The sequence below is a fragment of the Nonomuraea sp. NPDC049486 genome, assembly GCF_040676925.1.
Taxonomy (GTDB): domain Bacteria; phylum Actinomycetota; class Actinomycetes; order Streptosporangiales; family Streptosporangiaceae; genus Nonomuraea; species Nonomuraea ferruginea.
Genome location: NZ_JBFAPV010000012.1, coordinates 222,072 through 277,340, shown reverse-complemented (window position 1 = coordinate 277,340; position 55,269 = coordinate 222,072). Strand labels below are relative to the sequence as shown.

Below are 55,269 nucleotides of genomic sequence, written 5' to 3'. Positions count from 1 at the left end.
GTCGGACCAGGTGCGCTCCTTGGGCTTGATCAGGATGTGCTCGGCGTACCGCCAGGCCGCCCCGTCGAGATACTCGTAGTCGGTGACCAGCCAGGGGGAGCGGGCGGTACGGTCGATCTCCACGGTCTGCGCGACCACGTGCTTGTGGAACCAATCGAGCACCTCCATCTCGTCCTGCGGCGTCCACCGTTGCGGGTAGCAGCGCTTGGTGTTGCGGTCGGCGGCGGGCAGGTTGCCCGGCGCGCACTCCTCGGGCGCGTAGTTCACCCGGGTCTCGGCGCCGGCCTCGGAGTTGATCGACTGGATGCGCCACTTGTACAGCGGGGCGCGTCCCTCGTCGGCGTCGACCCGGTTGCGGAGCTGCACCCCGGCGAAGGTCACCTTGGGCAGCGTGACGGTGCCGCCGACGTGGCCGGCGTGCTGGATCGAGGCCAGCCACAGCGCCGGGCTCAGTCCGTCGCCGGTGGCGGGGAAGGAGTGGGTGAGCGTCCAGGAGTCCACGTCCCGGTACGCGCTGCCGGAGCGGACCTGCGTCGTCACCTTCGCCAGCCGCTTGCGGGTCCAGAACGTGGGCGAGGTGCGGTCCTTGCAGCTCTCGCCGGCGTCGCAGTTGCGGTCGAACGGCACGTCGGGCCAGTGGCTCGCGGTGTCCTTGGTGAGCTGGGCCGGCTCGCAGGTGATCGAGCCGCTCGGCAGGCACCGCTCGGCCACGGTGAACACCGCCCGAGCCGCCGGGGCCCCGGAGAACAGCTCGGCCGAGCGGTAGCCGTAGTCGATGCGGGTCAGGTAGCCGCCGCGGACGTACGGGGTGCCCAGGTCGGGCTTCTCGTTGCGTCCGTAGTGGTTGCGCTCGGTCTCGTACCAGTACGTGAGCGCGTTGCCGTGCCGGTCGGCCGAGTAGTCCAGGTTCCACCGCCAGGCCTGCTGGCACCAGGCGTTCGCGGGGGTGGAGTTGTAGCAGGGCTCGCCGGACTCGTTGCCGAACACCGGCACCGTCCAGGCCGACTTCGTCTCGGGCTTGCCCGTGGTCCAGCCGGGCAGCCGGTTGAGGCCGAAGTGGTACTGGGTGCCGTCGGTGGTGGTGAGCCGCCAGTACTCGCCGTCGTTGTCGCCGTTCGTCGCCCCGGTGAGCAGCTCGATCCGGGTGCCGTCGTCGCGCTTGGGCCGCCACTGCTTGGTCGTGGCGTCCTTGACCAGCTCCACGGCCGAGCCGTTGAGCATCAGCGTGGCGTTCTCGTGGTCCCAGCACAGGTCGCCGGTCTTCTTGCCGTCGGCGGTGCAGGACTTGTAGCGGCGCTCGATGTAGCCGCCGGAGGTCAGGTCGAAGCCCTCGCCCGCCCAGGACACCTGGTTGTTGGTGGAGGAGGTGCGGCCGTCGACGCTCTGCGAGGAGTAGCCGAGGCTGATCACGGGCTCCTCGCCGCCGATGGACGGCGGCACCCGCATCGGGTGGTTCCAGCTGAAGTCGCCCGACTGGGGGCCGACGCTCCACTTCGCCGACGGGGCCAGCGACGTGGCCGAGTAGTCGCCCGAGGCGCCCGAGGCGGTGGCGGTCAGCGCGTACAGCTGGGCGCCTTCGACGTTCACCTCGGCCGTCAGCACGCCCGCCTTGACGTCGTTCTCGGCGGGCACCGGCTCCGGCTCGGGGCAGGCGGCGCCCGCGCAGTCCGGCAGCTTGACCAGCTTCAGCCGGTCGGCGTAGTCGCCGCCGAACGCGTGCCGGAAGCCCGAATAGTCCAGCTCGACCCGGGCCGGGCCGCCGCGCGTGGCGCCCTGTCCCCGGGACAGGCGCAGCGGCACTCCCTGGACGCCGGGGGTCTTGGCCCGGTCGAGCACCTCGACCTTGACCCGCTCGGGCGGCGCCTGGGCGCGCCCGCTCGCCGGGGCCTCTACCCGCACCGGCAGCGAACCGGCCTTCACCCAGGCCTTCTCACCCGCGCCCTGCTCGGCCTTGCCCCGCTCCGGCCGGCTCGCGGCGGGCGCGAGCTCGGCGGTGCCCGGCTTCGGCCAGGCCACGGACGGGGCCGCCTTGAGCGCCTTCTCGGCCGTGACGTCCTCGGCCTTGGGCAGCACGGCGACCGGCCGGCCGGGCACCGGCTCCTCCTTCTGGACCTCCGGCCGTTCCCTGCGTTCGGCCTCGGCCGGCATGGCGTACACCAGCGGCACGACGACCACGATCGCCATGGCCGCGCAGGACCGGGCGAACCAGCGGAACTTACGCGGGAACCATTCGAAGATCAGGAAGGTCGAGCGCTCGTAGTCGGGGATCTCCTCGTGGTCGTACATCCTCACCGTCCAGGGGTCGGGCATGGGGGGTGCCGGCGGAGGGTCATTCGGCGGCGAGCCGGGCGACGTCGAGATCGCCCAGTGCGCCCTGGTAGGTGCGGACATCGTCGACGATGCCGGGCCAGTGCCCGGTGAACGCGCCGTCGTGCAGGGTCCGGCCGAGCTGGAGCGGCCCGGTGGCGTTCCAGGTGCTCGCGTGGCCGGTCTCGGTGGTGGCGACGAGCTGCCCGCCCACGTAGACGCGCAGCTTCTTGGCGAGCGCGTCGTACACGCCCGCCACGTGGGTCCATTCCATGACGTACGGGACGGCGTCCGATCGGGTGCGCGTCACCGGCGCCCCGTCCGCGTCGGCGCCGGCCATGCCGAAGGACCAGCGCGGCCCGTCGGCGGCGTAGCCGAGCGCGAAGCCGCGGGCCCGGGTCCCGCGCTGCGCCACCGCCGCGGCGTCGGCCGGCGGCAGCGTGTCGAGCTGGACCCACGCCGTGACGGTGAAGCTGTCGTCGGTGCGCACCGCCGCCCGCGACGCCTCGGCGTGCCCGGCGGCTCCGTCGAGCGCGAGCGCCCCGTCGAGCCAGCCGCTGGTCCAGGAGGTCCCCGGGCCGAGGGTGAGCGGGCCGGTCACGCCCGCCGCGTCGGCCGCGGCGGTGCCGGTCTCCTCGTCCAGCGTCCAGTGGCCGGTGAGCGTGGCCGCGTGGTTGACCAGCTTCACGATCTCGCCAGCGGCCAGGGCCCGGTCGTGCACCCTGACCTCGTCCACCTCGCCGGGCCACGGGTCGGTCTGCCTGCCCTGGTAGCGGGCCTGCCCGAACTGCACCGCCGTCGCCGGTCCGGCCCCTCCGTGGTATGTCACGGGCCCGGCGGCGAGCGTGCCGTTCACGTACAGGGTCATCTTGCGTGTGGCGGAGTCGTAGACGCCGGTGAGGTGGGTCCACTCGTTCGCGGCGGGCACGACGGCGGGGTTGCGCGCCCAGATGGTGTGCGAGGTGCCGCCCGGGTGGTTCATCATGAACGCCCACGACTTGACGCCGCCGCTGTAGCCGAGCCAGAAGCCGCTGTTGTCCTGCCCGCTCTGGCTGACGGCGGCCACGTTGCCCGCGGGCAGCGACGACAGCCGCACCCACGCCGAGACCGCGAGGTTCTGATCGGTCGGCACGACGCCGGCGGCCGTGGCGGCGTACTGGCCGGCGCCGGCGAACTTGAGCGCCTTGCCGGCCCGGCCGTCGGCCCAGGCGGCGCCGGTGACCGCCACCGGATGGGCGCCCGCCTCGTCCCCCGCGGTGGCGCCGGAGCCCTCGTCGAGCCGCCAGTAGCCCGCGGGGCCGGTGCCGGCCCGCACGTTGAACACGTAGCTGCGGATCGGGCCCTGCTTGCCCGCGCCGTCCTTGCTGCGCACGGACAGCACGTTCGGGCCCTCCTCCAGCGGGGTGAGACTGATCGTCGCCGCGCCGCCGGTCGCGCTCACCTCGGTGACGGGGCTGGTGTTGAGCCCGTACAGGAACGAGGTCACGTCGGCCTCGCCGTTCGCGCCGAAGGTGAACTCCCCGGCCCGGCCGAGCCCGTCGCCCCAGGCGTTCTCCGGGTACCGCGCCGAGGAGACCGTCGGCTCGCGGCCCGGCGCGGTGGTGTCCACGCCGATCTCGCAGTACGGGCTCCAGCCGCTGTTCGCCTGGCCGTCCTCGCCGCGCGCCCGCCACCGGATCACCGAGCCGTCCGTGTAGACGCCTGCGGGGACGGTCGCGGTGAACGCGTTGCCGGAGGAGGCCGCGGCGGTGAGGAACTCGCCGCGCTTCGTCCCTGCCGCGTCGTACCACTCGAAGCGGGCCTTCACCGAGTTGTCGCCGTCGCGCAGCTTCGCCCACAGCTTCGGCGTCGCCGTCCCGATCCTCGGCCGTGCCGTGCCGGAGACGCACGCGCCGCCCGGGTCGGACCAGACGTCGGCCGCGACGGGAGTGGTCGGGATGGTGTTGTACTCGACGACGAGCGTGGGGTTGTTGCGGAACTTCTTCCACGCGTACGTGTCGGTCTCGCTGCTGGCGCGCAGGCCCAGCGTGATGTTCGGCCAGCTCTTGGCCGCCGCCTGCACCGCCGCCGCCGTGGCGTCGAACTCCACGCCGCCGGCCGGGCAGGCGGTGCCCCAGCCCTTGGCCACCGTCTGGGTGTTGAGCTTCTCGTACCAGGTCGGCTGGTTGTTCCAGGTGGTGGACTTGCTGATGGTGCCGGTCCGCCAGAGCTCGACGGGCTTCTTGGTGCACGACCACGACCACGTCTCGTACGTGCGCAGGGTGGCCTTGATGATCTGCTTGCCGTGGATGGCGCTGCCGGTGTTCATCTGGAAGAACGAGCGGTTCGTGCCGCCGGTGTCGTTCTCGTGCCCGACGCGCGCCACGTCGCTGGAGTTGAGGTAGTTGGTGGTCGGATACCGCTTCCACACCGCGGTCCACGAGCCGCGCGGCGCGGACACCGACGGGTCCAGGTAGACGGGGTAGCGGGTGTCCGGGTCGGCCAGCATGGCCTTGTCGGGGGTGAGCGTCAGCGCGCGGTCGTCGACCCGCAGGCCCATCGCCTCGTGCCGGGTGCCGGGGTCCGGCCCCTCGCCGGGCCGCTTGGCCAGGGCTCTGACGGTGTCGGGCGAGTCCCACATCAGCGGCGTCGGCGCGGCGAACACCTCCGCGCCCGTCCGGTCCACCGCCTCCATCCCGCCGCCCCGGCCCCGCCGTACGGTGAGGCCCTCCGGCTGGAGGGCGAAGTTCAGCCGGTCGAGCCGGCCGCTCAGCGCGGCCTCCCTGGTCTTGACCACGAGGACGTGCGAGAAGCCGTCCACGTCGGCCGTCACCTGGAGGTCGACGCCGGGCAGCACCTCGGCGTAGGTCGCGGTGGCGCCGTCGAGCACGGGCTCGGGCAGCTTGCCCGGCCAGGTCATCGCGAGGGACTTGGCGCCCCTGGCAACCTTGGCCATCGGGGCGTCGCCGCCGCCGGAGAACCGCAGGTCCACCGCCGTCGCGGCGGGGGCGACCGAGCCGTCGGGCAGGCGGCGCAGGGTGGTGTCGACCGGGGTCCACCGGCCGTCCTGGCGTACCCGGACGGGGCGGGCATTCTGCTCCAGGACGAGGCTGCCCCCGGGGGTGGCGTAGACGGTGCGGGTCTCGGTGCGCAGCGAGCCGACTTCGACGCGTTCGTTCTTCTGGCGGGCCACGTCGAGGGCGCCCCGCTCGGTGGCGGTGTCAGGCGGGGGCTCCCGGTGTGTGACCGGGGTGCCCGCCTGGACGGGGGTCGGTGCTGTCAGCCCTGCCAACAGAAAAGCAGCCGCTGCGGCGACTGCTGTGACGGGTCTGAGGCTCGGACGTAAACGGTGGCCTGGCGATGTTGCGGTGCTCCTGACCCGAGCCATCATGCCTCCGACGACGCTCTGTAAAGCCGGGGATTCAGCGCAAGTGTGTACGCGGGGGAGGGGGTGATCAAGAGGCTGATCGCGGTCTGTAAAGGTTTTCCATGAAACCCGGGTTTTTTGACAACTTTCGCCAAACCGGCCCTGACGCAGGAGATATGGCGGTCGGCAGGCCGCCTTACGCGTCACGGTCAACTTTCATGTCATCAGGGATTGATGAAGACAACTTTCAGAGATATCTTTCCGATCACGTTCCGTGGCCACAGCGAACCCCCCTCACCCCCCTTTTTCCGAGAGGTACGCATGCCCGCAACCGGCAAGCCGACCCGGCCGATGATCATCGCGTTCGTCGTCACCCTCGCCGCCACGCTGGTCCCCCAGGCCGCCTCGGCGTCCACCGCCCTGGCGTCCCACAAGAGCCCGTTCAACTGCGGAAAGACCTTCTACGCCAACAACTGGACCCCCAACCACAACCCGTCGGGCTCCATCGACTGGCAGAGCTACGGCGGCGACGCCACCAACGGCGAGACCGTCCGCGCCACCGCGGCCGGCACCGCGTACTTCTACAACGCCGGCAGCACGAGCTACGGCCAGTGGGTGGAGATCCGGCACAGCGACGGCACCAGGACCCGCTACGCCCACCTCGCCACCATGGTCCGCGCGGCGGGCGGCTCCATGAGCGTCGGCCAGGGCACCGCCATCGGCACCGTCGGCGCCACAGGCGGCACCGACGCCCCGCACCTGCACTACGAGCAGCGCACCTCCACCGGCGCCATGGACACCAGCCCGACCGTCGACGGCGTCACCGTCTCCCTGGGCCAGAAGAAGGCCATCACCAGCACCAACGCCTGCGGCGGCGGCAGCAACCCCTACACCCCGCAGGAAGCCTGCGGCAGCGGCTACGGCGTCATCGACTCCGCCGCGCTCACCGGGGGCCGCGTCTACCTGCTCTACAACTCCGGCAACGGCTACAACTGCGTCGTCACCCTGAAGACCACGAACGTCGGCACGGCCTCGCCGGTGTCGGCCTTCCTGGAACCGCAGGGCTCGACCCGCACGACCGACTCCGGCAGCTACGGCTACTACGCGGGCCCGGTCAAGCGGTCGGCCCCCGGCCAGTGCGTCAAGTGGGGCGGCTCGGTCGGCAGCAGCTCGTACACCAGCCCCTTCGAACACTGCGGCGCCTGACGCCGCTCCGCACTCGTCCGCCTGCGGACCACGGCCTCCGTCCGCAGGCGGCGATTCCCCCGAGATCCAGCCGGGAACCCGCGACGTCCCGTACGGTCGGCGGCATGAGCGCGCAAGATCGGAACGCCGGCGGCGGGATGTCGTGGACCCGCGGGCGGGTCCTGGCGGCGGTCGCCGTGGTGGTGGCCGTGCTGACGGCGTTCCCCGGCGTGCTGCCCAACACGGTGGGCCGGCTCGGCAGCCTGCTGGAGACCTTCCGGCCCTGGGCCGGCCTGGCCGTGCCGGTGCTGCTCGTCCTGGCGCTGCTGCGCCGCTCGGCCCTCGCGCTGGTGGCGCTGGTGCTTCCCTCGGCGGTGTGGGGCGGCCTCTTCGGCGCCCGGCTGTTACCCGCCGGCCAGGGAGCGGCCCACGACCTGACCGTGCTCCAGCACAACGTGAACGACGAGAACCCCGACCCGGAAGGCACCGCCCGCGCGCTCGCCGGAGCCGGGGCCGACCTGATCGCCCTGGAGGAGCTGACGCCCGAGGCCCGGCCGGTGTACGAGGCCGTCCTCGCGCCCGATCACCCGCACCACGTGGTGGTCGGCAGCGTCGGGCTCTGGTCCAGGCATCCCCTCGCGGACTCCGGGCCGGTGGACATCAGGCCGGCGGAGGTCGGAGGCGACTGGAGCCGGGGGCTGCGGGCGACCGTGCGGACACCGTACGGCGACCTGGCCGCGTACGTCGCCCACCTGCCGTCGGTCCGCATCCGGCTGCCCGACGGCTTCGGCTCGGCCTGGCGCGACGAGAGCGCCGGCAAACTGGGCGCCGCCCTCGCGGCGGAGAAGCTGGACCGGATCGTCCTGATGGGCGACCTCAACAGCACCCTCGACGACCGCGGCCTGGCCCCGGTCACCTCGCGGCTGACCCCGGCGGACGAGGGTTTCGGCTTCACCTGGCCCACCGCCTTCCCTCTGGCCAGGATCGACCACGTCATGACCCGGGCGGCGACGCCGGTGACCACGTGGACCCTGCCCGCCACCGGCAGCGACCACCTGCCGGTCGCGGCCCGTATCAAGCTCTGATCAGTCAAGGACGTGGGCGTGCAGGGCGCGCAGCACCGCGTTCGTGCGGTCTCGCGCGCCGAGCTTGAGCAGCACGGTCGAGACGTGGTTCTTGACCGTACCCTCGGCCAGGAACAGCGCCCGCGCGATCTCGCGGTTGCTGTACCCCTCCGCGACCAGCCGCAGCACCTCCAGCTCGCGCTCGGTGAGCTGCTGGATCGCGGGCAGCCCTGCCTCGTCCGGCGGCGGCCGGCGGTGCACCGCCCGCATCAGCCGCTCGGTGATGGACGGCGAGATCAGCGTCCCCCCGCCGGCCAGGACGCGGATCGCCCGGGTCAGCCGCTCCAGCGTCACGTCCTTCAGCAGGTAGCCGCCCGCCCCCGCGCGCATCGCGTCCAGGACGAGAGTGTCGCTGTCGAACGTGGTCAGCACGAGCACCGGCGGCGCGTCACCCGCCCGCTCGCGCAGCGCGTTCAGCGTCCAGATGCCGTCGTGGCGGGGCATGCGCAGATCGAGCAGGACGACGTCGGGGGCGTGCTCCTCGATCGCCGCCAGCGCGGACATGCCGTCGTCGGCCTCCCCCGCCACCTCGATGTCGTCGGTCAGGTCGAGCAGGCTGCGGATGCCCTGCCGCACCAGGGTCTGGTCGTCGACCACGATCACCCGGATCATCGCGCGGGCACCGTCGCCGTCACGCGGAACCCGTCGCTGCCGTCGAGCCTGACGTCGCCGCCGATGGCGTCGATGCGCTCGCGCAGCCCGCGCAGGCCGTTGCCGAGCCGCAGCTCGGGGCTGCCGCGTCCGTCGTCGACGGAGGTGAGCTTGACGGCCTGGCCGGGCGTGTTCTCGATGCTGATGCGCAGCGAGGTCGCGCCGGCGTGCCGGATGGTGTTGGTGACGATCTCCTGTACGGCGCGGATGAGCGTCAGCGTCACCTCCTCGGACAGGCTCACGTCGTCGATGCTGATGCCCACGTCGAGCCCCGGGATGTCGCGTACCAGGGCGTCGAGGGACTCGCGCAGGTCGGGCGCGTCGGCGCGGAGCTGCCCGACGGTCGTGCGCACGTCCCGCAGCAGGTTGCGCGCCACCCCGTCGGCGCGCTCGATGTGGGTGCGGGCGGCGGCGCCCTCGTGGTGCCTGGCGACCTCCAGCTCCAGGGTGAGCGCCGTGAGCTGGTGTCCCATGAGGTCGTGCAGCTCGCGGGCGATGCGCAGGCGCTCGTGCGCCCGCGCGGTGTCGGCCAGGATGACGCTCGCCGCCCGCAGCTCCACGTGCGCCTCGGCCAGCTCGCGGCGCAGCCGCTGCTCCCGGATGATCGCCACCGAGCTGAGCACCGCCGCCGTCTGAATCAGCAGGTACAGCAGCGCGCCGAGACCGATCCCGGTGGGGTCGGCGCCGGCGAGGCCCGCGGTCACGGCGATGACGGCGGTGTTGAGCGCGATCACCACGGGGCCCGCCCACCGTGGCGCGACGTAGGCGCTCAAGGTCGCGGTGAAGACCAGCAGGATCGGCAGCCATCCGGCCCGGGGCGCCGTCAGGACCGTCAGCCAGCCCAGCACGACCGCCGCGGCGTAACAGACCCACGCCGCCTTCTTCTTGTCTTCCTCCCAGACCACGGCGCCCAGGCACGCGAGCATCAGGCCCGCGAACAACGCGCTCCAGACAGGCAGGGGCACCCACGTCTCGGTCACGCCGAGCAGCGTCGGAGCGCCCACCCCGACGCACACCAGCAGCATCGCCAGACCGGCCCACACGTCCGGCTCGATTCGCCGCATGACGCCACTGTACGAGCGATCTGCCCGATCCTGGGGTGCCGAAAGTCATGGGTGCGCCTGCTGACCATCGGCACAGGCGCCCGGCGCCCGCCCCTTCCTAGCGTCGGAGGCATGCCATCAACGCCCGCCGTGGAGGCGGAACGACTGCACAAGCGCTACCGGGCCAAGGTCGCCGTCGAGGAGGTCAGCCTGTCGGTCGGCGCCGGGGAGATCTTCGGCGTCCTGGGGCGCAACGGGGCCGGCAAGACGACCACCGTCGAGATGATCGCCGGTCTCCGGCGGCCCGACTGCGGCACCGTCCGCGTGCTCGGCCTGGACGTCCGGCGCGACCGCGCCCGGCTGCGCCAGGTCCTCGGCGTCCAGCTGCAGGACGCCACCCTGCACCATGCGCTGACCGTCACCGAGCTGGTCCGGCTGTACGCGACCTTCTACCCCGACCCGGTGCCGGCCGGGGAGCTGATCGAGTCGGTCAGCCTGACCGACTCCGCCCGCACCCGGTTCGACAACCTCTCCGGCGGCCAGCAGCAACGGCTGTCGATCGCGCTGGCCCTCATCGGACGCCCCCGGGTGGTGATCCTCGACGAGCTCACCACCGGGCTCGACCCCGAGGCGCGCCGTCACATGTGGGCGACCGTCGAAGGGCTGCGCGAGTCCGGCGTGACCGTCCTGCTCGTCAGCCACGCCATGGAGGAGGTCGAGCGGCTGTGCGACCGGGTCGCGCTGCTCGACGCGGGCCGGGTCGTCGCCCTCGACTCGCCCGCCGGGCTGGTCAGGCGGGCCGGGTTCGCCCAGCGGGTCACCTTCCGCGCGGCCTCCCCCGTACCGGAAGGGCTCCTGGAAGGGCTCGCCGAGGTCGAGCGCGTCCGGGCGGACGGCGACCGCGTCACGGTCGAGGGCAAGGGAGACCTGCTCCAGGCCGTCAGCGTCGCGCTCGTCAGGGCCGGCGTCGTGGCCACCGAGACCCGCAGCGTGCAGGCCAACCTGGACGACGCGTTCGTCGCGCTGACCGGGCACCGGCTGGACCCCGAGGAGGAGAGCACCCGATGACGGAGATCCCCGTGTACCGGCCCGGCCCGCGAGCCTTCGGACAGATGCTGATCTGCGAGCTCAAGATGGTGGCCCGCGACACCGCCGGGCTGATCGTGCCGATCGGCATGCCCGTGCTCATCCTGGTGATGAACGCCTCGTCCGCCGGCGAGCACGTCGTCGCGCACGGCCGCACGGCGCTCGACGTGTTCGTGCTGCCCCTGGTGTTCGCCATCGTCATGGCCACGACCGGCATCGTCAACATGCCGAGCTTCCTGGCCGCCTACCGGCACAGCGGCATCCTGCGCCGTCTCGGCGTGACCCCCGCCTCGCCCATGATGGTCCTGGTCGCCCAGGCGGTGGTCGGGATCGTGCAGATCGCCGTGGGCATCGCGGTCGCCTACGCCGTGGCCATGCTGGCGTTCGGAGCCAACACGCCGGTGAACATCGGCGCGGCGCTCGGCGTGCTGGCGCTGACGGTGGCCGCCATGTACGCCGTGGGCCTGATCGTCGCCGCCCTGTCGCCCACCCCGAACTCCGCCGTGGCGATCGGCCTGACCCTCTTCTTCCTCCTGGGGGCCACCGGCGGCATGTTCGGCGGGATGCAGAACCTGCCGGAGGCGGTCGCGACGATCGGGCAGTGGCTGCCGTTCGGCGCCGGCGTCCAGGCCCTGTCGTCCGCCTGGGTCGGCGCGCCCGTCGAGGCCGCCCACCTGGTCGCCCTGGCGGCGAACGTGGTGTTCGGCACGGTGATCGCGGCGGTGTTCTTCCGCTGGGACTAGCCACGACGGGTCGGCCCGACACCCCTATGACGCTATGAAGACGCCGCTATTGGATTGCAATGGCGTCAGAATAGCGTCATAGTGGCGTCATGGACCTCGCACCATATGTCGATCACCTCCGCCGCGAGCTGGCGATCGCCGCAGGGGCGGGCGGCGAGGAAGCCCGCGTGCTGGGCGAACGCCTCGCCGCCACGCTGGAGTCGGCCACCCGGCTCGCGCTGCTTGAAGCTCTTTCCGCCGCCGCCGACGAGATCACCCGCGACCTCGCGCCCGGCTCCGTCGAGGTGCGCCTGCGCGGCCGCGACCCCGGTTTCGTCGTGACGCCACCGCCGGGCGGCAGCTCGTACGAGGACGAGGGTGAGAGCGACCGGCCCGCCGCGCCACCGCCCGCCCCGCCACCGCCGGACGCCGACGAGGGCGGCACGGCCCGGATCTCGCTCCGGGTTCCCGAGCACCTCAAGCCGCGCATCGAGGAGGCGGCGGCCCGCGACGGCCTGTCGGTCAACGCCTGGCTGGTCCGCGCCGTGTCCGCCGCCCTCGACCCCGGCGAGACCGGACGCCGCGCCACCCGGCAGAGCGGCAACCGCTACAGCGGATGGGTGCGCTGATGACCACGCCGACCCATGACGAGGGGACCATGATGCCCGCTTTCCACACCCCCGAGCCGATCCTGGCCATCATCGACATGGCGACCGCCACCGTCCGGGTCAACGCCGGCGACCGCGACGACACGGTGGCGGAGATCCGCCCGGCCGACGAGTTCGACGACGCCGACGTGCGGGCCGCCGAGCGCGCCGAGGTCGAGTACGCCGGCGGCAGGCTCCTGGTCCGGGCCGACAAGGACACCTCCGACCGGGACCTGTCTCTCGGCAAGCTCGTGGAGTCGCCCGCCGACTGGGCGCGCTCGCTGCTGCTCGGCCAGGGCGGCTCGGTCCAGGTCACCATCGACCTGCCCGCGGGCTCCCGCCTCGACGTCAAGCGGGCGGCGGGCCTGCGCTGCCGCGGGCCGCTCGGCGAGGTGGCGTTCACCACCTCCTACGGCGACATCCAGGTGGAAGCGGCCGGCCGGCTCCGCCTGAAGACCACGTACGGCGACATCTCGGTCACCCGCGCGGCCGGGCACGCCGAGATCACCACGGACCACGGCGACATCCGCGTCGGCGAGATCGACGGCACGGCGGTGATCAGGAACTCGCACGGCGAGATCCGCCTCCGGGAGGTCACCGGCGAGCTGCGGCTGAACACGGCCCACGGCGACGCCGCCGTCGACCGCGTCCTGGCCGGCGTCGTCGCCAAGACGGCGTACGGCAGCGTCCGGATCGGCGAGGCGGTCCGCGGCTCGGTCGTCATGGAGACCACCGGCGGCGGGCTGGAGCTGGGCATCCGCGACGGCAGCGCCGCCTGGCTGGACGTGAGCTCGAAGTACGGATCCGTGGACGTCGGCCTGGACTCCGCCGACGGCCCCGGCCCGGCCGGCGACGTCGTCAAGGTGCGGGCCCACACCTCCTACGGCGACATCGTCATCCACCGTTCCTGACAAGTGAGGAGAAGCTCATGCCTGACGCGATCGTGGCCGAAGGTCTGGTCAAGAAGTACGGCGACGTCGTCGCCCTCGACGGGATGGACCTGACCGTCCCGGAAGGGACCGTGCTCGGGCTGCTCGGCCCGAACGGCGCCGGCAAGACCACCACGGTGCGGATCCTGACCACCTTGCTGACACCGGACGCCGGACACGCCACGGTGGCCGGGTTCGACGTCGTCCGCGACGCGCGCCGGTTACGCGCCCGGATCGGCGCCTCCGGCCAGTACGCCGCCGTCGACGACCATCTCACCGGCGCCGAGAACCTGGAGATGGTCGGCCGCCTCTACCACCTGGGCACCAGGCGCAGCCGGGAGCGCGCCCGCGAGCTGCTGGAGCGCTTCGACCTGACGGGCGCCGCCGACCGCCCGGTGCAGGGCTACTCGGGAGGCATGCGGCGCCGGCTCGACCTGGCCGGCGCGCTGGTGGCCGACCCGCCGGTGCTGTTCCTCGACGAGCCCACCACCGGCCTGGACCCGCGGGCCAGGGCGAGCCTGTGGGACGTCATCTCCGAGCTCGTCGCGGCGGGCACGACGGTGCTGCTCACCACCCAGTACATGGAGGAGGCCGACCGGCTCGCCGACCGCGTCGCGGTGGTCGACCACGGACGCGTCATCGCGCTCGGCACCGCCGACGAGCTCAAGAGCCACGTCGGCGGCGACCGGATCGAGCTGTCGGTGACGAGCGCCGCGGACCTGGCGTCCGCGACGCGCGTGCTGGCCCCGCTGTCCGCGGGCGCCCCGCAGAGCGACGCGACCGCCCTGCGGGTGACGATCCCGGTCGCGGGCGGCGCGTCCGCGCTCACCGAGGCGCTGGTCCGCCTGGCCGCCGAACGCATCACCGTACGCGACGCCGGGCTGCGCCGGCCGACCCTGGACGACGTGTTCCTGACCCTCACGGGACGCGAGGCCGACGAGAAGACCAAGGAGACCGCACGATGAACACCCTGCATCTCGCCGTCGCCGACGGCGTGACGATCGCCAGGCGCAACGCCCTGAAGATCCGGCGGGCGCCCGACCTGCTGGGCGGCGTCGTCATGCTCCCGATCGTGCTCGTGCTGCTGTTCACGTACGTCTTCGGCAGCATGATCAGCCTGCCGGGCGTGTCGTACGTGGAGTACCTGCTGCCCGGGATCTTCGTCATGACGATCGTCTCCAGCGGGCAGATCACCGGCTACACGCTGACCCAGGACCTGCAGAGGGGCATCTTCGACCGGTTCCGGACGCTGCCGATGTCGCCCTCGGCGGTGCTGACCGGTCAGACCGTCGCCGACGTCATCATGAACGTCACCAGCATCGTGACGATGGCGCTCGTCGGGCTGCTCGTCGGGTGGCGCGTGCACACCTCGCCGTGGGAGGCGGCCCTGGGGTTCCTCATGCTGCTGCTGTTCGCGTACGCCTTCTCCTGGGTGACGGCGACGGTCGCGCTGGCCCTGCGCACGCCCGAGGTCTTCAACAACGTGGCCACGATCATGTCGTTCCCGATGGTCTTCCTGTCGAACGCGTTCGTCGACAGCGCGCGCCTGCCCGGCCCGCTGAAGCCGATCGCCGAATGGAACCCGGTCTCCACGCTCGTCCAGGCCTCACGCGAGCTGTTCGGCAACACCAGCCCCGCCCTGCCCGTCCCCGACGCCTGGCCGCTGCGGCACGCGGTGCCGGTGTCGTTCCTCTGGTCGGTGCTGCTCCTGGCCGTGTTCGCGCCGCTCGCCACGCGGCTGTACAAGAAGGCCGTCAGCCGATGACCCCCGACGACCGCGAGATGGCGGTGGAGCTGGTCCAGCAGGCGTACGCGGACGGCCGGCTCCAGCCCGCCGAGCTGGAACAGCGCCTCGAACTCGCCCTGACCGCCACCTCATGGAAGGACCTGGAGCCGATCCTCGCCGACCTGCCGGACGACGTGGTCCTGCTCGAGACCACCGGCGGAAGCATCAGGCGAGCGGGCGACTGGCAGGTCCCGCGCCGCCTGCGCGTCAGCTCCGAGTACGGCAGGGTACGGCTCGACCTGTCGCAGGCCGTCATCCGGCATCCGCACATCGACATCGAGCTCCGGCTCCCGTTCGGCAGCGCCACGATCATCCTGCCCGCCGGGGCGAGCGCGAACGCCGACGGGGTGCGCACCGAATGGGGCTCCGTGGTGTGGAAGGCCCCCGCCTCCCGGCTCGCCGGCGGGCCGCACGTCCGGATCACCGGCGAGCTGACCTACGGCCGCCTCACCGTCCGCACCGCCCACTCCGGCTCCTTCGTCAGGAGACGGTGATGGTGGAGCCGTTGGCGGCCAGGCCGAAGATCTGGATGCAGTTGGCGCCATGGTCGGCGATCAGCCAGGCGTGGTTGCCGAACGAGTCGATCCGGTAGTTGTGACCGGGCTCCAGCGTCGTGTATTGCTGCCGGTTTCCCGCGCTGTCCAGCCAATGGATCTGTATGGAGTACGGGCTCTCGTTGATCACCATCAGCTGTGAGGGCCATCCGTTCACCGAGTGGAGCCGGCCTTCCACGGAACAGGCGTAGGCGCTGGCACCGGCATGGGTGAACGAATATCGGTACGAATCAGGATCGGGTGTTTCCGTTTCCTCCACGACAGGCTCTTCGGTCTCCTCCTCGACCGGCTCTTCGGTCGGCTCCTCGGATGGCTCCTGGCTGGGCTCTTCTGAGGAGTCGGCCGGAGAGGGTGAGCTGGTCGGACTGGGTGTTGGATCGGTCCACGATGTCTCCTGCCATAACGGCACTACCGCCACGACAAGGGATAGGATGCCGACAATTCCTGCTATTACCGTCCAAAAAGCTACAGATCGCGGCCCCAGCCATCCGCGGGAATTCGAAGAGGAATTCGCCATGTCACCCTCCTGAACACTGACCGCGCCGATATCAGATATCTACAACAGACACATCCCGCAAAGAAGACGCGGAGCACCGGCTTCTGGCTGGCAGGACCGACCCACTTTCAAGCGTGCGCCGAGGCCCGACTCAATCAGCCTTGACTTATATAAGCGCCAGATGAGACTGTGGCCCCGTCGTACGCAACCGGACAGGAGGCCGAGGTGGCCGAGACGACGGCGGCCGAGGTGATGGCCGAGCTGGCCGAGCTGGAGGACCCGAAGACCCGCGCGGTCAACGAGAAGCACGGTGACGATCACGGGGTGAACCTCGGCAAGCTGCGCGCGCTCGCGAAGCGGCTGAAGACGCAGCAGGAGCTCGCGGTCCGGCTCTGGGAGACGGGTGACACCGCGGCGAGGCTGGTGGCGATCCTGATCTGCCGCCCGAAGGCGTTCGAGCGTGACGAGCTGGACGCCATGCTGCGCGAGGCGCGCACGCCCAAGGTCCACGACTGGCTCGTGAACTACGTGGTCAAGAAGAACCCGCACGCCGAGGAACTGCGCCTGATCTGGTCCGCCGACCCGGACCCCGTGGTCGCGAGCGCCGGCTGGGCGCTGACCACCGAACGGGTGACGAAGAAGCCCGAGATCCTCGACCTCGCGGGGCTGCTCGACGTCATCGAGGCGGAGATGAAGGACGCCCCGGATCGCCTGCAGTGGGCGATGAACCACTGCCTGGCCCAGATCGGCATCGATCACGCCGAGCACCGCGCCCGGGCCATCGACATCGGCGAGCGGCTGCAGGTGCTCAAGGACTACCCGACTCCCCCGGGCTGCACGTCCCCCTTCGCGCCCATCTGGATCGACGAGATCGTGCGCCGCCAGAGGGGATGAGCGGCGTTGCAGATGCTCCGTTGAACGGAATAATGTCGGCCTCATGCCAAGAGGAACCTCCGAAGTCAGCGAGCCGATGTTCTTCGTGCTCGCCGCTCTGCGCGCGGGGCCGCTGCACGGGCACGCGATCAGCAAGTCCATCAAGGAGCTGTCCGGAGGCCGGGTCCAGCCGTCGGTCGGCACGCTGTACGGCATCCTCGAACGCCTCAACGATCGTGGCGTGATCACGGTGGACCGCGAAGAGCTGATCAACGGCCGCAACCGCCGCTATTTCCGCATCACCGACGAAGGCCGGGCTCTGGTGGAGGCCGAAGCGAGGCGGATGCAGGCGGCCGCCTCGCTCGTCCTGCGCCCGGCCGGTCCATGACGATCGTCAAGCCTGCCTCCGCCGTCGAACCACCCGCCCCGTCCGTCCTGGAACGGCGCTACCGCAAGCTGCTGCTCGCCTACCCGAGGCACTACCGCACCGCTTACGGCGACGAACTGCTCGACGTCCTGCTCGCCGACGCGGCGGGACGGACCGTCCCGCCGCCGAAGGAGGTGTGGGGCCTGCTTCTGGGCGGCGTGCGCAGCCGCATCCTGCATCAGGCGACGGGCAACGCCTGGGCGGACGGCCTCCACCTGGCCGTCACCGCCGTGACGGCGGCGAACCTGGCCGCGCTTCTGCCCTACGCCGGCACGCTGCCGTTGTGGACGCTGTTGTCGGCGCTCGCGCTGCTGGCCGTCCAGCGCGGACGGCTGCGTACGGCGTTCGCGCTCACGCTGGTCACCGGGGTGAAGGCGGCGGCGATCGCGGCCGGGCGGCCTGCGTTCGACCTGACCGTGCTCCCGGTCTATCCGAACCCGCTCGGCGACCGGCCGCTGTTCGGTGACAGCAGTCCGCTCGTCGCGGCGGCCGGTTACGCGGTCGCGCTGGCCGGACTGCTCGTGCTCATCTCCCGGAGCCGGCCGCCGCGGGTCAGGTCATGGTGGTGGTGGGCGGCGATCGTGCCCGCCGCCTGGGCCGGTCCGGCCTGGATGGCGGAGGAGGCGGGTCACCCCCTGAGTCTGAGCAGGATGGCCGCGGAGGTGACGGCGTTCGGCCTGGCGGCGCTGTGCGGATATCTGGCACGCGACCACCGGTGGGCGTTCGCCGCGAGCGTCTACCTGCTCGCGACCTCGGGCGGGATGATCCTGCACGCGCCGGAGCTGACGAAACAGCACCTTGCCTACGAGGGCGTGCTGATCCTGCTGACCCTGGCCGCGGCGTTCGCGCCCTTCAGGCATCGGCGCCACTGCCTCGATTGACCATACTTCGTTGAACGTAGTATGGTCCCGCGCATGCCAAACAGATTCCTCCTGGGTCTGGCCGCGCTCTGTCTCGCCGGGACGGCGGCGTGCGCCTCCGCGGCCGAGACCCGATCCGCGCCCCAGCCGGCCGAGGACAGCAAGGCCGACCAGGCTCAGCTCACGCAGTCGGCCATCGCCGACTGCATGAAGCGGGAAGGCTTCAAGTACGTCGCCTGGACCCCCGATCCGAAGACCGGCGACGAGCAGGACAAAGCCGCCTCGGGCGACTACGAGGCGATGCGGGCGATCGCCCGCAAGCGCGGGTTCGGTATCTTCACCACCATCGCCGACCCGAGCCTCAAGGAAGTCGTCTGGAGCGAGTCGGACAGCCCCAACTTCACCATCAAGAACGAGCTCTCCCCCGCTCAGCTGGCGGCCTACGACAAGGCGCTCGAATCCTGCCGGGCCCAGGCGGTCAAGAAGGTCACCGGCCGGGTCGTCCGTTCCGCGGAGGACCTGGCCGAGCAGCGCAACCAGATGATCGACCAGACGCTCGACCGCGAGCTCAACGGCGACCCCGAGCTGATCGAGCTGGCCGCGGCCATGGGCGACTGCCTCAAGGGCAAGGGCTACCGCATCGACTCCGTCAGGCCGGCGGACATCGGCAGGCAGGTCCCGAACACGTTCGAGGAGCAGCTGAAGCGGATCGCCCTGAACGACGACATCCCCGAGGAAGGCATCAGCGAAGGGCGCTACATCGTTCCGCGCCTCGCCCCCGCCACGGCCCGGCAGTGGGCCGACAAGGAGATCAAGGCGGCCCTGGACGACGTGGAGTGCGGCAAGGACTTCTACGCCGCGTACGAGCCGAGGAACCGGGAGATCAGCGACAGGGTGACGCGGATGTTCGGGGGCGTGACACCGTGACGACGTCCATCGGCGGGCCGCGGGTCCGATGAAGTCCCCGCGCAAGCTTCTCGTCGCCGTTCTCGCCGGCGTCGTGGTCATCGCCGGCGTCGGCTGGGCCCTGGGTGCCAGGCTGCGCTCACCCGCGGACGAGGCCGCCCGCCGCGCCGCGCCGCGGCCGTCGCTCGTCACCGTCGCCGTCGAACGCCGCCGGCTGGTCAGCGCCGTGGTGGTCAGCGGCACGGTGGAGTACGGCTCACCGCTGCCCGTGAGCCTCGCCGGGGCCGTCGGCGGCGGGGAAGAGCTGCAGCGAGCCACCCGGGCACCGCGCAAGGGCAGGCTCGTGGAGGGCGCGGTGCTCATGGAGGTCAACGGCCGCCCGGTGTTCGCCCTGCGCGGCGCCGTGCCGATGCACCGCACGATCACACCCGGCGCCGAGGGCGCCGACGTCGGGCAACTGCAGCGCGCACTGCGCAGGCTCGGGTACGGCGGCCCGCGCACCGGCGTCTTCGACCAGGCCACGATCGCCGCCGTCGCCAGGATGTACGCGGCCAAGGGGTACGAGGCCCAGAAACCGGCACTCGCCGACCGGCAGACCTACGACACCTTGCGCCAGGCCGTGCGGACGGCGCGGGAGACGCTCGCGACGGAGCGGCAGGCGCTCGACCGGGGACGTGACGTGTCCCCGCTGAAGCTCAGGGCGGCCAACGCCGAGGCCGACCTGGCGGCGGCGAAGAAGGCTCTGGAGCAGGCCGAGTCGCGGCGGCTCACGTCCGAGGACGAGACCAGGCTGGCGGCGGCCGACGAGGCGGCGCGCACGGCGCGGGAGAAGCTGGCGGAGGCGCGGCGGGCCCTCGCCGCGGCCGGTGACCAGCCCACCGCCGCCCCGTCGGACGGCCCCCGGGCCACGGCCCCGCCCGTCGACAGGGAGCTGCTGGAGATGCGGGTGGCGAACGCCGAGGCGGAGCTCGCCGCCGCGGGAGAGGCCAGGAGCAGGATCCTGGCGGAGGCCGCGCAGGGCCGCGAGACCCGGCTGACCGAGCTGCGCAAGGCCGTGCGCGACGCGCGGGAGGCGCTGGCCACGGCCCAGCAGGCGCTGCGCCAGGCCAGGCAGCTCGCGCCGGCGCGGCTCAAGGTCGCCAACGCCAGGAAGAACGTGGCGGCGGCCGAGGCGATGCTCGCCGAGTTCGCGCGCACGTACGGAACGTCCGTACCGCCAGGGGAGGTGGTGTTCCTGCCGAAGCTGCCGGCCCGCGTGCACAAGAGCGAGGTGAAGCCCGGGCAGCGCGTCGAAGCCGAGGTGGCGACCGTGACCAGCTCCGTCTTCATGGTGACGGGCACGGTCGAGGCGGCGGAGTCGGGCCTGCTGCGGGCGGGCATGCGGGCCGAGATCGAGCCCGGCACCGGCAGGAAGCTCCCGGCGACGCTCACCGCCGTCGGCGAGCGGGCCGCGATGGGAAGCGAGAGCGCGGGACCGGCCGCCGACGGGGGCCGGCCTGTCCTGCTCACCCCCGCCTCGATGAAGGGACTGAAGGCCGGGACCGCGGTGACGACGCGGATCACGGTCGGGGCGACCGAGGAGCCGGTGCTGGTGGTGCCGATCGCCGCGGTCATCACCGGCGCGGACGGCAGGACACGCGTCCGCGTCGAGTACGCCCCCGACAGGACCAGGGACGTCGAGGTGCGGACGGGCCTGGCCGCCGACGGGAACGTCGAGGTGACGGGCGAGCTCAAGGAAGGCGACCGGGTGGTGGTGAGCGATGTCTGAGCCGGTCATCGAGCTGCGCGCGATCACGAAGGAGTTTCCTTCCCGGCCTCCGGTACGCGCCCTCGACGACGTGTCGTTCCGGGTGGACCGGGGCGACTACGTGGCGATCGTCGGCCCGTCGGGCTCCGGCAAGTCGACGCTGCTCAACGTGCTGGGCCTGCTCGACCGCCCGACCACGGGCAGCTACCGCCTCGACGGAACCGAGACCACGACGCTGAAGGACGGCGCCCGTACCAGGCTGCGCGGCGACCGCATCGGCTTCGTCTTCCAGTCCTTCCACCTGCTCCCCCACCGCAGCCTGGCCGAGAACGTCATGCTCGCCGAGGTCTACGGCGGGCGGCCGCGGAAGGGACGGCGGGAGCGGGCGCTGGCGGCGCTCGAACGCGTCGGCCTCGGCCACCGTACGGGCTTCCCACCGGGCCGGTTGTCGGGCGGCGAGCGCCAGCGCGCGGCCATCGCCCGGGCCCTCATGGGAGAGCCGGCCCTGCTGCTGTGCGACGAGCCCACCGGCAACCTCGACAGCCGCAACACCGAGGCCGTGCTCAGCCTGTTCGCCGGGCTGCGGACGCAAGGGCTGACGATCGTGATCATCACGCACGAGCGAGAAGTCAGCGAGCGCGCCGAGCGCCGGGTCCGGATCACCGACGGCATGCTGACGGAGGCCTGATGGATTTCCGGGACCTGGCCGGCGAGGCGGCCGCCGGGCTGCTCTCCAGACCCGTCCGGGCGGCGCTCACCACGCTCGGCACCGTGCTCGGCATCACCACGCTCGTGGTCACGCTGGGCGTGGCCGCCACCGCGGGCAACCAGATCGTCGGCCGCTTCGACGAACTCGTGGCCACCGCCATCACCGTCGAGGTGCCGGAGTCGCCGCACGCTCCGCTGGTGGGATGGGCCGCGGTCGACCGGCTGACCCGGCTGCGCGGGGTCGAGTCGGCGGCCGCCGTGGCCGAGTCGAAGGAGGGCGCCAACCTGTCGGTGCGGTCCACCGACATCGTGGACCCGACCCGGGTCACCACGCAGTCCCTCACCGTGCTCGCCGCGACGACCGGGCTGCCGGAGGCGGCGCGCGGCCGGATGGTGCGGGGCCGGTTCTACGACAGCGGGCACGTCAGGCGGGGCGACCGGGTGGCGGTGCTCGGCGACCAGGCGGCCAGGATGCTCGGCGTCACCGCGCTCGACCGGGCGCCGGCCGTCTTCATCGGAAAGCACGCGTACACCGTCATCGGGGTGCTCGGCGACCTGCGCCGCGAACGGAACCTGAGCACCGCCGTGATCGTCCCGCACACCGCGGGCCGGCGGTTCGGTCTCCGGGACGTGAACAGGGTGCTGGTCAACACCAGCCTGGGCGCCACCGGGCTGATCACCCGACAGGCGCCGGCCGCGCTCAGCCCGGGGAACGAGGACATGCTGCAGGTCGTCGCCCCGCCCAGCCCGACCAGGGCCCGCGACCAGGCCCAGGACGACGTCAACGCGCTGTTCATGATCCTCGGCCTGGTCTCGCTCGTCGTCGGCGCGGTCGGCATCGCCAACGTCTCCCTCGTCACCGTCATGGAGCGGGTCACCGAGATCGGCCTGCGCCGCGCACTCGGCGCGGCCAGGCGGCACATCGCCGCCCAGTTCCTGCTCGAGTCGACGCTGATCGGGCTGACCGGCGGTGTGATCGGCGCGAGCCTGGGCGTGGTGACGATCGTCGCGGTGTCCGCGGCCAAACAGTGGACACCGCTGCTCGACGTACGCCTGGCCGTCGCCGCGCCCGTCGTGGGAGCCGTGGTGGGGTTGCTGGCCGGGCTCCATCCGGCGCTGCGTGCCGCCAGGATGGAGCCGGTGGACGCGCTCCGCTGACCGAGCGCGGGGCCGCCCCTGTCAATCACGCGTCGCCGAGACCTTCTCCCGCACCCGCTCGGCCTCGGCACGGCGATGCTGTGACTCGTACAGGGCCAGCGCGTCCCGCCAGGCGTCCCTCGCCGCCGTGTCGTCTCCGAGCGCGTGGTGCGCGTCGCCCAGGCCGACCAGCGTGTCGGCGCTCTGGAAGGCGTTCCCGGTGATCTTGCGCAGGTCGAGACACTGCCCGTAGTACTCCAGCGCGCGCTCGTACTCGCCCTGGCGGAAGGCGAGCATGCCGAGGCTGTCGAGCGTGGCGGCCTCGCCACCGCGGTCGTGGTGGCGGCGGAAGAGCGTGAGTGCCCGCTCGCAGGCGTCGCGCGCCGCCTCGTGCTCGCCGAGCTGCAGGCGGATCCAGCCCACGGCGCTGAGGGCGTTGGCCTCCCAGATGGGGTCGCCCGCCTCGCGCTGGAGCCGCAGCGCGGCCCGCGCGTGGCGGAGCCCGCGCCGCGGCTGCCCGCGCACGCTCCACATCCAGCCCACCGTGTGGTGCACCTGGGCCAGCCTGGACCAGTCCCTGGCCCGCTCGAACAGCTCCAGCGCCCGGTCGAGGTGGTCGATCGCCTCGTCGATCCGGTCGGCCGCCGCGTGGGCGTATCCCGTGTGCCAGTGGACGACGGCGGTGGTGTGCGGGTCGTCCAGCCGGTCCGCGGCCGCCAGCGCGATCTCCCAGGAGGCGAGCCGCTCCCTGTTGAAGGAGCGGCGCAGCAGGAAGGTGTTCATGCCCCAGGCGAGCTGCCAGCCCGCCGCGTCCATGCCCAGCCCGGGGGTCAGGTGGTGCGCGACCAGCAGGCACGGCAGTTCGGTCTCGAACCAGGCCAGCGCGGCCGTGGCGTCCTCGAAGGCCGGGTCGTCCCCCTGCCAGGGAGGGGCCGCGATGGCGGGGCGGTGGGGGTAGAGCACCCGGTCCGCTGCGCAGGCCATCGCCGTGTAGGCCTCGATCAGGCGTACCAGAGCCTGTCGCCGCGTGCCGGCGGGCAGGTCGGCCTCGGCCTGTTCGGCGGCGTACAGCCGGACGAGGTCATGCATCCAGTAGCGGCCGGGGGAGACCTGCCGGACCAGGTTCGCGGTCTCGAGGGTGGAGATCAGGGCGCGGGTCTCGGCGGGCGGGAGCCCGGCGAGCGCGGCCGTCGCGGGCAGGCCGATCTCGGGGCCCGGGGCCGTCCCCAGCAAGAGGAAGAGCCGCGCGGCCCGCGCGTCCAGCGCCGCGTACGAGGAGGCGAACACGGCACGCAGACCGGCGCCCAGATCGCCGGTCTGCAGCGCGTCGAGCCTGGTGGCCGGATCGCGGAGCTCCCGGGCGAGAACGGCCAGGGGGAAGCCCGGATGCGCGCTCACGCGGGCGGCCAGCACGCCCAGCGCCAGGGGCAGGCCGCCGCTGTGCTCCAGCAGCACGCCGACGGAGGCGGGGTCCGCGGCCATGGTCTCCGGGCCGAGCTGGTGGGAGAGCATGTGGTGGGCCTCCTCGTCGGAGAAGGCGCCGACCTCCAGCAGCCGGGCGGAGTGCGTGGCGTGCAGGCTCACGAGCCGGTTGCGGCTGGTGACCAGCACGGTGCAGCCCGGCCTTCCCGGGATGAGCGGCGTCACCTGGGCGCTGTCCCTGGCGTTGTCCAGCACGACGAGCAGCCGGCGCTCCGCCAGGACGGAACGGTAGAGCGCGGCCTGCGCCTCCTCTTCCACGGGGATGACCGTGGGGGGCACGCCCAGCGCTCCCAGGAAGTGCCGCAGCACGGTGCCCGGCGGCACCGGCTCCTCGGCGTCGTCGAAACCCCGGAGGTTCGCGTACAGCTGTCCGTCGGGATAGCGGTCGCGGTGGGTGTGCGCCCAGTGGAGCGCCAGCCAGGTCTTGCCGATGCCGCCGGGCCCGCTGATCACGGCGACGCCGACGCTGTCCGCGCCGAAGGCCGGCTGCCGGTCGAGCTCCCGCAGTTCGCGGCTCCTGTTGGTGAAGGACGCGGGTGCGGCGGGAAGCTGGCTGGGCACGGGCAGCACGGGCGGCTCGTCCCGCCGCGGCGGGCGGTCCGTGCCCGGTCGCTCGCGCGGGCCCGCGTCGGACCGCAGGATCAGCCGCTGCAGCCGCTGGAGCTCGTTCGTGGGCTCCAGGCCCAGCTCGCCGACCGACCGGTCCCGGAACTGCCGGTACACCTCCAGTGCCTCGCCGCGCCGTCCGCTCTCGTACAGCGCCCGCATGAGCTGCCCGTGGAGGCGTTCCCTGAGCGGGGCCTCGGCCGCCAGCGCGCGGGCCTCCGTGACGACGTCGGTGTTCCTGCCCAGGGCCAGCAGCACGGACTGCCGCTCCTCCAGCGCGTCGAGTCTCAGCCCGTCCAGCCACTCGGCCTGCGCCTCGGCGAACGAGCCGGTGACCCCGGCGAGCGGGGCGCCCCGCCACCAGCCCAGCGCCCGGTCGAAGTGGCCGAGCGCCTCCTCGGACCGGCCCTCGGCCACCGCTTCGCGGGCGAGCGCCACCCGGGAGTTGAAGCAGGCGAGGTCGAGCCCTCCAGGGGACGGCCGCAGGACGTAGCCCGGCCGCTGGGTGGCGATGACGTCGGCTCCCAGGGCGGCGCAGGCACGGCGCACCTCGGAGACGAGCATCCTGACCCGGGAGGCCGAGCCGCTGGGCAACGGCTCGCCCCAGACCGCCTCCGCCAGCCGCTGCGTCGAGACCACGCGATCGGCGTGCAGCAGCAGGGCCGTGAGGAGGGCTCCCTGCTTGCCGGAGAAGGTGACCCGTTCGGCCCCCGCCTCCAGTTGGACGGGCCCGAGGAGGCGGAACAGCGTCGCCGGCGCGGAAGCGTCCCCACCTGCCATCAGCGGCTCCCTGCCCCCTCCCCACCTCCTGACTCCGCACGAGTGTAGGGCCGACAGGCGGAAAGATCACGACATCGCCCCAGATCAGGGCATCCCTCCGGCTGCGCGGGGACCGGTCCCTGCCTCTGACTCGTGCGGAAAACAGGCGGAAAACAGGCACGTCATCCATAGGCTCGGACCGAAATTCCGTGGATAGGGCCGTCGGAATCGGCGTTCACCGTCGTCTTTCCGCAAGGCTCCATACCTCGAAAGGATTCGCGCATGAAGGTTGCCATGAGGCGTATCTCTCTAGGCCTGTCGACCGCCATCGCCGCCGCCGCGATGACCGTCGTCCTCGCTCCGGCCCCGGCCTCCGCCCAGGTCGTCGTCAGGTGGTATCCGTACACCACCGCGGGCGCGAAGCAGTGCAACTCCGACGCCAACTCCGCGGGTCCCGAGTACTACTGCACCACGATCAAGGTCGGCTCCACGAAGATGTACGCCCTCGCCCGGCCGTAGGGATGTCCTGAAGATTCCGGTGTTCTTCTCGGCACCGGGACTCCGGTCATAGGTGTCCTGCCGGGAGCGTTTCCACGTTCCCGGCCGGATGTCAGCTTGCCGCGAGGGCCGCCGTGGGAGCCAGCCGGGAGGCCCTGATCGCCGGGTAGATCCCGGCCACCGCACCGACGGCCAGCGTGGCGGCGAAGGCGCCCCCCAGCACCCAGGGCGGCACCGTGGGCGGCCAGCCCCGCGACAGCGCGTACCCCGTGGTCACCAGGCCGCCGAGCGCGAGTCCTGCCACCCCGCCGAGCACCGACAGCAGCAGCGACTCCGTCAGGAAGTGGATCCTGATCTGCCCCCGCGTGGCGCCGAGCGCCCGGCGCAGCCCGATCTCCTTGCGTCGCTCCAGCACCGAGATCACCATCGTGTTGGCCACGCCCACCCCGCCGACGAGCAGCGCGACCGCGCCGAGCCCCAGCAGCAGGTTGGTGAAGGTGCCCGCGGCGGCAGCGCGGGCGGCCAGCGCGTCCGACGGGCGTGAGACCGCGACCTCGTGCGGCCGCTCGGGGCTGACCGTCCGGGCGAGCATGCCCCTGACCCGCGCCACCGATTCCTCGGTCGACCGCTCTTAGACGGTCGTGGGATGGCCGTCGAAGCCGAGCCGCTCCCGCGCGACCGGGAATCCGATCAGCGCGGCCCGGTCGATCTCCGGCGCCAGCGGCAGCGAGGTGAGCACGCCCGTCACGGTGAACCACCGCTCGCCCACCCACACCTGGACTCCGGTACGGGTGACGCCGAGCCTCCGGGCGGCGACCGCGCCGAGGACGACCGCGGGCTGGCGGGCGATCGCCTCGTCGAGCCACCGTCCGGTGCCCACGCGCCCGTCGAGCGTGTCCAGCAGGTCCAGGGAGGTGGCCTGGACGGTCAGTCCGCCCGTGTCCTCCTTGGGAACGCGGTCGGTCCTGCGGATGGTCGCGGCCACGGTGCCGGTGGCGCTGGCGTCGGTGACTCCCGCGATCCTGCGGACCATGAGCGCGGCGTCCGTGCCCGCGTACGACCTGGAAGCGATCTTCGAGCCGTTCCGCCGTCTGCGGACCGACCGGGTGCGCTCCGACCGCGGCACCGGGCTGGGGCTGTCCATCGTGCGCGCCACGGCCCAGGCCCACCAGGGCACCGTCGTGGCCGAACCGCGCGAGGAAGGCGGGCTGACGATGACCGTGCGCCTGCCCTCGTCGCGACCTTGCGTCGTGGCGTGATCCTGCATATCGTCCCGATATATCAAGTCGATACATCGGGGTGACCCGGTGAGGCGGGAGCTGCGATGAGGCGGATCGACTACGACACCGAGCAGCACCAGGACTACGCGCGCGGCCGGGCGCTCAACGAGGAGCAACTGCGGACATGGATCAGCGCCTTCGAGGCGGCGCTGCCCGAGGCGCGCCCGCTCGCCGGGCTGGACGTCGGCTCCGGGACCGGCAGGTTCACCCCCGCACTGGCGCGCGCGTTCGGCCCTGTCACCGGCGTCGAGCCGTCGGTCCGCATGCGCGAGACAGCGCAGGCCCAGTCCCGCCATCCCGAGGTGCGCTATCTGGCAGGCTCCGCCGAGGACATGCCGGTGCCGTCCGCCTGCGCCGACTACGCGCTCATGTTCCTGTCCTGGCACCACGTCCAGGACAAACCACGCGCGGCCCGCGAGCTGGCCAGGGTGCTCCGGCCCGGCGGGCGCCTCCTGCTGCGCGCCAACTTCAGCGACCACCACCCCAGGCCGTGGTGGCTGGAACACTTCCCCCGCGGCTACGAGGTGGACGCCGCCCTGTTCCAGCCCTTGCACGAGGTCATCGCGATGTTCACGTCGGACGGCTGGCGTGTCACCGACTTCCGCACGGTCACCGAACCGTCCTACGGCACCCTCGGCGACATGCTCGAACGACTGCGCCTGCGTACCCTTTCGTTCTTCGCCCAGCTCAGCCCCGACGACCTGGAGACCGGCTTCCGCCGCCTCGAACAGGCGGTCGCCGCGGACCCCGACGCCCCGGCACCCGTCTTCTCCGAGCCACTCCTCACCCTCGAACGCAACTGAGCGAACAGCCGAAACTCACAGTAAACAAGCAGTAGCTGTGAGTAATATCCAGGCATGCTGACGCAGGAGCACGAGTTCCTCATCGAACTCGTCCGCCATCGACCCTCCCTGGTCGCGACCCTGCTGGCCGAAGTCGGCCTCAAGGTGCCCGCGTTCAAGGAGGCCCGGCTGGAAAGCGCCGACCTGAACGACTGCCGGCCTACCGAATACCGCGCGGACTCGGTCGTCGCCATGGTCGACGACAAGCGAGTCTTCGCCGTCGTACTGGAGGTGCAACGCAGATACGACAGACGAAAACACTGGTCGTGGCCGGTATATCTGGCCACGCTGCGGGCGCGCCTCAAGTGTCCCTGCGTCCTTCTCGTCTTCTGCCCCGACGCGGCGGAAGCCAGAAGGTGCGCCACTCATATCGACATGGGGCATCCCGGCTGGATCCTCTGCCCGGTGGTGGTGGGCCCGGAACAGGTGCCCATGATCACCGATATCGCCCGCGCCATCGCCGAGCCCGAGCTGACCGCCCTGTCCGCCGTCGTGCATGGCGATGGCGACGAAGGCCTCAAAGTCCTGCAAGTACTGCATGACTCACAGCAGCACCTGTCCCAGGAGCAGCGGAGTTATTCTGATCTGGTACTCGCGCTGCTGCCCGAGTCCGTTGTCACCAAGTTCAGGGAGATCGCAGTGGCCGTCCTGGATGAGATCAAGCACCCGTGGGTACGCGGCTGGATCGCCCACGGCGAGAGCTTGGGAGAAGCCAAGGGAGAGGCCAAAGCGATCCTGATGGTTCTCGAGACACGCGGCCTCGAAGTGTCCGACGAGACGCGGGAACGCATCCTCGGCTGCACCGACCAGGAAACGCTCGAAGCGTGGATCCACAAGGCGGTCACCGTACGAAGCGTCGAAGAACTCTTCGTAGTCAGCGGGGCGTGAGGGTCAGGGTCAAGGCGCCGGGGACGGCGGTGAAGGTGTCGCGTATGCGGGCCGTCAGGGAGGCGCGGGTGGGCTCCGCCGGGTCGGCGGCCCACCCTTCCAGGGCGTGGTGAAAGGCCGCGACCGCCATGTCCAGGGCCAGGCGAAGACGGGGATCGTCGCGTTCCGGCGGCACGTCGAAGCGGCGGGACAGGATGTCGAGGGCGGTGCGGGTGATGAGGTCGCACATGTAACGGCAGTGCGCGTCCAGCGACGGGGTCTTGTCGGCCAGTCGCAGGTTGAGCAGGACGCGGCGGGTCCACCCCTCGGCGGGCATCCGGTCGATGACGGAGAGCAGCGCGTCGCACAGGAACGGCAGGATCGCGGCGCCGGAGGGGTCGCGGGACTCGATGTCGTCGAGGAAGGCGATCCACAGATCGTGCGTGGGCGCGCCGGCCACGTCCTCCTTGCTGGTGAAGGTGCGGAAGAACGTGCGCTTGGAGATCTCCACCGCGTCACACAGCTCGTCGAGCGTCACGCCGTCGAAGCCCCCCTCCGTGAACAGCTCCAGCGCCGTGTCGATCAGGGCCTGCCGAGTCCGCGCCTTCTTGCGCTCGCGCAGCGGCAGGTCACGGAGTTCGTCCTCGGTCATCACCCGGCGGGCGAGTACGTCCGGTCGGGTCGGTGCGGTGCTGTCCACCCCTCCAAGTGTAACGGATGCGCTAACGCCTGCAGGAGGTTTATGCCACTGAGTGGCGTTATAGTGAGCCATGTCGGCGCACTTCGACGAAAGGCACCACCATGCGCGCTTTGATCACCGACCCCGCGGCCCCCGGCGGGCTCCGCCTGGGCGAGACGCCCGACCCCGTCCCCGCACCGGACGAGGCTCTCGTACGCGTGACCGCCACGTCCCTGAACCACGGCGAAGCGTCCCTGGCGCGGCAGGGGGCGCCGGCGGGCGCGGTCCTGGGCTGGGACGCCGCCGGAGTGGTGGTACGGCCCGCCGGCGACGGATCGAGCCCACCGGCGGGCACCCCCGTGATCACCCTCGGCATGGCCGGCGCCTGGGCCGAACAGCGCGCCGTGCACACCGGCATGATGGGCACCGTGCCCGAGGGCGCCGACCCCGGCGCGATCAGCACGATCCCCGTCGCGGGACTCTCGGCCCTGCGCGCCCTGCGCCGCCTCGGCCCGGTCCTCGGCAGGCGGGTGCTGATCACCGGCGCGACAGGAGGCGTCGGCAGGTACGCCGTCCAGCTCGCCCGGCTGGCCGGCGCCCACGTCATCGCCTCCACCGGCGACCCCGCCGCGCACGGCGACACTCTGCGCGCCCTCGGAGCCGACGAAGTGCTCGCCGGCCCGGAGAACGTGGACGAACCGGTGCACGGCGTCCTCGACATGGTGGGCGGTCACCACCTCGTCGCGGCCTACGACCGCCTCGCCCCCGGCGGCGCCCTCGTCGCGGTGGGCCGGGTGACAGGCGAGGGCGAGAGCTTCCCGTACCCGATGCTGTCCGGCGACCGCGGCCACGACCGCTCCATCGTGTCCTTCTACCTGCCCGGCGAGTCCGACCTGGGCCCCGACCTCACCTGGCTGGCCGCCAAGGTCGCCGCGGGTGTCCTCACCCCACAGATCGCCTGGCGCGGCCCCTGGGACAAGGCCGCCGAGGCGATCGACGCCCTCCTGGGCCGCCGCCTGCACGGCAAGGCCGTCCTCGACATCGCCTGACGACCTCACCCCGGACGAATCGCGCACGCGACGAATCGGGGCCGCATCGGCTACCGTCACGGTCATGCCCCTCGCCTCGATTCCCAGCCCTTCCGAAGGTGTCTGGCATCTCGGATTCATTCCGATCCGGGCGTACGCGTTGTGCTTCATCGTCGGCATCGCCTTCGGCGTCTGGCTCAGTCAGCGGCGCTGGCGCGCCCGGGGCGGCGAGGAAGGCGCGATCACCGACATCGCGGTGCCCGGGGTGGTGTTCGGCCTGATCGGCGCCCGCCTCTACCACGTCATCACCGACTGGCAGCTGTACTTCGGCCCGCGCGCGATCAAGGAGCCCTACCAGGCGCTGTTCATCTGGGAAGGCGGGATGAGCATCTGGGGCGCGGTCGCCCTGGGGGGCGTGGGCGTGTGGCTGGCCTGCCGCCGCCGGGGACTGTCCGTCAGCGCCGTGGCCGACGCGGTCGCGCCCGGCATCGCGTTCGGGCAGGCGATCGCCCGCTGGGGCAACTGGTTCAACCAGGAGCTGTACGGGAGCCCGACCACGTTGCCGTGGGGCCTGGAGATCGACCAGGCGCACGGCGGCCAGCCGGGCGTGCTCTACCACCCGACATTCCTGTACGAGTCGCTGTGGAACGTCGCGCTCGGCTTCGCCCTGATCTACGCCGGCAGACGGTTCACGCTCCGGCACGGCCGCCTGTTCGCCCTCTACGTCGCCGGTTACACGCTGGGGCGGTTCTGGATCGAAGGGCTGCGGATCGACCCGGTCGGCGGGGTGGACCACGCGGTCATGTTCCTGGACCTGCGGATCAACCAGTGGACCTCGATCGTGCTGCTCGCCGGGGCGCTGGTGTACTTCTGGGTGACCCGTCACAAGGACACCGAAGAGATCGTGGTGCCCGCTTCGCCCGAGCAGGCCGACGCGGAGGAGGACGCTCACCGCACTCCGAGAGGTTCCTGAGGACCCCGCGCCAGCGCCAGAACGCTCAGCCCGAACATCAGGACGCCGAGAGGGAGATGGACCGACGGCACGTGCGCGATGCCGAGCACGACCTGGACGGAAGCGAGGGCGAGGAAGCCGGCCGCCTGCCAGACGGGCCGGGGTGAGCCGCCGCCCGGCTTCCACGCCAGCACCGCCGCGAGCACGTACAGCACTGACGCCCCGAACATCACGCGGGCTCCCGCGCTGTGCAGCGTCTCTCCGTAGGAGAAGGTCAGCAGCAGTCCGGCGGAGACCGCCTGAAGGAAGATGGTCAGGGTCTGCAGGGCGATCGCGACCCGCAGAAACGAGAGGCCGCGCTGTGCCGTCGCCTGGGTGGCCATGACAAGGTCTCCTTTCCGCCCGGAGGCGGTGCATGGATAAGGTCTCACCAGCCCGACGACGCGGGCCCGCGAAAGGTAAGGCGGTCGGCAGCGTGGGGACGGCCAGCACCGATGAGACGGCCGGTGAGCGGCGCCAACTGATCAACGTGGCCTACCGGTTGCTCGGTTCGCTGGCCGAGGCCGAGGACGCCGTGCAAGAGGCCTACGCGCGCTGGTACGCGCTGCCACGGAGCCGGCAGGAGGAGATCGTGTCCCCCGGCGCCTGGCTGACGACGGTGACCGGCCGCATCTGCCTGGACGTGCTCGGATCGGCGCGGGCCCGGCGCGAACGCTATGTCGGCGCGTGGCTGCCCGAGCCGCTGCCCGACCGCGCCGAGTGGAACCACGGCCAGGGCGCCGACCCCGCCGACCAGCTGGTCCTGGACGAATCGGTGACCATGGCCTTCCTCGTCGTCCTGGAGTCGATGACGCCGGCCGAGCGGGTGGCGTTCGTCCTGCACGACGTGTTCCGTTACCCCTTCGCCGAGATCGCCGGCGTCCTCGGCCGTACCCCTGCGGCCTGCAAGCAGCTGGCGGCCTCCGCGCGGCGGCGGGTGGGCGTCGCGCGCGCTCCCGTGACGGCGGCCGGGCAGGCCGACACGGTGCGGCGGGTGAAAGAGGCATGGGAGACGAAGGACATCGCGGCCCTCGTCGACCTCCTCGACCCGGCCGCCGTGATGACCGCCGACGGCGGCGGCGTGGTCGGCACCGTCCTGCGCCCGGTCGAAGGCGGCGCGCGCATCGCCCGGTACATGGTCGCCATCGCCGACAAGGCGCCGGGGCTCGAACTCCTGGAGCGGTCGGTCAACGGCGTGCCGGGCCTGGTGGCCCGGCGTGCCGGGGAAGTCGTGGTCGTGGCCTCGTTCGACGTCGCCGACGGCCGCGTCACCCGGATCTGGGCGGTCCGCAACCCGCGGAAGCTACGGCCGTGGATGTCGCCGTAGCTCGCACCGGGCGGGAAGAGTGAGGTCTGGAAGGGCCACCGGCCGCGGGCTAACCTGACGGTCTATGACCTTGGTGGCGTTGCGCGACGGGGATCCACGCCTGGCCGGGCCGTACGTCCTGCTCGCCCGGCTGGGCGAGGGCGGGATGGGGGTCGTCTACCTGGGTGAGGGACCGGACGGCACGCGGGTGGCCGTCAAGCTCATCCACCACAGGATGAGCGCGGATGCCGACTTCCGCCGCCGCTTCGCCCGCGAGGTCGCCGCCGCCCGGCGGGTCGCCCGCTTCTGCACGGCCCCGGTGCTGGACGCCGACGTCGAGGGCGAGACGGCCTACCTGGTCACCGAGTACGTCGAGGGACCGAACCTCGAGGACGTCGTGCGCCGATCTGGGCCGTTGAAGGGCTCGGCGCTGGACGGGCTGGCGGCGTCCATGGCGGTGGCGCTGCGGGCCATCCACGGGGCGGGGGTGGTGCACCGCGACCTCAAACCGGCCAACGTGCTGCTGTCCCAGGTGGGGCCCAAGGTCATCGACTTCGGCATCGCGCGCCTCGCCGACGCGGAGATGAGCAGCGCGATCGTGGGGACGCCGGCGTACATGTCTCCCGAGCAGGTCTCGGGCTCGCAGGTGGGTCCCGCGTCGGACATCTTCTCGTGGGGGTCCACGGTGGCCTTCGCCGCGGCCGGGGCGTCGCCCTTCGGTTCGGGCTCGGTGCCCACGGTGCTCCTCCGCATCGTCAACGAGCCCCCGGCCCTGCACGGGCTCTCCGGCCAGCTGCACGACGTGGTCGCGGCCGCCCTGCTCAAGACGCCCGCGGACCGTCCCACCGCCCAGGAGATCCTGGACCACCTCAGCACGTCCATCCCGTTACCCGTCGCTCCGCCGAACGAGACGGGCGGGAGCGCCGAACGGGCCGGTCCGACCAGGCCACCCCGGTCCTCGTCCCCCGGACCCGCACCGGCACAAGCGGCGCGCGTCGTGGACGGCCGGCGCAAGTGGGTGGCCGGGGCCGCTGCCGTGGTCGTCGCCACGGCCGGGGTGGTGGCGGCGTTCGCGTCGCAGGGGCAGGGCGTCCGGGATCCGACGGCCAAGGGTACGGTCGACACAGCGTCGCCGGCGGCCTCTCCAACCACCGCCGCGCGGAACCCCCTGCGGGCCGGGAAGGACGTCCGCTTCTACGCCCCGCCCGAGCCGGAGGCCGACCGCCAGGCGAAGCTCTGGGCCGAGGACCGGCCGAAGGACGCCGAGCTCATGACGAAACTGGCCGCCATCCCGTACGCCATCCGCCTCGGCAAGCCCGAGGCCGGCGCCAAGGTGAAGGACGCCGTCACGGCCGCCGGGCAGCGGGACGCCGTGCCCGTGTTCCTGATCAACCGCCTGCCGGGCAGCGAGTGCGGCCCTGCGGCCTCCGCCGACCTCGCCGCCTACCACGACTGGATCAAGGGCATAGCCGCCCAGATCGGCGACGCGCGCGCGGCGGTCATCCTGGAGCCCGGCAGCCTCGCCAGGCTGCCCGGCACGGCGAACTGCGACCCCCAGGGCTCCTCTGATCAGCGCTACGAAGACCTGCGCCAGGCCGTCCAGGCCCTCAAGTCCAACCCGAACACCGCCGTCTACCTCGACGGCGGCCAGGACCTCTGGCCGGGCACGGAACCCATGGCCGAACGCCTGATCGGCGCGAGCATCGACCGGGCGGACGGCTTCTTCGTCAACACGGCCGGCTTCCAGCGCACCGAGAAGGCCGTCGCGTACGGCAAGAAGCTGTCGGCCTGCGTCGCCGTCCGGCGCGCCACCGGCCGGAAGGACTGCCCCGCGGACGTGCGGGCGGACCCGGCCACCATGCCGCACTTCGTCGTCGACACCGGCAGGAACGGCCAGGGCTCCTGGGCCCCGGCCAGGAGCTACCCCGACCCGCAGACCTGGTGCAACCCGCCGGGCAGGGGCGTCGGCGACCGGCCGACCACGGCGACGGGCGAGGAGCTGGTGGACGCCTACCTGTGGATCGCGCGGGCGGGCACGTCAGGAGGCCGGTGCCGGCGCGGCACCGACGGCGAGAAGGACCCGGAGCGCGGCGTCGTGTCACCTGAGGCGGGCGAGTGGTGGGCCGAGCTGGCCCTCGAACGGGCGCAACTGGCCGACCCGCCCTTGCGGTGAGGCCCGCGCTCATCGTCCGCGCGAGCGGGCTTCCTGATAGGGAGGAGCCGTGGAGTTCCGCATCATGGGCCCGCTGGAGGTCCGCGACACCGACGGCAAGAACTGCACCCCGACCGTGCGCAAGCATCGCGATCTGCTGGCGATGTTCCTGCTCAACGCGGGCCGGCCGCTGACGGCCGAGCGGCTGCGCAGGCTGCTGTGGCCGCACGAGGGCGGCGACCGGTCCGACTCGCTCGTCCGCGGGTACGTGGGGCAGCTCCGGCGGCTCATCGGACAGGGGACGATCACCACCGTGTCCGGCGCGTACCTGCTGAACCTCGGCGACGGGCAGCTCGACGTCGATCGGTTCCGGCTGCTGGTGGACCGGGGCGCGTACGAGGAGGCGCTGGCCCTGTGGCGCGGCGAGGCGCTGGACGACGTGGACCCCGAGGGCGAGCGGTGGGTGGAGACCCGGCGGCTGCGCGAGGAGCTGGAGGAGCTGCGGCTGCTGGCGCTGGAGCGCCGGGTGCAGGCCGACCTGGACGCCGGGCGCCATCGCGAGCTGCTGGCCGAGCTGCGGCAGCTGACGCGGCAGCACCCGACGTGGCAGCGGTTCCGCGGCCAGTACATGCTGGCGCTCTACCGCAGCGGGCGCCGGGTGGACGCGCTGGCCTCGTACGCGGTGCTGCGCGACCAGCTCGACGGCGGCCACGCCATCGAGCCGGACCCGGAGCTCCAGCTGCTCTACCATCGCATGCTGCACGACGACGCCTCGCTGCACGTGTCGGCCGGGCCGCCGGTGCTGCTGCCGCCCGACGTGGCCGACTTCACCGGCCGGGCCGAGCTGCTGGAGGACGTGGCGGGCGGCCTCGTCGTGGTGCACGGGCAGGCGGGGGCGGGCAAGTCGGCGCTGGCCGTGCACGCGGCGTGGCGGCGGCGCCCCCACTTCCCCGACGGCATCCTGTACGCCGACCTGCGCGAGACCACGGCCCCGGCGGCCGTGCTGGAGGACTTCCTGCGCTGGCTCGGCTGCCCGGCCCGGGCGATGCCGGCCGCGCCTGAGCAGCGCGAGCGGCTGTTCCGCACCTACACCGCCAACCGCAAGCTCCTGGTGGTGCTGGACAACGCCGCCGGCGAGGCGCAGGTACGGCCGCTGCTGACCTCGTGCCCGACGATCGTCACCAGCCGTTCCCCGCTGGGCGGCCTGCCCGGCGCGCGGCGGCTGCCGGTGGGCGTGCTGGACGACGGTGAGGCGCTGGAGCTGCTGGTCAAGAGCTCGGGCCGGGCGGCGGACGGCGCCTTGCGGCGGCTCGCGCGCTTCTGCGGCGGCCTGCCGATCGCCCTGCGCATCGCGGGCTCCCGGCTGGCGGCCCGCCCCGAGTGGACCGCCGACTATCTGGTGGGCCTGCTGGAGGACGAGCACCAGCGGCTCGACCGGCTGCGCGCGGGCGACCTGACGGTGCGCAGCGTGTTCGCGATCGGGTTCGACGGGCTGCCGGAGGCGGCGAGGCTGACGTTACGCGGGCTGGGCGCGCTGTCCGCGCCGGACTTCGCCGACTGGGTGACCGAACTGTTCGGCGGGCAGGCGGAGGCGCTGGTGGACGCGGGCCTGCTGGAGACGCACGGCGTGGACGTGGCCGGGCAGGTGCGCTACCGGCTGCACGACCTGACCCGGCTGTTCGCGCGCGAGCAGCCGGCGCCGGGGACGCTGGCGAAGCTGGCGGACGTGGCGCTGTCGCGCGTGCGGGCGTCGCGGTTCCCGCTGGTGTCGGGAGATCCGGCCACGGCCGTGGCGACCAGGGACATCAGGGAGTCGGTCGAGTGGCTGGCGGCCGAGCGGGCGTTCCTGGTGAGCCTGGTCGCCGACCTGGGCGCCGCCGGGCTGGACGACGGCTGCTGGCGGCTGGCCCACCTGCTGACGCCCTACCTGGAGCGGCACCGGTTCCTGGACGACTGGCGGGCCTCGGCGGGGCTTGCGATGGAGTCGGCGCGGCGAGCGGGCGACAGCCTGGGCGAGGCTCTCATCCTGCTGGACCAGGGTGACCTGCACCTGGCCGAGCGGGACTGGCAGCGGGCGGAGGAGCGGCTCCGGCTGGCGGTGGAGATGTTCCGGAGCCGGGGACACGCCCGCGAGGTCGCCCACGCCACGCGCCGGCTCGGCCGCGTCCACCTGGAGCTGGGCCGCCTGGCGGAGGCGGAGCGTGCCCTGCTGGCCTGCCTGGACGCGGCGGAGAACCAGCGCGACGCCGCCGACGCCGAGCAGGTCCTCGGTGTCATGCTGCGCCGCGCGGGCCGGCCGGACGAGGCCGCCGACCGGCTGCTGGCCGCCGCCGGTCGCCTGGCCGAGCTCGGCGACCGGCACCGCCAGGCCGACACACTGCTGGAGCTGTCGGCCGTACACCTGGCGCAGGGCGCGCGACCGGACGCGCGCGCCGCCGCCGAACGGGCCAGGGGCATCGCCGTACGACTCGGCGACCGGCTGCTCGACGCGCAGGCCCTGCTGGCCCTGGCGAAGGTCAACCGTTCGGAGGGCGCGACCGTACGCTCGCGCGAGCTGGCCCGGGCGGCGCTGGAGGTCTTCGAGGAGACCGGCGACCGCCAGGGCGGCGCGAACGCCAGGTCCCTGCTGGCGCTGCTCTGAGCTGCCGGGCTCGGTCAGCCGACGCAGCCGGGGACGCTGTTGGGTGGGGCGCAGTTGTTCGGCCGATTGCCCCTGACCACGCTGTCGCTCAGCGTGACCGCGCCGGACTCTTCGAAGATGCCGCCTCCGTCGCCGGCTGTGTTGCCGGTGACGACGCTGTCGGTCAGGCTCGCCGAGCCGATGGCGTTGAAGAGGCCACCGCCGCGTGCCGTGCCGGGGCCCAGAGCTGTGGCGACATTCTTGATGATCTTCGATTGGCTGCTTGTCAGGGTGCCGCCGGCGGAGTTGTCGATGCCGCCGCCCACGGCGCTCCTGCCACGGGGAGCACTGACGATGTTGCCGATCACCGCGCTGTCGCGCAGGTTGAGCTGACCGCCTGGGCCGATCCGGATCCCGCCGGCCAGCGCGTTGCCGCCCTCGGCGATGGCTCGATTGCCGGTGACGTGAGTGCGGGTCATGAGCATGGTGCCGGTGTACGCGACTCCGCCGCCGGTCACGGTGCCACGCCAGGCACTGGCGGTGTTGCCCCGGATGAAGGTGTCGGTCACGGTCATGTCGACCGCGCTGGTCAACGCGCCCCGCGCGGTGCCGCCCGGGGCACTGGCGCGGTTGCCGCTGATCGTGCTGTGGACGATCGTCGTGGCGGCGAAGGCGGCGTGGCCGGCGCCGAAAGCGAAGCTGTCACGGGATCTCCTGGTGACGTGGACGGTGTTGCCGGTCACCCGGCTGTGCCTGACCGTCATCGGGCCGTCGTTGGCGATCCCGCCGCCCGCGGCGGCGCTCGGGTCGGTGCCGGTGTAACTGGCGGTGTTGTAGCTGACGTCGGTGTTGTTCAAGGTCGCGGTGCCGTCGCTGTCGATGCCGCCGCCCTCGGCGAAGACCCCGGACGTGGCGGTATTGCCGATCACCCGGCTGTGGTTCACCGTCAGGGTGCCTTGGTTGTTGATGCCGCCACCGCAGACCAGCCCGGGAGGATTGGGCGGGGCCGGCGCACCGGGGCAGTCCGTCGCCCTGCCGCCGCTGATGGTGGTCCTGTTGAGCGTGAGCGTGCCCGTGCCGGCCACGAGGAGGATGCGGAAGGCGGGGGCGGTCTTGGCCCGCGTGATCGCCGCGCCGTTGCCGTTGATCGTGATGTCGCTGGTGATGGCCGGCAGCCCGTTGGCGGGGTTCGCGGTATCAGGACGCACCAGGCGGTAGTGGCACCTGTGGGACAGGTTGAGCGTGTCGGGGCCCGGCGAGTTGTTGGCGTTCCTGATGGCCCTGACGAGGTCCGAGACCGAGCACCTCACGGACACGGTGGCGGCCTGGGCGGGCAGGGCCGGAAGCGTCACAACGCCGGCCGCCAGGCTCGCCGCGACCAGGAGCCGGGCCGGAAACGCTCGCCGGACGTTGCGGGCGGGACCCTGCGCTCGGAATCTCTGCCAGGACATCAGGGAACTCCTCTTTCCTCTGCACCGGAGCACGCGGTTGCTCCACAGATGGGTTCTAGCAGTAGCTCCCTGTGAGGTCGCTGTAACCCTGAGTGCGGGCGTGTCGCGACGGCCGTCGACCGATCCTTCCCATGTCGGCCATGCAGATCCTCCGGCAGTCGTCAGAGACGGCTCCAGCGACTCGGACATCGATACGCTGATCTCCATGGGCGATGGCGACGCGTCTCTGCGACCGGCGGACGTAACCGCGGCGTTGGACACGGCCCTAACTGCGCTGAGAGCCGTGGGCGCCGACCCGGTATATCGCGTGGTCGGCACGAGTGCCGCTCTTCTGCAAGGCGTCCATCTCCCCGTCGGGGACATCGACCTCCTGGTGACTCGACGAGAGGACGTGAACGCGTTCGCTGGCGCCCTCTCATCGTTTCCTTGCCTCTACGCCGCCTCTTGGCTTCCCGAAGCTTCGCAATACTTCACCGATTACGACGTGAACGGCGTCGCCGTAGGCATGAGCACCCTCGAAGAGCAGGTCGACTCAGATGGGATGGAATGTGCCGGTCACGGTCCGTGGCGGCACTACGTCCTGATCAGGTGCGGCTCTCATCGTGTTCCTGTGGTCCGCCTGGAACTACGGTTGATCACGGAGCTCCTGAGAGATCGGCCTGATCGATATGAGCCTCTCCTCGACCACCTGGGTACGTATGGGTTTGATCCTGATCTTCTGCAGCGGGCGATGACTGCTCGCCGTTTGCCGGCGGAACGCAGGCGACTGGTCCAAGAGCTCCTCGCGCGCTCTTCCCCCAGCTCCCGCTGACTCGGTCCTGCCGGGAAAATCGGTCGACAGGCGAGCCGCGGTGCACTGCGATGGTTCAGCCGCCCGCCGCACGGAGCGGGCCGATCGCAGGAGTTCTTGGCAGCCGTGAGAACGACGGACACCCGGCCCACGATCGATGCCGCGCTGGTCAGGAAGCTGGTCGATAAGCAGTTCCCGCAGTGGGCCGCGTTGCCGCTGGAACTGCTGGATCCGGCCGGCTCGGACCATGTGATCTACCGGCTGGGCGAACAGCTGTCCGTCCGGCTGCCCCGCCACAGCGGCGCCATCGGACAGGCCGAGAAGGAGCTCGAGTGGCTGCCCCGGCTCGCCCCGCGACTACCCCTGGCCATCCCGGTGCCGGTGGGCGTGGGTGAGCCCGGCTTCGGCTATCCGTGGCGGTGGGCGGTGTCCTCTTGGCTGGAGGGCGAGGTGGCGACCGTCGAGGCACTGGCCGACTCGTCCACGGCCGCCGTCCGACTGGCGGAATTCCTGGCAGCCCTGCGACAGTTCGCGCCCGAGGACATCCAAGCCCTGGCGACCCGTGAAAGCCTCCAGGGCCGCCCGTTGGTGGACCGGGATCGCGCGACGCGAGCCGCCATCGCCGAGGTCGGCGAGGTGTTCGACGCCACCGCCATGACCGAACTGTGGAACGCGGCCGTGAACGCTCCCGGATGGGACCGCCCTCCGGTCTGGTTCCACGGCGACTTCCACACCGGCAACCTGCTGACCGTCGACGGCCGTCTCAGCGCGGTGATCGACTTCGGCGGGCTCGGCATCGGCGATCCGGCCTGTGATCTGATGATCGCCTTCACCCTGATGTCGGCCGGCAGCCGGGCCGCCTTCCGCGCCGCGCTCGACGTGGACGACGCCACCTGGACCCGGGGTCGCGGCTGGGCCCTCGCCACCGGCCTGAACGCCTACACCGCCTATGCCGCTGTCGACCCGAGGGTCGCCGCGCAGACGACCCGTCAGATCACCGAGGCACTCATCGGCTAGATCAAAACCTCCGCCCACTTCACCCTGGGTCGGCGCAGAGCTGGGAGGTCAGAGCGGTGCGGGCCCACTCTTCCCACGTGTCCGGTGACCAACCGCGGTCGCGGACGAAGATCAGGTAGAGCTGCGGGCTGAGCAGGCCGAACAGCAGGTCAGCCGCCATCTCGACAGAGAGGCCGGGACGGGCGTCGGGCTTGCCGGCCAGGGCCTCGGCCGCCGCGTGCTGCACGGTGTAACGCGGGTCGGGGCCGTCCGGCCACTGTGCGGCGATCTCAGGGTCGGTGGCCGCGGCGGCCGCGATCAACGGCATGATCGGGGCGACCCGGCCCAGGATCTCGTGAGTGCCGCGGATGTGCGCGCGCAGTTGCCCCGCTGCGGTCGGTTCGGCGCAGGCGGCGCGGAACCACTCACGATCCATGATGGCGACAGGCTCGGTGTCCCCGGCGATGGACGTGTCCACCACGTCCTTGAACAGCGTGCGCTTGTTGCGGAAGACGAAGTAGACCGTCTGGACGGCCACGCCCGCCCGGTCCGCGACCTCCTGAAGGCTCGTCGCCCCGTACCCCTGCGCGACGAACAGCTCGCGAGCCGCCTCGATGACCTTCGCCCGGGTGCGCCGTGAGCGCTCGGCTCGCTTGTCGGGCCGATTGACTCTTTCCATAGTGCGAGTATAACTTCAGAGAACAACACTAGAGTTTGACTCTAGATTCTTGGAGGAGACGATGAACCACCCCAAGCCGGGCCCGACCTCGACACTGCGAGACCAGGAGGAGGAGTCCGTCCATCGCGCGCTGGAGGGCTACTACCGTGCGGGCAAGCCGCCGTGGGACACCGGCGTGACGCCCCCCGAGCTGGTGGCCCTGGTAGAGGGGCACGGCGCACCGCCGCCCGGCCGCGCCCTCGAACTCGGCTGCGGCACGGGGACCAACGCCATCTACCTCGCCCGGCACGGCTGGGAGGTGACGGCCGTCGACCTGATCGACAGCGCCGTCGACCAGGCCCGGGAGAAGGCCGAGGCGGCTGGGGTGGCGGTGCGACTGCTGCACGGAGACGCCACCCGCCTCGACGAGCTGGACGCGCCCGGCCCCTTCGACCTGTTCTTCGACCTGAGCTGCTACTGCGGGATCCCACTCCACCGCCGCGACGCCTACGCCGCCGGGCTCACCGACCGCGCCGCTCCCGGGGCACAGTTGCTGATGTTCGGGTACGGCCCCGAGCCGCTCGGCAATCCGACCACCGACGTCACGTCGTGGGCGGCGGGCGTCACGGCCGACGAACTCCACGCCAGGTTCACCGGCTGGGAGGTAATCGACGTCACACCGGGCACCAACTCGGTCCCGACCTTCTGGTTCACCCTGCGCCGCGACGCCTAGCGGTATCTGGTCGCCGGTTCCATCGTCGGCGGCGTCACGACTGTGCCGAAAAGGCCACTTCCCGATCGTGGGAGGTGGCCCGTTTCCCGTCCCATCGGGCACGCGACGGGCACAGCGATCATGTGGTCACGGAACCTGTTCTGCCGCATTCTGTCCTACGGTGTGCGATCACCATATTTGTCGATGATCGAGCTAAGAACATGGGGCCGACGGCATCTCCTGCCCCAACGCACGTGGTGAAAAGACGCCAGTGTGTCCATCCCCTGAAAGCGTGAAGACTCGGTTAGGCGGCGATGGTCTCCTGGGCCATTCCCCCATCATGGGCAATGGCCTTTGACGTGGGCCGATGACTTACGCCTCCTCCGTCGCGCCCTGCGTGCGGACGTCTGACGCGCCGAAGCCGCCTCCGGCTCCCAACCAGACCACCGAATCAAGGCGATGGAGACGCCCAGGAGGACCGTGAACCCACCCGCGAGAGCGTTCAGCCCTCCGAGGCCTACCTCTCCGTCCGGATCGCCGATCCCGGCAGGTCGGCCTTCGGCCCAGTCCGCCATGGCCCACGCCTGCGTCGCTACAACCACACCGAACACGATCGTGGCCGCAGCCAGCACGTAGCCGGGAGGGCGCGTCCACGACCGCATCGCGACAAGCACGATGCCGATCAGCAACCCGAGCGGGACGGTCACGAGCTGCCCCAAGTTCAGGCCTATCAGGGCCGAGAGACGGACGTGCTCGAAGTCGCTGCCACGCTGAGCCCATAGGAACGGGATCGTCATGACGCCGCCGCTGATGAGACCGACTGCCAATAACCTGAGCACCGCCACGCGCACCATGATCGTGGACGTGCTCGCCTCTGCGCCACCTCAGCCGTACTTTGCAGCTGCACAAGATTGAAAAGGCCACTTCCCGATCACGGGAGGTGGCCTAAGAACACGGACCGGAACTCGAGTCCCGCTGCTCAGAGCAGATCTGCCCCAAGCGGATCGTGTCGACCTCGGTCCGGATCGCCTCACATGATGGGCTCATGAGCGGAGAATCGAATCTTCCACTGTTCAATTCGCGGGTCAGACGCGAGCTCTACGACCAGCGCGTGCTCGTTCTCGACGGCCCTCTCGATGACGACAACGGGACACTGCTGGCCACGCAACTGATAGCGCTCGCCACGCAGGACGCCTCGGCGGACATCGCATTGTGGATTCACTCGCCGGGTGGGTCGGTTCCCTCGATGCTCGCGATCCGCGACATCATTCGACTCATTCCCTGTGACGTGTCGACCCTCGTGCTGGGCATCGCTTACAGCGCCGGGCAGTTCTTGCTGTCATCGGGCGCCCGAGGGAAGCGTCGCGCCCTGCCACACGCACGTGTCCTGATGCACCAGGGCTCGGCGGGAATCGGTGGCACCGCAGTCGACATCGAACTGCAGGCCGGCGACCTTCGGCATACTCGCGACACAGTGCTCGGCCTCATCGCCGAGGACACGGGGCAGTCCGTCGAGCGCATATTCGAGGATTCTCTGCACGATCGCTGGTACACGGCGCGAGAGGCACTGGACTACGGCTTCATAGATGCGATCGTGCAACATTTCGACGAAATCGCGCCGCGCAATCGCCCACGGCTCGGATTCGACGTGACCGAAGGAGGCGGCCAGTGAGCACGTATACGATTCCCAATGTCATCACGCAGAATTCTCGTGGCGAGCGCATCATGGATGTCTACTCGCACCTGCTCACCGAGCGGATCATCTATCTGGGCACCGCGATCGACGCGGGCGTCGCCAACGCTCTCATCGCCCAGCTGATATTTCTCGAGTCGGACAACCCCGATGCCGAAATACAGTTCTATATCAACTGCGAGGGCGGGGATCCGAGCGCGATGCTCGCGATATATGACACCATGCGTCATATCCGCCCCCGGGTTTCGACCACCTGCGTCGGACAGGCCGTCGCGGTGGGTGCCGTCCTTCTTGCCGCGGGCGCCGAAGGAAAACGTGCCGCTCTCCCGCACGCACGAGTGATCCTGCACCAACCAGCCGCTCAGGGACGCGGCACGATCCCCGATCTCATCTTGCAGGCTGACGAGGTCGTCCGTGTCCGAGCAGACATCGAGCGCATACTGTCGCGGCACACCGGCCAGACGATCGAGACCCTACGCGCCGACACCGATCACGATCGCGTGTTCACCGCGACCGCTGCCTTGGAGTACGGGCTCCTCGATCAGATCATCGAGGAGCGTTCTTAGGCCGGTGGATGACCCGGGCAAGCCACGCTACGCGGCCAGAGCATAAGCCGCCGAGCAGGTAGCACCTCTCGACGTGCTGTTCTGAGCAGACCGCAAGCTCTCGGCAACGGCGAGGGTCAGATCGACCAGGGTCACATCCAGCGCGCCGGCGACCGCAGCGATCATTTCGCTCGACGGCTCTTTGACGCCTCGTTCCATCTCGGAGAGATACTGCGGCGAGACCCCGGCGCGACGTGCCGTCTCGCTCAACTTCTCGCCCCGCTCGTGACGAAGGCCTCTGAGACACTCACCGAGCACGTGCCGCCACAGCGGCTCGCGCTCCGGAGACGGCTTGGAGTTGGTCCGATCGATCGCTGAACGTAGCGGCGGGATGGAAGGGGCCATGCCTCACCTTAGACAGGTGCCGCGTTCGAAGTCGGCCTGATCCGCGCAGAGCGGAATAGTCCCCCTCTCCTCCGGTCCGGCCGACGGCGAATCACGCGGCGGTTCTCTCTGTGGTCGTATGACGTTGACCGCAGGCCAAGCGTTCACGCCGACGCCGTCCAGCGCCGACTCGTCCCGGCCATGGGTGAAGGTCGTCGAGCATTCCCGGATGTTCATGGCCGGCAGTTGGTCTTCCGTCGTACCGGTCCGTGGCGTCGTGGGGTTCGGCAAGGGAAAGATCCTCCTGTCGAATTGGGGGATGAAGGCGAACATCAAGCCGCCGCCAGCCGATGAGGCGGTGCCAGTGGAGGAACTGCGCGACTGATCGGACCCGCTGGACGGAACTCCCAGGGCGAGCCCTCAATCTCAGGCGATGGCAGCGTCGTCAAACTAAAACCGGGCGGCATTCAACCCTTGGCACCAGGGCGCGGCTGAGATGTTGCGCGGACAAGGTGCGCCCGCCGCGCTCCGGCAAGCCGGGCGAGGCGGCCGATAGACCGGCTCGGCGAGGTGGCGGGGCCCTCCGCGAATGGCCGTGGAGGGTATTGCGCGGACCCTGCCTCGTCGCGCTTCACATCCCTCAGCGGGTGAGCGAGGACTGCCAGTGATCCGAACGCGAGCTTGTCTGCTGGTAGTCCCGCGTGCGGTGCTCGGCTCATCCGCCGGGGCCTTCCTCGTCGTTCAGCTGTGGACGCCGACCCAGAGCATCGCCGACACGTCTGGACGCGGGGGTTGAGCGTCAGGATCTGCCAGACGGCCAACGTGATGTCCTGATGGCGAAGCCGGCGCGCCGGAGGCGCGCCCCTGGAAGCACAGCCCGAGCGAAGCGAGGACCTTGCCCTGATCAAGTGGCAGATGAAGATTGGTGGAGTGTGATCGCGTGAGGCGGCATTGCTGTATCTCTCTGCTGTACAGCCGTTACCCGGGCTCAGCCGGTGAAAAAAGGGAGCCCTGTCGTGTTCGGCGGTACCGGGCGGTCGAGCTTCTCGGTGAGCTTCCGATCAATTCCACCGTGCCTTCGTCACGCATGATCGAGAGCCAGCGCCGTACGGTCTGATCGGTCAGGCCGGTACTCCGGGCCAGTTCGGCTCGCGAGAGGGTTTCGTCACCAAGCGCGTCCAGTAGCTGAGGGCGTCGATCGCTCCGTGTCGATGCAGGTGCTTCCCCGGGGAGAGGGCGGTGCCCCCGCTGGGACAACTCGTACTGCGCCCATCGCCTGCTCCCGGTCTGGGTCACTAGTTCACGTGCCACCAGATCCCCCAGTTCGGCCGTAGCCACGCGCGAGTCCACACCGGTCGTGCTCCGGTAGGAACGGTTATCCAGGATCTCTCGATTTCGGAGCATCGCCAGCGCGATGCACTGACTGCCAGAGAGGCCTCCTTCGCCCAAACTTTCGATCCACCTCACGACTTCCTCGTTCAGCAAAGCGTGGTTGGGGATGGTAACGATGAAGGAGGACACACGGTCTTCGAACTGCGGCGGACTCATCCCGGCCGCCCGGAGGGCGGAGACCATGGCGCGGATTCCAGAGCCCCGGTTCTCACAAACCATCCGGGTCTCACCCGGAAGAGGAACGTCCTCAAGCATCCTCATCAGCGTCGCGTTGCGTGCGGAAGAAATCCCTTCGTCGGTGAGATTGTCGATGGTCACCGGGCCGAACAATCCGCCAGGGCTTCGAATTGTCAGCCTGTCCGGGTACATCTCAATCTGAATCTGAGTACCCCGGGCGGCGCTGGACAGATCCCGGTGTACGAGCGCATTCACCACGGCTTCCCGAAGTGCGGTCTCCGGGTACTCCCAGACGTCCTCTCGGCCGACTCCTCCGATGACTGCCCTCCTGGACATATTTCGCCGGATCGCAGCCAGCGCGTCGCGGACCATGATGGGGATGGGTCCTTCGACGGTGAGGTTGTCCAGAAAGCGCGTGCCAGTGGCTGATGGTTGGCCGGTGACCGAGGGGTAATGCACGAAGCTGATCATCAGTTGGGGGAGATACTCTTGCGGGTAGGAGCCGAGCGCGAGCAGGGCTGCCAGGGAGAGCGTTTCCGTGCCGTCGTGTCCAGCTACCAGAATCCTGGCTCGTCTCAGCAGGTCGTCACGGTCAAGATCTGCAAAGGCATGAGGCCTGTTGGTACGGAGTCTTGCGATGAACGACTCCAGGGCGATCGGATCAAGAAGCTGGAGGCCGGTTCCTGAAATGGCCTGCTCGTCCTCACGAGGCTGCCCGCGTGAGGACAGCATGATTTGAACCTCGTAGCTCGACAGTCGCCGATCCCCATCGCCTACGCGTACGAAGCTGCCCTTGGTCATCCCGGCACCTTTGTAGAAACACGGTCGCTGGGCCGGATCCAGTTCGGGGACTTCTGCCACGATGATCTTCACACCTTCGAAGTCGTGGACGCGGATCAACGGCCGCAGAGCAGGTTCCATGTCAGTGGAGCAGAGCGAGGCCAGGTCGTTGGAAAGCTTTGAAGCATCACGTACACCCGTTGCTGAGAATCCCGTGCTCTCGCTCAGGCCCAGGATGAGCACACCACCGTGAGTGTTGGCGAAGGCAGAGAGCGTCTCCCGGATCGTCTTCGGCAGCTCGCGCTGGGACTGCTTCACTTCTACGTCGGAGATGTCCCCGCCGAGAACGCGGAGGTTGGCAATGATCTCGGAGAGCTCTTCGTCGAGCACGTTGTACTCCCTGAGCAGCGCGGACGAGCATGCTAGTTAGCATGCTAGTTAGCATGCTTCGGCTAGATAACAGGAATCACCAAGCCAGGTACCTGAACAGAGGGCTTTCTCGGCTCTCGTCCACCGGAGGCACCGGGATGTAGCCGTATACATCGGCTGCACAAGCTCCAAGAGACCGTATTCGGATCAATGAGGGCGCCCGAGCTCATTCTTACGCGAAGCGCCCCACGTGAAGACCTTCTTGCGGGACCGAATGCATGCACAGGGAAGAACGCCCGAGAGGAGCGAGGATCATTGGGGCGATCCCGCAGGAGCACAGCGAGCGTGTGGAGAACAGTTGACGCTGTAGCTGCACAAGATCGAAAAGGCCACTTCCCGATCATGGGATGTGGCCTCCGACGTGCGGTGGAGCCTAGGAGATTCGAACTCCTGACTTCCTGCTTGCAAAGCAGGCGCTCTGCCAGCTGAGCTAAGGCCCCTTCGAACAATGAAGATAGCCTACCGAACCGGCGCCGGTATCCGCGCGCCTCCCAGGTCGCCGCTCAGGATCAGCTCCGGCAGTGCGCCGACGGACGGTAACACGTGGGTGGCGCCGCCGCCGACGAGGCGGTCTCGGCTGTGGCCGCTGTCGGTGAGGATGCCGGCCACGACGGCGGCGCCGGCGCGGTGGCCGGCGAGCATGTGGCTCTCGGAGTCACCGGCGACGGCCACCTGACGGACGTCGGGGATGCCGAGGCGCAGGACGGCGTGCAGGACCATGTCGGGCCAGGGGCGGCCGCGGCCGCCCGCGTCTTCGGGGCTGATGGCCAGGTCGATCTTGTCGTGCCAGCCGAGGATGCCGAGGACGCGGCCGAGGGTGGTGCGGCTGAAGCCGGTGAGCAGGGCCAGCCGGATGTCGGAGCCGCGGAGCTTGTCGAGGACCTCGACGATGCCGGGGGCGGGGGTGAGGCCGGAGCGTTCGAGGGCGCCTTCGTAGGCGCGCTCGAAGGTCAGGTTGGCGGCCTGCGCCCGGGCCTCGTTCTCCGGGAAGATGCCCCGGAAGACGTCGATCTTGGGTTGCCCCCGGGACCGGTGCACGTGCACCATGGCACGTGCGTACGCTCCGGTCCCGGGGACTATGCCCTGGGTGGCGATCGCCTCGGCGAACGCGCGCTCGACCGTGGCGATGTCGCCGACCGTGGTGCCTGCCAGGTCCAGGCACACCAGCTTGATGGGGACGATGTCACTCATCGCCTCGCCGGTCGGTTAGTTCTCGCTACCGGTCGCCTCGGTCCAGAGATCGAGCTCTGCCCGATCGGCCTGCACCTTGCGCCAGATCAGCAACCCCCCAAGGGCGACCAGCGCCAGAACGAGCAGCTTCTTCACTGTGTGACCCCACTTCTTCGACGGTCTCGCCCGCTGGGCAAGACCCAACGGATGCTTTGCAGCCTAGCAAGGGATGGCGGCGGTCCCCGTGTTTGCGCGGACCAGATGTCGGATTGTTCAAGGAACACGCGGCGCCGAGGATTGACATACCCCCTAGCCGTATATATCGTCCTCCGCATACCCCCTCCAGGTATGCACAGCCAGGGTCAAGACATACCCTAGGGGGGTACGGTGTTAGACTCGATACAAGGCATCACGTACGAGCATATGAAGGAGCATGCGATGAGCACCGCCACCTACACCGTCAAGGGCATGACCTGCGGCCACTGCGTGAGTTTCGTCAAGGAGGAGGTCGGCGAGGTGGCCGGCGTGACCTCCGTCGACGTGGACCTCAAGAGCGGCCGGTTGACCGTGGTCAGCGACGGTCCTGTCAATGAGACGGAGATCAGCGGCGCGGTCAAGGAGGCCGGCTACGAACTGGTGGGGGTGTCATGAGAACGGCAGGCCGGTTGGGCCTTTACGGCGCCGGGCTCGCGGTGATCTTCGCCGCGGCGCTGGGCGCCGGGAGCGCGGCGGGCCAGATCGGGCCCGCCGCCGGCCCGACCGGCCGCACGGCGGAGCAGGTGAAGCAGGGAGAGACGGCCATGGACCACGGAACGGGTGAGCAGGCCGAGGACGGCCACACTGACAGCGCGGACGGCCACGCCGACAGCGGGCACTCAGGCGCTACGGATACCCCCGGGGGGCTCCAGGTCTCCCAGGACGGCTACACCTTCACGCGCCTCGCCACCGACGACCCCGACGACTTCCGCTTCACCGTCGACGGCCCCGGCGACAAGCCGGTGACGGAGTTCGACGTCGAGCACGACAAGAAGCTGCACCTCATCGTCGCCTCCCGCGACCTGACCATCTTCCGGCACCTCCACCCGGAGATGGCCGCCGACGGCACCTGGCGCGTGAAGCTCCCCCTGGACGAGCCCGGCCCCTACCGTGCCTTCGCCGACTTCAAGCCCACCGGCGCCGACAAGCTGACGCTCGGCCTCGACCTGCAGGTGCCGGGCGACTACCGCCCGCGCGAGCTCCCGCACGCGAGCACCGAGGCGCGGACCGGTGACTACACTGTGAGCCTCGCCGGGAGCCTGGAGCCCGGCCGGTCGAGCAAGCTGACGCTCAAGGTGAGCAAGGACGGCAAGCCGGTGACCGACCTGGAGCCCTACCTCGGCGCCTACGGACACCTGGTGGCCCTCAGGGCCGGCGATCTCGCCTATCTGCACGTCCATCCTGAGGAGACCGGCAAGGCGGGCCCGGAGATCACGTTCTTCGCCGAGGTGCCCAGCACCGGCTCCTACCGCCTGTTCCTGGACTTCAAGCACGACGGCAAGGTGCGCACCGCGGCCTTCACGGCCGAGACCGGACCGCACGGCCACTGACGCCTGGGAGGAGAAGGGTGATGACATCACTCACCGACGGCCGCGGGGGCGCGGTCGAGCTCTCGATCGGCGGCATGACGTGTGCTTCCTGCGCCAACCGGATCGAGCGCAAGCTCAACAAGCTCGACGGCGTCACGGCGACGGTCAACTACGCGACCGAGAAGGCCAAGGTCACCTTCCCCGCGGACCTGGACCCGCTGGCGCTGGTCCAGGAGGTGGAGAAGGCCGGCTACACGGCCGAGCTGCCCCACGAGCGGCCCAAGGAAGAAGCGGAGAAGCCGGACAACAGCCTGCGCGACCGGCTGATCGTCGCGGTGGTGCTGAGCGTCCCGGTGGTGGCCATGGCCATGATCCCGGCGCTGCAGTTCCGCTACTGGCAGTGGCTGTCGCTGGCGCTGGCCGGGCCGGTCGTGGTGTACGCGGGCTGGCCGTTCCACAAGGCGGCCTGGACGAACCTGCGTCACGGCACCGCCACCATGGACACGCTGGTCTCGATGGGCACGCTCGCGGCCTTCGGCTGGTCGCTGTGGGCGCTGTTCTTCGGCACGGCCGGGATACCCGGCATGGTCCACCCGTTCGAGCTGACGATCCAGCGCACCGACGGCGCCGGCAACATCTACCTGGAGGCGGCGGCCGGGGTGACGGCGTTCATCCTGGCCGGGCGCTACTTCGAGTCGCGGTCCAAGCGGAAGGCCGGGGCCGCGCTGCGGGCGCTGATGGAGCTGGGCGCCAAGGACGTGGAGCTGGCCGACGGCCGCCGCGTCCCGGCCGACCAGCTCACGGCGGGTGACCTGTTCGTGGTCCGGCCGGGCGAGAAGATCGCGACCGACGGCGTGATCGAGGAAGGCACGTCCGCCGTCGACGCCTCGATGCTGACCGGCGAGTCCGTGCCGGTCGAGGTGCGGCCGGGCGACGCGGTGACGGGCGCGACGGTGAACGCGGGCGGCCGGCTCGTCGTCCGCGCCACCCGGGTCGGGGCCGACACCCAGCTGGCGCAGATGGCCAGGCTGGTGGAGGAGGCCCAGACGGGCAAGGCCGAGGTGCAGCGGCTCGCCGACCGCATCTCGGGCGTGTTCGTACCGATCGTGATCGCGCTCGCCGTGGGCACGCTCGGGTTCTGGCTCGGTACGGGCAACGGCGCGGGCGCGGCGTTCACCGCGGCGGTGGCGGTGCTGATCATCGCCTGCCCGTGCGCGCTGGGGCTGGCGACGCCGACGGCGCTGCTGGTCGGCACCGGCAGGGGCGCGCAGCTCGGCATCCTGATCAAGGGCCCGGAGGTGCTGGAGTCCACCCGCAAGGCGGACACGATCGTGCTCGACAAGACCGGCACGGTCACCGAGGGCCGGATGACGCTCACCGAGGTCCACGTCGCCGAGGGCGAGGACGAGGCCGAGGTGCTGCGCCTGGCCGGCGCGCTGGAGCACGCATCCGAGCACCCGATCGCCCAGGCCGTGGCCAGGGCCGCCCGGTCGGACGCCACGGTCGAGGACTTCGCGAACGTCGAAGGGCTCGGCGTGCAGGGCGTGGTCGACGGGCACGCGGTGCTGGTCGGCCGGCCCAGGCTGCTGGAGGAGTGGTCGCAGCACCTCACCCCCGAGCTCGTGGAGGCTCTGGAGCAGGCGCAGGCCGCGGGCCGCACCGCGGTCGCGGTCGGCTGGGACGGCCGGGCCCGTGCCGTGCTGGTGGTGTCCGACGTGGTGAAGCCCACCAGCGCGGAGGCGGTCGCGGAGCTGAAGCGGCTCGGCCTCACCCCGGTGCTGCTGACCGGCGACAACGAGAAGGTCGCCCGCGCGGTGGCGGCCGAGGTGGGCATCGACGAGGTGATCGCCGAGGTGCTGCCCGCGGACAAGGTCGAGGTGGTCAAGCGCCTGCAGGGCGAGGGCAAGGTCGTGGCGATGGTGGGCGACGGCGTCAACGACGCGGCCGCGCTCGCCCAGGCCGACCTCGGGCTGGCCATGGGCACCGGCACCGACGCGGCCATCGAGGCGTCCGACCTGACGCTGGTCCGCGGCGACCTGCGGGTGACGGCCGACGCCCTGCGCCTGTCGCGCAGGACGCTCGCCACCATCAAGGGCAACCTGTTCTGGGCGTTCGCCTACAACGTGGCCGCGCTGCCCCTGGCCGCGATGGGGCTGCTCAACCCGATGATCGCGGGGGCCGCGATGGCGTTCTCCAGCGTGTTCGTGGTGAGCAACAGCCTGCGGCTGCGCGCTTTCAGGTGAGACCGTCCGTCGCCGGCCCGGCAGTGCCGGGCCCGCGGCGGGCTTCGCGCGTCAATCGTGCCTGCGGCTCCAGAACCGGCGGGAGCGGTCTTCTGACATCTCGGGTTCGTCGGGCGGGGTGGGCTGCTGCACGATCACCACCGTCGTCTTGGCGTGACGCGCGCAGTACATGCTGGTCGAGGGCAGGAACATGCGGCTGAGCAGGCCGCGGCGGCTGCGCCCGAGCACCAGCAGGTCGCCCTCGCGGGCCAGGTCGACGAGGTGGTAGCCGGGATCGCCGACCCTGGACACCATGACCGTGTGGAGGTCCTCCGGCAGGCCTCCCGCCACGTCCTCGAACACGCCGGCGATCACCTCGCCGCAGCGTGCCTCCTCACCCGATCTGATGGCGTGCTGCACGGGCAGCGCCTCCGGGAACGGGTGCACCGGAGCCCGGCTGACATGTACGGCGACGAGAGCCATGCGGCGCAGCCGCGCGGTCCCGATCGCCCAGGCGAGCGCCCAGCGCGCGGCCGGAGTCTCGTCGACGCCCACGATGAGCCGCACGCCGCCGGGCAGGTCCTGATCCACCACGCCCCTCCCTTACCGAGGTACGTACCATAGTGCGCCTTTCGGCTAGTTACCGGGAGGTGTGAGTTTCGGACCTCTCACACCAGTGCGAGCAAGCCGGTATAGAGGGTTTCGCGTTCCGGCTCGGAAAAGGCTTCGTACGGCACCGCCGCGCGGCGGTTGGTGCCCGCCTCGATGCGTTCGCGCAGCGGGCCGGGCTCCAGTGCGACGACCTCGGCCGCGGTCAGTCCCGCCGCCTGCCAGGCCGCCGCGTGCGCGTCGGCGCGGGCGTAGCGTAGCGCCGCCAGCCGGTTGAACAGCAGCAGCCCCGCCGGTGCCCCCTCGGGTTCGTACGGGGGAGCCATCACCGCGAGCGCGTCACCCGGCTCCGCCATGGCCTTGCCGAGCACCCGTCCCGCCAGCGCGGCGAGGGTCTCGACGTCATGGTCCCGCCAGATCCGGCCGGCCACGGCCGCGTGCGTCTCGTACAGCCCGTGCACGAGGCCCAGGCCCCGCTCCGTCAGCCGCAGCGTGCCGTCGTCGTCGGCCAGTTCGCCGCGCCGGACGTGCTCCCGGATGCTCTCCTCCCGGTCGTCCCCGTACCGGTGGACGGCGGCCAGGTCGCGTCTGGTGAGGGTGCGCAGCGGGAGCGTGAACCGCAGGTCGTTCAGCAGTCCCAGGGCGTCGGGTCTGCGTGTGGCGGCGTGCAGGTTGACGTGGACCGCGTCGATGACCGGGGCGATCGCCGCCGCGTACGCGTGCGGGTCCGTGGGCGTCAGCATCCCGCGCCATTATGCCGGTCTCGCCGGAAATCTTGGGCTGTGTCGGGAGAAGGACCGAGGGGGTGGCGTGAAATCATGTCGGCATCGTGCCGTCCAGCCTTCCGTTCCGCCTCGCCCGCACCGCGGTGTTCGCCGTGGTGTGTCTCAGCCTCGGCATGGTGGCCCACTCCCTGGCGGGCGGGAGCGTGCCGGGGCCGGCCATGGTGGCCGGGTTCTTCGTGGCCGCCGGGGGTGCGTACCCGCTGGCCGGGCGGGAGCGGGGCCCGCGGGCGATCCTGGCGCTGCTGGGCGGTCTGCAGCTCGTCCTGCACGTGATGTTCTCGCTCTCCCACGCCGTCTCCCCCGCCGCCGGGGCCGCGCACGCCGCGCACGCCTCGGCCGGGCTGGCCCCCGACCTCGGGATGTTCGTCGCCCACGGGTGGGCGGTCGGGCTGACCGCGCTCTGGCTGGCGCGCGGGGAGGCCGCGCTGTGGGGGCTGCTGCGCCGCCTGGCCGCACGGCTCGTCACCGTGCTGCTGCCGGTGCCGGCGACGCCGTTCGTCGAGCTGCCCCACGCCGAGCCGCCGGTGCTGCGCTCGGCGATCCTCCGGCATGCCGTCAGCGGGCGCGGGCCGCCCGCGGTCATCGGAATCCGCTGACCTTTTTCCGATGACCGACGCCCCGGCGACTTCCGCCGCGGGCGCAGGAAGGCATGTCCATGAACACCCGTTCCGCCCTGCTCGTCACCGCCACGGCCGTGCTCATCGCCGGCTGCGGCGCCGCCACCCCGGCCGCCGGGCCCGCGCCCACCACCAGCGTCGAGGCCGCCGCCCCGGCCCAGGCGCTCACCATCACCGACCCCTGGGTGAAGGCGGTGAAGGAGGGGATGACCGCCGCGTTCGGCACCCTCGTCAACCACACCGACAGCCCCATCACCGTCGTCGCGGGCGCCTCGCCGCTCTCGCCGGAGATCGAGCTGCACGAGGTGGTCGAGTCCGACAAAAAGATGATCATGCGGCCGAAGGAGGGCGGGTTCGTCGTCCCGGCACGCGGCAGCCACGAGCTCAAGCCCGGCGGCGACCACATCATGCTGATGGGCGTCAAGGAGGAGGTGAAGCCCGGCGCGGAGATCCCGATCACGCTGACGCTGCAGGAAGGTCCCCCGCTGGAGTTCACCGCCGTCGGCAAGGACTTCGCGGGCGCGAAGGAGGACTACCAGCCGGGCACGGACCACTGATGGCCGAGCAGAGGATCACCCGGCGCGGGCTGTTCGCCGCCGGGGCGGCGACGGCCGTGGGCACGGCGGCGGGCACGGTGGCCGTCACGATGG

At 71.1% G+C, this 55,269-nt stretch carries 56 protein-coding genes and 1 tRNA gene (2 of these 57 running past the window's edge); 37 read left to right on the top strand and 20 right to left on the bottom strand.

The genetic code is table 11. The annotated features are described in order from the left end of the window. Positions 1-2,286, bottom strand: the start of a protein-coding gene (locus tag AB0K05_RS31975) for an RHS repeat-associated core domain-containing protein (RefSeq protein WP_364234071.1). It extends 3,936 nt beyond the left edge of the window; only the first 2,286 of its 6,222 coding nucleotides appear in the window; its start codon is at positions 2,284-2,286; its stop codon lies beyond the left edge, outside the window. A gap of 43 nt (positions 2,287-2,329) precedes the next feature. After that, positions 2,330-5,578: a LamG-like jellyroll fold domain-containing protein gene (locus tag AB0K05_RS31970; RefSeq protein ID WP_364234068.1), complete on the bottom strand. Its 3,249-nt coding sequence runs from the start codon at positions 5,576-5,578 to the stop codon at positions 2,330-2,332. A 396-nt stretch (positions 5,579-5,974) separates the two neighbouring features. Between AB0K05_RS31970 and AB0K05_RS31965 the strand changes: the two genes are divergently transcribed. Next, positions 5,975-6,859 carry a M23 family metallopeptidase gene (locus AB0K05_RS31965; RefSeq protein ID WP_364234066.1) on the top strand — a complete coding sequence of 295 codons (885 nt, stop codon included), beginning with the start codon at positions 5,975-5,977 and terminating at the stop codon, positions 6,857-6,859. A 104-nt stretch (positions 6,860-6,963) separates the two neighbouring features. Further along, positions 6,964-7,923, top strand: a complete 960-nt coding sequence (locus AB0K05_RS31960; protein WP_364234064.1) for an endonuclease/exonuclease/phosphatase family protein — start codon at positions 6,964-6,966, stop codon at positions 7,921-7,923. Here the strand turns inward: AB0K05_RS31960 and AB0K05_RS31955 are convergent, their stop codons facing one another. Both AB0K05_RS31955 and AB0K05_RS31950 read right to left on the bottom strand, forming a co-directional pair. Continuing rightward, a complete protein-coding gene (locus AB0K05_RS31955; RefSeq protein ID WP_219546841.1) occupies positions 7,924-8,574 on the bottom strand; it encodes a response regulator transcription factor in 651 nt (216 codons plus the stop codon). Next, positions 8,571-9,677 (bottom strand): histidine kinase, encoded by a 1,107-nt coding sequence (locus tag AB0K05_RS31950; RefSeq protein WP_364234061.1) that lies wholly within the window; start codon positions 9,675-9,677, stop codon positions 8,571-8,573. Before AB0K05_RS31950 ends, AB0K05_RS31955 begins: the two co-directional genes overlap by 4 nt. Before the next feature lie 111 nt (positions 9,678-9,788). On the opposite strand from AB0K05_RS31950, the gene AB0K05_RS31945 reads away from it, so the two are divergent. From AB0K05_RS31945 to AB0K05_RS31915, 7 genes are all read left to right on the top strand, one after another. Beyond that, the gene (locus AB0K05_RS31945) at positions 9,789-10,724 is read left to right on the top strand and encodes an ABC transporter ATP-binding protein (protein WP_364234058.1); all 936 of its coding nucleotides are present in this window, start codon (positions 9,789-9,791) and stop codon (positions 10,722-10,724) included. Further along, complete coding sequence (locus AB0K05_RS31940) at positions 10,721-11,485, top strand: ABC transporter permease (RefSeq protein ID WP_364234056.1); 765 nt, start codon at positions 10,721-10,723, stop codon at positions 11,483-11,485. Before AB0K05_RS31945 ends, AB0K05_RS31940 begins: the two co-directional genes overlap by 4 nt. Before the next feature lie 89 nt (positions 11,486-11,574). Then, positions 11,575-12,093: a toxin-antitoxin system HicB family antitoxin gene (locus tag AB0K05_RS31935; protein WP_219546837.1), complete on the top strand. Its 519-nt coding sequence runs from the start codon at positions 11,575-11,577 to the stop codon at positions 12,091-12,093. Next, on the top strand, positions 12,093-13,022 hold the full coding sequence (locus AB0K05_RS31930) for a DUF4097 family beta strand repeat-containing protein (protein ID WP_364234054.1): 930 nt from the start codon (positions 12,093-12,095) through the stop codon (positions 13,020-13,022). Before AB0K05_RS31935 ends, AB0K05_RS31930 begins: the two co-directional genes overlap by 1 nt. Before the next feature lie 17 nt (positions 13,023-13,039). Continuing rightward, positions 13,040-14,005, top strand: a complete 966-nt coding sequence (locus AB0K05_RS31925; RefSeq protein WP_148035855.1) for an ATP-binding cassette domain-containing protein — start codon at positions 13,040-13,042, stop codon at positions 14,003-14,005. Further along, positions 14,002-14,805: an ABC transporter permease gene (locus tag AB0K05_RS31920; protein ID WP_148035856.1), complete on the top strand. Its 804-nt coding sequence runs from the start codon at positions 14,002-14,004 to the stop codon at positions 14,803-14,805. The genes AB0K05_RS31925 and AB0K05_RS31920 overlap by 4 nt, the downstream gene beginning before the upstream one ends. Then, positions 14,802-15,320 (top strand): DUF1707 domain-containing protein, encoded by a 519-nt coding sequence (locus tag AB0K05_RS31915; RefSeq protein WP_364234050.1) that lies wholly within the window; start codon positions 14,802-14,804, stop codon positions 15,318-15,320. The genes AB0K05_RS31920 and AB0K05_RS31915 overlap by 4 nt, the downstream gene beginning before the upstream one ends. Here the strand turns inward: AB0K05_RS31915 and AB0K05_RS31910 are convergent. Then, positions 15,307-15,798, bottom strand: coding sequence for a hypothetical protein (locus AB0K05_RS31910; protein WP_271277031.1), 492 nt, complete (start codon positions 15,796-15,798; stop codon positions 15,307-15,309). The genes AB0K05_RS31915 and AB0K05_RS31910 overlap by 14 nt on opposite strands. A gap of 303 nt (positions 15,799-16,101) precedes the next feature. Here AB0K05_RS31910 and AB0K05_RS31905 point away from each other — a divergent pair, with 303 nt between their 5' ends. The 7 genes from AB0K05_RS31905 to AB0K05_RS31875 are packed head-to-tail and all read left to right on the top strand — an operon-like array spanning position 16,102 to position 22,555. Beyond that, positions 16,102-16,770, top strand: coding sequence for a DNA alkylation repair protein (locus AB0K05_RS31905; protein WP_364234047.1), 669 nt, complete (start codon positions 16,102-16,104; stop codon positions 16,768-16,770). 43 nt (positions 16,771-16,813) lie between these two features. Continuing rightward, positions 16,814-17,137: a PadR family transcriptional regulator gene (locus AB0K05_RS31900; protein WP_148035860.1), complete on the top strand. Its 324-nt coding sequence runs from the start codon at positions 16,814-16,816 to the stop codon at positions 17,135-17,137. Next, the gene (locus AB0K05_RS31895) at positions 17,134-18,057 is read left to right on the top strand and encodes a hypothetical protein (RefSeq protein ID WP_364234043.1); all 924 of its coding nucleotides are present in this window, start codon (positions 17,134-17,136) and stop codon (positions 18,055-18,057) included. The genes AB0K05_RS31900 and AB0K05_RS31895 overlap by 4 nt, the downstream gene beginning before the upstream one ends. 33 nt (positions 18,058-18,090) lie before the next feature. Continuing rightward, on the top strand, positions 18,091-18,963 hold the full coding sequence (locus AB0K05_RS31890) for a hypothetical protein (protein ID WP_364234041.1): 873 nt from the start codon (positions 18,091-18,093) through the stop codon (positions 18,961-18,963). A gap of 28 nt (positions 18,964-18,991) precedes the next feature. Then, entirely contained in the window at positions 18,992-20,710 is a 1,719-nt protein-coding gene (locus AB0K05_RS31885) for a peptidoglycan-binding protein (protein ID WP_364234038.1), read from the top strand. Then, positions 20,703-21,377, top strand: coding sequence for an ABC transporter ATP-binding protein (locus AB0K05_RS31880; RefSeq protein WP_364234035.1), 675 nt, complete (start codon positions 20,703-20,705; stop codon positions 21,375-21,377). Before AB0K05_RS31885 ends, AB0K05_RS31880 begins: the two co-directional genes overlap by 8 nt. Continuing rightward, positions 21,377-22,555 carry an ABC transporter permease gene (locus tag AB0K05_RS31875; RefSeq protein WP_364234032.1) on the top strand — a complete coding sequence of 393 codons (1,179 nt, stop codon included), beginning with the start codon at positions 21,377-21,379 and terminating at the stop codon, positions 22,553-22,555. The genes AB0K05_RS31880 and AB0K05_RS31875 overlap by 1 nt, the downstream gene beginning before the upstream one ends. 21 nt (positions 22,556-22,576) lie before the next feature. Here AB0K05_RS31875 and AB0K05_RS31870 read toward each other — a convergent pair whose 3' ends face one another. Further along, positions 22,577-25,402, bottom strand: a complete 2,826-nt coding sequence (locus AB0K05_RS31870; RefSeq protein WP_364234029.1) for a BTAD domain-containing putative transcriptional regulator — start codon at positions 25,400-25,402, stop codon at positions 22,577-22,579. A gap of 273 nt (positions 25,403-25,675) precedes the next feature. On the opposite strand from AB0K05_RS31870, the gene AB0K05_RS31865 reads away from it, so the two are divergent. Continuing rightward, entirely contained in the window at positions 25,676-25,900 is a 225-nt protein-coding gene (locus AB0K05_RS31865) for a hypothetical protein (RefSeq protein ID WP_364234027.1), read from the top strand. A 91-nt stretch (positions 25,901-25,991) separates the two neighbouring features. Here the strand turns inward: AB0K05_RS31865 and AB0K05_RS31860 are convergent, their stop codons facing one another. Beyond that, positions 25,992-26,489 (bottom strand): ABC transporter permease, encoded by a 498-nt coding sequence (locus AB0K05_RS31860; RefSeq protein WP_364234024.1) that lies wholly within the window; start codon positions 26,487-26,489, stop codon positions 25,992-25,994. Between the two features lie 21 nt (positions 26,490-26,510). Continuing rightward, entirely contained in the window at positions 26,511-27,005 is a 495-nt protein-coding gene (locus AB0K05_RS31855; protein WP_364234021.1) for an ABC transporter permease, read from the bottom strand. On the opposite strand from AB0K05_RS31855, the gene AB0K05_RS31850 reads away from it, so the two are divergent. The 3 genes from AB0K05_RS31850 to AB0K05_RS31840 all read left to right on the top strand — a co-directional run bounded on the left by AB0K05_RS31850 (position 26,911) and on the right by AB0K05_RS31840 (position 28,889). Beyond that, positions 26,911-27,138 carry an ATP-binding protein gene (locus tag AB0K05_RS31850; protein ID WP_364234019.1) on the top strand — a complete coding sequence of 76 codons (228 nt, stop codon included), beginning with the start codon at positions 26,911-26,913 and terminating at the stop codon, positions 27,136-27,138. The two genes, AB0K05_RS31855 and AB0K05_RS31850, sit on opposite strands and share 95 nt — an antisense overlap. Positions 27,139-27,203: 65 nt before the next feature. Then, entirely contained in the window at positions 27,204-27,962 is a 759-nt protein-coding gene (locus AB0K05_RS31845) for a class I SAM-dependent methyltransferase (RefSeq protein ID WP_364234016.1), read from the top strand. A gap of 54 nt (positions 27,963-28,016) precedes the next feature. Then, complete coding sequence (locus AB0K05_RS31840) at positions 28,017-28,889, top strand: hypothetical protein (protein WP_364234013.1); 873 nt, start codon at positions 28,017-28,019, stop codon at positions 28,887-28,889. On the opposite strand, the gene AB0K05_RS31835 is transcribed toward AB0K05_RS31840, so the two are convergent. Further along, positions 28,876-29,568, bottom strand: coding sequence for a TetR family transcriptional regulator (locus AB0K05_RS31835; protein ID WP_364234010.1), 693 nt, complete (start codon positions 29,566-29,568; stop codon positions 28,876-28,878). The two genes, AB0K05_RS31840 and AB0K05_RS31835, sit on opposite strands and share 14 nt — an antisense overlap. 101 nt (positions 29,569-29,669) lie before the next feature. Between AB0K05_RS31835 and AB0K05_RS31830 the strand changes: the two genes are divergently transcribed. Beyond that, positions 29,670-30,596, top strand: coding sequence for a zinc-binding dehydrogenase (locus AB0K05_RS31830; protein WP_364234007.1), 927 nt, complete (start codon positions 29,670-29,672; stop codon positions 30,594-30,596). Between the two features lie 64 nt (positions 30,597-30,660). After that, positions 30,661-31,548, top strand: a complete 888-nt coding sequence (gene lgt, locus AB0K05_RS31825) for a prolipoprotein diacylglyceryl transferase (protein WP_271277017.1) — start codon at positions 30,661-30,663, stop codon at positions 31,546-31,548. On the opposite strand, the gene AB0K05_RS31820 is transcribed toward lgt, so the two are convergent. Continuing rightward, the gene (locus AB0K05_RS31820; protein ID WP_271277016.1) at positions 31,524-31,910 is read right to left on the bottom strand and encodes a hypothetical protein; all 387 of its coding nucleotides are present in this window, start codon (positions 31,908-31,910) and stop codon (positions 31,524-31,526) included. The genes lgt and AB0K05_RS31820 overlap by 25 nt on opposite strands. A gap of 92 nt (positions 31,911-32,002) precedes the next feature. Here AB0K05_RS31820 and sigJ point away from each other — a divergent pair, with 92 nt between their 5' ends. The 3 genes from sigJ to AB0K05_RS31805 all read left to right on the top strand — a co-directional run bounded on the left by sigJ (position 32,003) and on the right by AB0K05_RS31805 (position 37,665). Continuing rightward, positions 32,003-32,893 carry an RNA polymerase sigma factor SigJ gene (sigJ, locus tag AB0K05_RS31815; protein ID WP_364234003.1) on the top strand — a complete coding sequence of 297 codons (891 nt, stop codon included), beginning with the start codon at positions 32,003-32,005 and terminating at the stop codon, positions 32,891-32,893. Positions 32,894-32,957: 64 nt separating this feature from the next. Next, a complete protein-coding gene (locus AB0K05_RS31810) occupies positions 32,958-35,045 on the top strand; it encodes a glycoside hydrolase family 6 protein (protein WP_364234000.1) in 2,088 nt (695 codons plus the stop codon). 49 nt (positions 35,046-35,094) lie between these two features. Beyond that, positions 35,095-37,665 carry a BTAD domain-containing putative transcriptional regulator gene (locus tag AB0K05_RS31805; protein WP_364233997.1) on the top strand — a complete coding sequence of 857 codons (2,571 nt, stop codon included), beginning with the start codon at positions 35,095-35,097 and terminating at the stop codon, positions 37,663-37,665. A gap of 14 nt (positions 37,666-37,679) precedes the next feature. Here AB0K05_RS31805 and AB0K05_RS31800 read toward each other — a convergent pair whose 3' ends face one another. Beyond that, positions 37,680-39,095, bottom strand: a complete 1,416-nt coding sequence (locus tag AB0K05_RS31800) for a hypothetical protein (RefSeq protein ID WP_271277012.1) — start codon at positions 39,093-39,095, stop codon at positions 37,680-37,682. A 205-nt stretch (positions 39,096-39,300) separates the two neighbouring features. Here AB0K05_RS31800 and AB0K05_RS31795 point away from each other — a divergent pair, with 205 nt between their 5' ends. Together AB0K05_RS31795 and AB0K05_RS31790 are read left to right on the top strand one after the other, a co-directional pair. After that, positions 39,301-39,906: a hypothetical protein gene (locus AB0K05_RS31795; protein ID WP_364233995.1), complete on the top strand. Its 606-nt coding sequence runs from the start codon at positions 39,301-39,303 to the stop codon at positions 39,904-39,906. 105 nt (positions 39,907-40,011) lie between these two features. Continuing rightward, the gene (locus tag AB0K05_RS31790; RefSeq protein WP_364233993.1) at positions 40,012-40,902 is read left to right on the top strand and encodes an aminoglycoside phosphotransferase family protein; all 891 of its coding nucleotides are present in this window, start codon (positions 40,012-40,014) and stop codon (positions 40,900-40,902) included. A gap of 19 nt (positions 40,903-40,921) precedes the next feature. Here AB0K05_RS31790 and AB0K05_RS31785 read toward each other — a convergent pair whose 3' ends face one another. Further along, positions 40,922-41,560: a TetR/AcrR family transcriptional regulator gene (locus tag AB0K05_RS31785; protein WP_148035883.1), complete on the bottom strand. Its 639-nt coding sequence runs from the start codon at positions 41,558-41,560 to the stop codon at positions 40,922-40,924. A 61-nt stretch (positions 41,561-41,621) separates the two neighbouring features. Between AB0K05_RS31785 and AB0K05_RS31780 the strand changes: the two genes are divergently transcribed. Then, positions 41,622-42,272 (top strand): class I SAM-dependent methyltransferase, encoded by a 651-nt coding sequence (locus AB0K05_RS31780; protein WP_364233989.1) that lies wholly within the window; start codon positions 41,622-41,624, stop codon positions 42,270-42,272. A 317-nt stretch (positions 42,273-42,589) separates the two neighbouring features. Here AB0K05_RS31780 and AB0K05_RS31775 read toward each other — a convergent pair whose 3' ends face one another. Next, positions 42,590-43,096, bottom strand: coding sequence for a hypothetical protein (locus tag AB0K05_RS31775; protein WP_148035885.1), 507 nt, complete (start codon positions 43,094-43,096; stop codon positions 42,590-42,592). A 200-nt stretch (positions 43,097-43,296) separates the two neighbouring features. Between AB0K05_RS31775 and AB0K05_RS31770 the strand changes: the two genes are divergently transcribed. After that, positions 43,297-43,923: a ClpP family protease gene (locus AB0K05_RS31770; protein WP_271277009.1), complete on the top strand. Its 627-nt coding sequence runs from the start codon at positions 43,297-43,299 to the stop codon at positions 43,921-43,923. Then, a complete protein-coding gene (locus AB0K05_RS31765) occupies positions 43,920-44,510 on the top strand; it encodes an ATP-dependent Clp protease proteolytic subunit (protein ID WP_219546817.1) in 591 nt (196 codons plus the stop codon). Before AB0K05_RS31770 ends, AB0K05_RS31765 begins: the two co-directional genes overlap by 4 nt. A 27-nt stretch (positions 44,511-44,537) precedes the next feature. On the opposite strand, the gene AB0K05_RS31760 is transcribed toward AB0K05_RS31765, so the two are convergent. Beyond that, positions 44,538-44,894 (bottom strand): helix-turn-helix transcriptional regulator, encoded by a 357-nt coding sequence (locus AB0K05_RS31760; protein ID WP_148035888.1) that lies wholly within the window; start codon positions 44,892-44,894, stop codon positions 44,538-44,540. Between the two features lie 118 nt (positions 44,895-45,012). Between AB0K05_RS31760 and AB0K05_RS31755 the strand changes: the two genes are divergently transcribed. Beyond that, positions 45,013-45,258, top strand: a complete 246-nt coding sequence (locus AB0K05_RS31755; RefSeq protein ID WP_364233985.1) for a hypothetical protein — start codon at positions 45,013-45,015, stop codon at positions 45,256-45,258. A gap of 593 nt (positions 45,259-45,851) precedes the next feature. On the opposite strand, the gene AB0K05_RS31750 is transcribed toward AB0K05_RS31755, so the two are convergent. The 4 genes from AB0K05_RS31750 to AB0K05_RS31735 all read right to left on the bottom strand — a co-directional run bounded on the left by AB0K05_RS31750 (position 45,852) and on the right by AB0K05_RS31735 (position 48,977). After that, a complete protein-coding gene (locus AB0K05_RS31750) occupies positions 45,852-47,612 on the bottom strand; it encodes an ATP-binding protein (protein ID WP_271280069.1) in 1,761 nt (586 codons plus the stop codon). 406 nt (positions 47,613-48,018) lie between these two features. After that, positions 48,019-48,091 (bottom strand) — tRNA-Ala (locus tag AB0K05_RS31745). A 19-nt stretch (positions 48,092-48,110) separates the two neighbouring features. Next, entirely contained in the window at positions 48,111-48,842 is a 732-nt protein-coding gene (locus AB0K05_RS31740; RefSeq protein WP_148035898.1) for an HAD family hydrolase, read from the bottom strand. Between the two features lie 15 nt (positions 48,843-48,857). Further along, positions 48,858-48,977: a DLW-39 family protein gene (locus tag AB0K05_RS31735; protein ID WP_013130296.1), complete on the bottom strand. Its 120-nt coding sequence runs from the start codon at positions 48,975-48,977 to the stop codon at positions 48,858-48,860. 282 nt (positions 48,978-49,259) lie between these two features. Here AB0K05_RS31735 and AB0K05_RS31730 point away from each other — a divergent pair, with 282 nt between their 5' ends. From AB0K05_RS31730 to AB0K05_RS31720, 3 genes are read left to right on the top strand one after another with little or no spacing between them, the layout of a single operon-like run. Next, on the top strand, positions 49,260-49,472 hold the full coding sequence (locus AB0K05_RS31730; protein ID WP_364233982.1) for a heavy-metal-associated domain-containing protein: 213 nt from the start codon (positions 49,260-49,262) through the stop codon (positions 49,470-49,472). Next, positions 49,469-50,407, top strand: a complete 939-nt coding sequence (locus AB0K05_RS31725; protein ID WP_271280071.1) for a hypothetical protein — start codon at positions 49,469-49,471, stop codon at positions 50,405-50,407. Before AB0K05_RS31730 ends, AB0K05_RS31725 begins: the two co-directional genes overlap by 4 nt. 20 nt (positions 50,408-50,427) lie before the next feature. Further along, entirely contained in the window at positions 50,428-52,629 is a 2,202-nt protein-coding gene (locus AB0K05_RS31720; RefSeq protein ID WP_271280072.1) for a heavy metal translocating P-type ATPase, read from the top strand. 51 nt (positions 52,630-52,680) lie between these two features. Here the strand turns inward: AB0K05_RS31720 and AB0K05_RS31715 are convergent, their stop codons facing one another. Both AB0K05_RS31715 and AB0K05_RS31710 read right to left on the bottom strand, forming a co-directional pair. Further along, complete coding sequence (locus AB0K05_RS31715) at positions 52,681-53,202, bottom strand: universal stress protein (RefSeq protein WP_148035902.1); 522 nt, start codon at positions 53,200-53,202, stop codon at positions 52,681-52,683. A 74-nt stretch (positions 53,203-53,276) separates the two neighbouring features. After that, a complete protein-coding gene (locus AB0K05_RS31710; protein WP_271280073.1) occupies positions 53,277-53,960 on the bottom strand; it encodes a hypothetical protein in 684 nt (227 codons plus the stop codon). Positions 53,961-54,046: 86 nt separating this feature from the next. Between AB0K05_RS31710 and AB0K05_RS31705 the strand changes: the two genes are divergently transcribed. The 3 genes in view from AB0K05_RS31705 to AB0K05_RS31695 are tightly spaced (at most 59 nt apart) and all read left to right on the top strand, a layout consistent with a single transcriptional unit that may run on beyond the window. Continuing rightward, complete coding sequence (locus AB0K05_RS31705; protein WP_271280074.1) at positions 54,047-54,598, top strand: MFS transporter; 552 nt, start codon at positions 54,047-54,049, stop codon at positions 54,596-54,598. Between the two features lie 59 nt (positions 54,599-54,657). Continuing rightward, the gene (locus AB0K05_RS31700; RefSeq protein WP_271280075.1) at positions 54,658-55,176 is read left to right on the top strand and encodes a copper chaperone PCu(A)C; all 519 of its coding nucleotides are present in this window, start codon (positions 54,658-54,660) and stop codon (positions 55,174-55,176) included. Further along, a protein-coding gene (locus AB0K05_RS31695; RefSeq protein WP_271280076.1) for a Dyp-type peroxidase crosses the window boundary here: on the top strand, positions 55,176-55,269 show its 5' end (the start). 1,118 nt of this gene lie beyond the right edge of the window; 94 of the gene's 1,212 nt are visible here — the first part of the coding sequence; it begins with the start codon at positions 55,176-55,178; its stop codon lies off the right edge, out of view. Before AB0K05_RS31700 ends, AB0K05_RS31695 begins: the two co-directional genes overlap by 1 nt.

Bases quoted from the DNA above. Each gene is read 5' to 3' on its own strand.
- AB0K05_RS31965 (WP_364234066.1), top strand. From the start codon at position 5,975: ATGCCCGCAACCGGCAAGCCGACCCGGCCGATGATCATCGCGTTCGTC.
- AB0K05_RS31960 (WP_364234064.1), top strand. From the start codon at position 6,964: ATGAGCGCGCAAGATCGGAACGCCGGCGGCGGGATGTCGTGGACCCGC.
- AB0K05_RS31955 (WP_219546841.1), bottom strand. From the start codon at position 8,574: ATGATCCGGGTGATCGTGGTCGACGACCAGACCCTGGTGCGGCAGGGC.
- AB0K05_RS31950 (WP_364234061.1), bottom strand. From the start codon at position 9,677: ATGCGGCGAATCGAGCCGGACGTGTGGGCCGGTCTGGCGATGCTGCTG.
- AB0K05_RS31945 (WP_364234058.1), top strand. From the start codon at position 9,789: ATGCCATCAACGCCCGCCGTGGAGGCGGAACGACTGCACAAGCGCTAC.
- AB0K05_RS31940 (WP_364234056.1), top strand. From the start codon at position 10,721: ATGACGGAGATCCCCGTGTACCGGCCCGGCCCGCGAGCCTTCGGACAG.
- AB0K05_RS31935 (WP_219546837.1), top strand. From the start codon at position 11,575: ATGGACCTCGCACCATATGTCGATCACCTCCGCCGCGAGCTGGCGATC.
- AB0K05_RS31930 (WP_364234054.1), top strand. From the start codon at position 12,093: ATGACCACGCCGACCCATGACGAGGGGACCATGATGCCCGCTTTCCAC.
- AB0K05_RS31925 (WP_148035855.1), top strand. From the start codon at position 13,040: ATGCCTGACGCGATCGTGGCCGAAGGTCTGGTCAAGAAGTACGGCGAC.
- AB0K05_RS31920 (WP_148035856.1), top strand. From the start codon at position 14,002: ATGAACACCCTGCATCTCGCCGTCGCCGACGGCGTGACGATCGCCAGG.
- AB0K05_RS31915 (WP_364234050.1), top strand. From the start codon at position 14,802: ATGACCCCCGACGACCGCGAGATGGCGGTGGAGCTGGTCCAGCAGGCG.
- AB0K05_RS31900 (WP_148035860.1), top strand. From the start codon at position 16,814: ATGCCAAGAGGAACCTCCGAAGTCAGCGAGCCGATGTTCTTCGTGCTC.
- AB0K05_RS31895 (WP_364234043.1), top strand. From the start codon at position 17,134: ATGACGATCGTCAAGCCTGCCTCCGCCGTCGAACCACCCGCCCCGTCC.
- AB0K05_RS31890 (WP_364234041.1), top strand. From the start codon at position 18,091: ATGCCAAACAGATTCCTCCTGGGTCTGGCCGCGCTCTGTCTCGCCGGG.
- AB0K05_RS31885 (WP_364234038.1), top strand. From the start codon at position 18,992: ATGAAGTCCCCGCGCAAGCTTCTCGTCGCCGTTCTCGCCGGCGTCGTG.
- AB0K05_RS31880 (WP_364234035.1), top strand. From the start codon at position 20,703: ATGTCTGAGCCGGTCATCGAGCTGCGCGCGATCACGAAGGAGTTTCCT.
- AB0K05_RS31875 (WP_364234032.1), top strand. From the start codon at position 21,377: ATGGATTTCCGGGACCTGGCCGGCGAGGCGGCCGCCGGGCTGCTCTCC.
- AB0K05_RS31870 (WP_364234029.1), bottom strand. From the start codon at position 25,402: ATGGCAGGTGGGGACGCTTCCGCGCCGGCGACGCTGTTCCGCCTCCTC.
- AB0K05_RS31865 (WP_364234027.1), top strand. From the start codon at position 25,676: ATGAGGCGTATCTCTCTAGGCCTGTCGACCGCCATCGCCGCCGCCGCG.
- AB0K05_RS31850 (WP_364234019.1), top strand. From the start codon at position 26,911: ATGAGCGCGGCGTCCGTGCCCGCGTACGACCTGGAAGCGATCTTCGAG.
- AB0K05_RS31845 (WP_364234016.1), top strand. From the start codon at position 27,204: ATGAGGCGGATCGACTACGACACCGAGCAGCACCAGGACTACGCGCGC.
- AB0K05_RS31840 (WP_364234013.1), top strand. From the start codon at position 28,017: ATGCTGACGCAGGAGCACGAGTTCCTCATCGAACTCGTCCGCCATCGA.
- AB0K05_RS31830 (WP_364234007.1), top strand. From the start codon at position 29,670: ATGCGCGCTTTGATCACCGACCCCGCGGCCCCCGGCGGGCTCCGCCTG.
- lgt (WP_271277017.1), top strand. From the start codon at position 30,661: ATGCCCCTCGCCTCGATTCCCAGCCCTTCCGAAGGTGTCTGGCATCTC.
- AB0K05_RS31820 (WP_271277016.1), bottom strand. From the start codon at position 31,910: ATGGCCACCCAGGCGACGGCACAGCGCGGCCTCTCGTTTCTGCGGGTC.
- AB0K05_RS31810 (WP_364234000.1), top strand. From the start codon at position 32,958: ATGACCTTGGTGGCGTTGCGCGACGGGGATCCACGCCTGGCCGGGCCG.
- AB0K05_RS31800 (WP_271277012.1), bottom strand. From the start codon at position 39,095: ATGTCCTGGCAGAGATTCCGAGCGCAGGGTCCCGCCCGCAACGTCCGG.
- AB0K05_RS31795 (WP_364233995.1), top strand. From the start codon at position 39,301: ATGGGCGATGGCGACGCGTCTCTGCGACCGGCGGACGTAACCGCGGCG.
- AB0K05_RS31785 (WP_148035883.1), bottom strand. From the start codon at position 41,560: ATGGAAAGAGTCAATCGGCCCGACAAGCGAGCCGAGCGCTCACGGCGC.
- AB0K05_RS31780 (WP_364233989.1), top strand. From the start codon at position 41,622: ATGAACCACCCCAAGCCGGGCCCGACCTCGACACTGCGAGACCAGGAG.
- AB0K05_RS31770 (WP_271277009.1), top strand. From the start codon at position 43,297: ATGAGCGGAGAATCGAATCTTCCACTGTTCAATTCGCGGGTCAGACGC.
- AB0K05_RS31760 (WP_148035888.1), bottom strand. From the start codon at position 44,894: ATGGCCCCTTCCATCCCGCCGCTACGTTCAGCGATCGATCGGACCAAC.
- AB0K05_RS31755 (WP_364233985.1), top strand. From the start codon at position 45,013: ATGACGTTGACCGCAGGCCAAGCGTTCACGCCGACGCCGTCCAGCGCC.
- AB0K05_RS31740 (WP_148035898.1), bottom strand. From the start codon at position 48,842: ATGAGTGACATCGTCCCCATCAAGCTGGTGTGCCTGGACCTGGCAGGC.
- AB0K05_RS31730 (WP_364233982.1), top strand. From the start codon at position 49,260: ATGAGCACCGCCACCTACACCGTCAAGGGCATGACCTGCGGCCACTGC.
- AB0K05_RS31725 (WP_271280071.1), top strand. From the start codon at position 49,469: ATGAGAACGGCAGGCCGGTTGGGCCTTTACGGCGCCGGGCTCGCGGTG.
- AB0K05_RS31720 (WP_271280072.1), top strand. From the start codon at position 50,428: ATGACATCACTCACCGACGGCCGCGGGGGCGCGGTCGAGCTCTCGATC.
- AB0K05_RS31710 (WP_271280073.1), bottom strand. From the start codon at position 53,960: ATGCTGACGCCCACGGACCCGCACGCGTACGCGGCGGCGATCGCCCCG.
- AB0K05_RS31700 (WP_271280075.1), top strand. From the start codon at position 54,658: ATGAACACCCGTTCCGCCCTGCTCGTCACCGCCACGGCCGTGCTCATC.